69 protein-coding genes, 2 tRNA genes and 4 pseudogenes (2 of these 75 only partly in view) are annotated in these 50,831 nt (G+C 61.3%); 36 read left to right on the top strand and 39 right to left on the bottom strand.

Annotated elements, in window-relative coordinates; all coding sequences use genetic code 11:
- From ACN9MO_RS04930 to ACN9MO_RS04920, 3 genes and pseudogenes are all read right to left on the bottom strand, one after another.
- Positions 1 to 1,281: pseudogene (locus ACN9MO_RS04930) on the bottom strand (DUF1073 domain-containing protein) (it extends 147 nt beyond the left edge of the window).
- 8 nt (positions 1,282 to 1,289) lie between these two features.
- Positions 1,290 to 2,690, bottom strand: a complete 1,401-nt coding sequence (terL, locus tag ACN9MO_RS04925) for a phage terminase large subunit (protein WP_057252486.1) — start codon at positions 2,688 to 2,690, stop codon at positions 1,290 to 1,292.
- Positions 2,677 to 3,141: a DUF2280 domain-containing protein gene (locus tag ACN9MO_RS04920; protein ID WP_057252487.1), complete on the bottom strand. Its 465-nt coding sequence runs from the start codon at positions 3,139 to 3,141 to the stop codon at positions 2,677 to 2,679. The genes terL and ACN9MO_RS04920 overlap by 14 nt, the downstream gene beginning before the upstream one ends.
- Before the next feature lie 23 nt (positions 3,142 to 3,164).
- On the opposite strand from ACN9MO_RS04920, the gene ACN9MO_RS04915 reads away from it, so the two are divergent.
- Entirely contained in the window at positions 3,165 to 3,389 is a 225-nt protein-coding gene (locus ACN9MO_RS04915) for a hypothetical protein (RefSeq protein ID WP_057252489.1), read from the top strand.
- Here the strand turns inward: ACN9MO_RS04915 and ACN9MO_RS04910 are convergent.
- Positions 3,386 to 4,006: a putative metallopeptidase gene (locus ACN9MO_RS04910; RefSeq protein WP_113132750.1), complete on the bottom strand. Its 621-nt coding sequence runs from the start codon at positions 4,004 to 4,006 to the stop codon at positions 3,386 to 3,388. The genes ACN9MO_RS04915 and ACN9MO_RS04910 overlap by 4 nt on opposite strands.
- 79 nt (positions 4,007 to 4,085) lie before the next feature.
- On the opposite strand from ACN9MO_RS04910, the gene ACN9MO_RS04905 reads away from it, so the two are divergent.
- The gene (locus tag ACN9MO_RS04905; RefSeq protein ID WP_113132749.1) at positions 4,086 to 4,667 is read left to right on the top strand and encodes a hypothetical protein; all 582 of its coding nucleotides are present in this window, start codon (positions 4,086 to 4,088) and stop codon (positions 4,665 to 4,667) included.
- A 244-nt stretch (positions 4,668 to 4,911) separates the two neighbouring features.
- Here ACN9MO_RS04905 and ACN9MO_RS04900 read toward each other — a convergent pair.
- The 6 genes from ACN9MO_RS04900 to ACN9MO_RS04875 form a co-directional block, all read right to left on the bottom strand.
- Positions 4,912 to 4,973, bottom strand: a tRNA-OTHER gene (locus ACN9MO_RS04900).
- 686 nt (positions 4,974 to 5,659) lie between these two features.
- Entirely contained in the window at positions 5,660 to 6,340 is a 681-nt protein-coding gene (nusG, locus tag ACN9MO_RS04895) for a transcription termination/antitermination NusG family protein (protein WP_113132747.1), read from the bottom strand.
- On the bottom strand, positions 6,337 to 6,651 hold the full coding sequence (locus tag ACN9MO_RS04890; protein WP_113132746.1) for a helix-turn-helix domain-containing protein: 315 nt from the start codon (positions 6,649 to 6,651) through the stop codon (positions 6,337 to 6,339). The genes nusG and ACN9MO_RS04890 overlap by 4 nt, the downstream gene beginning before the upstream one ends.
- On the bottom strand, positions 6,641 to 7,294 hold the full coding sequence (locus ACN9MO_RS04885) for a hypothetical protein (protein ID WP_425986774.1): 654 nt from the start codon (positions 7,292 to 7,294) through the stop codon (positions 6,641 to 6,643). The genes ACN9MO_RS04890 and ACN9MO_RS04885 overlap by 11 nt, the downstream gene beginning before the upstream one ends.
- A complete protein-coding gene (locus ACN9MO_RS04880) occupies positions 7,206 to 7,877 on the bottom strand; it encodes a hypothetical protein (protein ID WP_425986771.1) in 672 nt (223 codons plus the stop codon). Before ACN9MO_RS04880 ends, ACN9MO_RS04885 begins: the two co-directional genes overlap by 89 nt.
- Positions 7,874 to 8,248, bottom strand: coding sequence for a DUF1064 domain-containing protein (locus tag ACN9MO_RS04875; RefSeq protein ID WP_113132744.1), 375 nt, complete (start codon positions 8,246 to 8,248; stop codon positions 7,874 to 7,876). Before ACN9MO_RS04875 ends, ACN9MO_RS04880 begins: the two co-directional genes overlap by 4 nt.
- A 140-nt stretch (positions 8,249 to 8,388) precedes the next feature.
- Between ACN9MO_RS04875 and ACN9MO_RS04870 the strand changes: the two genes are divergently transcribed.
- Positions 8,389 to 8,691 (top strand): DUF982 domain-containing protein, encoded by a 303-nt coding sequence (locus ACN9MO_RS04870; protein WP_425986767.1) that lies wholly within the window; start codon positions 8,389 to 8,391, stop codon positions 8,689 to 8,691.
- A gap of 74 nt (positions 8,692 to 8,765) precedes the next feature.
- Here the strand turns inward: ACN9MO_RS04870 and ACN9MO_RS04865 are convergent, their stop codons facing one another.
- Positions 8,766 to 9,878: a site-specific DNA-methyltransferase gene (locus tag ACN9MO_RS04865; RefSeq protein WP_113132743.1), complete on the bottom strand. Its 1,113-nt coding sequence runs from the start codon at positions 9,876 to 9,878 to the stop codon at positions 8,766 to 8,768.
- 95 nt (positions 9,879 to 9,973) lie between these two features.
- Here ACN9MO_RS04865 and ACN9MO_RS04860 point away from each other — a divergent pair, with 95 nt between their 5' ends.
- Together ACN9MO_RS04860 and ACN9MO_RS04855 are read left to right on the top strand one after the other, a co-directional pair.
- Entirely contained in the window at positions 9,974 to 10,156 is a 183-nt protein-coding gene (locus ACN9MO_RS04860; protein ID WP_082615953.1) for a hypothetical protein, read from the top strand.
- A gap of 87 nt (positions 10,157 to 10,243) precedes the next feature.
- Positions 10,244 to 10,477 (top strand): DUF982 domain-containing protein, encoded by a 234-nt coding sequence (locus ACN9MO_RS04855; RefSeq protein WP_057252508.1) that lies wholly within the window; start codon positions 10,244 to 10,246, stop codon positions 10,475 to 10,477.
- Positions 10,478 to 10,497: 20 nt separating this feature from the next.
- Here the strand turns inward: ACN9MO_RS04855 and ACN9MO_RS04850 are convergent, their stop codons facing one another.
- The 8 genes and pseudogenes from ACN9MO_RS04850 to ACN9MO_RS04815 all read right to left on the bottom strand — a co-directional run bounded on the left by ACN9MO_RS04850 (position 10,498) and on the right by ACN9MO_RS04815 (position 13,700).
- Entirely contained in the window at positions 10,498 to 10,698 is a 201-nt protein-coding gene (locus ACN9MO_RS04850; RefSeq protein WP_057252510.1) for a hypothetical protein, read from the bottom strand.
- Complete coding sequence (locus ACN9MO_RS04845) at positions 10,698 to 11,081, bottom strand: hypothetical protein (RefSeq protein ID WP_162727980.1); 384 nt, start codon at positions 11,079 to 11,081, stop codon at positions 10,698 to 10,700. The genes ACN9MO_RS04850 and ACN9MO_RS04845 overlap by 1 nt, the downstream gene beginning before the upstream one ends.
- 69 nt (positions 11,082 to 11,150) lie before the next feature.
- On the bottom strand, positions 11,151 to 11,546 hold the full coding sequence (locus ACN9MO_RS04840; RefSeq protein ID WP_113080796.1) for a hypothetical protein: 396 nt from the start codon (positions 11,544 to 11,546) through the stop codon (positions 11,151 to 11,153).
- A gap of 459 nt (positions 11,547 to 12,005) precedes the next feature.
- The gene (locus ACN9MO_RS04835) at positions 12,006 to 12,149 is read right to left on the bottom strand and encodes a hypothetical protein (protein ID WP_162733624.1); all 144 of its coding nucleotides are present in this window, start codon (positions 12,147 to 12,149) and stop codon (positions 12,006 to 12,008) included.
- Positions 12,150 to 12,679: 530 nt separating this feature from the next.
- Positions 12,680 to 12,922, bottom strand: a pseudogene (locus ACN9MO_RS04830) (DUF2312 domain-containing protein); the annotation flags it as partial.
- Positions 12,923 to 12,931: 9 nt separating this feature from the next.
- A complete protein-coding gene (locus ACN9MO_RS04825) occupies positions 12,932 to 13,243 on the bottom strand; it encodes a hypothetical protein (RefSeq protein WP_113132739.1) in 312 nt (103 codons plus the stop codon).
- Entirely contained in the window at positions 13,240 to 13,485 is a 246-nt protein-coding gene (locus ACN9MO_RS04820; protein WP_113132738.1) for a hypothetical protein, read from the bottom strand. Before ACN9MO_RS04820 ends, ACN9MO_RS04825 begins: the two co-directional genes overlap by 4 nt.
- Positions 13,482 to 13,700, bottom strand: a complete 219-nt coding sequence (locus ACN9MO_RS04815; RefSeq protein WP_113132737.1) for a Cro/CI family transcriptional regulator — start codon at positions 13,698 to 13,700, stop codon at positions 13,482 to 13,484. The genes ACN9MO_RS04820 and ACN9MO_RS04815 overlap by 4 nt, the downstream gene beginning before the upstream one ends.
- 83 nt (positions 13,701 to 13,783) lie before the next feature.
- Here ACN9MO_RS04815 and ACN9MO_RS04810 point away from each other — a divergent pair, with 83 nt between their 5' ends.
- The 21 genes and pseudogenes from ACN9MO_RS04810 to ACN9MO_RS04710 all read left to right on the top strand — a co-directional run bounded on the left by ACN9MO_RS04810 (position 13,784) and on the right by ACN9MO_RS04710 (position 23,784).
- Positions 13,784 to 14,476 carry a LexA family transcriptional regulator gene (locus tag ACN9MO_RS04810; RefSeq protein ID WP_113132768.1) on the top strand — a complete coding sequence of 231 codons (693 nt, stop codon included), beginning with the start codon at positions 13,784 to 13,786 and terminating at the stop codon, positions 14,474 to 14,476.
- 420 nt (positions 14,477 to 14,896) lie between these two features.
- Positions 14,897 to 15,121, top strand: coding sequence for a hypothetical protein (locus ACN9MO_RS04805; RefSeq protein ID WP_113132735.1), 225 nt, complete (start codon positions 14,897 to 14,899; stop codon positions 15,119 to 15,121).
- Complete coding sequence (locus ACN9MO_RS04800; RefSeq protein ID WP_113132734.1) at positions 15,121 to 15,357, top strand: hypothetical protein; 237 nt, start codon at positions 15,121 to 15,123, stop codon at positions 15,355 to 15,357. The genes ACN9MO_RS04805 and ACN9MO_RS04800 overlap by 1 nt, the downstream gene beginning before the upstream one ends.
- The gene (locus tag ACN9MO_RS04795) at positions 15,354 to 15,704 is read left to right on the top strand and encodes a hypothetical protein (protein WP_113132733.1); all 351 of its coding nucleotides are present in this window, start codon (positions 15,354 to 15,356) and stop codon (positions 15,702 to 15,704) included. Before ACN9MO_RS04800 ends, ACN9MO_RS04795 begins: the two co-directional genes overlap by 4 nt.
- Positions 15,701 to 15,937: a hypothetical protein gene (locus ACN9MO_RS04790; protein WP_113132732.1), complete on the top strand. Its 237-nt coding sequence runs from the start codon at positions 15,701 to 15,703 to the stop codon at positions 15,935 to 15,937. The genes ACN9MO_RS04795 and ACN9MO_RS04790 overlap by 4 nt, the downstream gene beginning before the upstream one ends.
- A 1-nt stretch (position 15,938) precedes the next feature.
- Positions 15,939 to 16,916: a hypothetical protein gene (locus ACN9MO_RS04785; protein WP_113132731.1), complete on the top strand. Its 978-nt coding sequence runs from the start codon at positions 15,939 to 15,941 to the stop codon at positions 16,914 to 16,916.
- Positions 16,916 to 17,161: a hypothetical protein gene (locus ACN9MO_RS04780; RefSeq protein ID WP_113132730.1), complete on the top strand. Its 246-nt coding sequence runs from the start codon at positions 16,916 to 16,918 to the stop codon at positions 17,159 to 17,161. Before ACN9MO_RS04785 ends, ACN9MO_RS04780 begins: the two co-directional genes overlap by 1 nt.
- The gene (locus tag ACN9MO_RS04775) at positions 17,158 to 18,111 is read left to right on the top strand and encodes a recombinase RecT (RefSeq protein ID WP_113132729.1); all 954 of its coding nucleotides are present in this window, start codon (positions 17,158 to 17,160) and stop codon (positions 18,109 to 18,111) included. Before ACN9MO_RS04780 ends, ACN9MO_RS04775 begins: the two co-directional genes overlap by 4 nt.
- A gap of 1 nt (position 18,112) precedes the next feature.
- Positions 18,113 to 18,526: a recombination protein NinB gene (locus ACN9MO_RS04770; RefSeq protein ID WP_113132728.1), complete on the top strand. Its 414-nt coding sequence runs from the start codon at positions 18,113 to 18,115 to the stop codon at positions 18,524 to 18,526.
- Entirely contained in the window at positions 18,523 to 19,155 is a 633-nt protein-coding gene (locus ACN9MO_RS04765; protein ID WP_113132727.1) for a hypothetical protein, read from the top strand. Before ACN9MO_RS04770 ends, ACN9MO_RS04765 begins: the two co-directional genes overlap by 4 nt.
- The gene (locus tag ACN9MO_RS04760) at positions 19,152 to 19,454 is read left to right on the top strand and encodes a hypothetical protein (protein ID WP_113132726.1); all 303 of its coding nucleotides are present in this window, start codon (positions 19,152 to 19,154) and stop codon (positions 19,452 to 19,454) included. Before ACN9MO_RS04765 ends, ACN9MO_RS04760 begins: the two co-directional genes overlap by 4 nt.
- Positions 19,451 to 19,657 (top strand): hypothetical protein, encoded by a 207-nt coding sequence (locus ACN9MO_RS04755; protein WP_113132725.1) that lies wholly within the window; start codon positions 19,451 to 19,453, stop codon positions 19,655 to 19,657. Before ACN9MO_RS04760 ends, ACN9MO_RS04755 begins: the two co-directional genes overlap by 4 nt.
- Positions 19,654 to 19,980 (top strand): hypothetical protein, encoded by a 327-nt coding sequence (locus tag ACN9MO_RS04750; protein WP_113132724.1) that lies wholly within the window; start codon positions 19,654 to 19,656, stop codon positions 19,978 to 19,980. Before ACN9MO_RS04755 ends, ACN9MO_RS04750 begins: the two co-directional genes overlap by 4 nt.
- Positions 19,977 to 20,402, top strand: coding sequence for a DUF7694 domain-containing protein (locus tag ACN9MO_RS04745; RefSeq protein ID WP_113132723.1), 426 nt, complete (start codon positions 19,977 to 19,979; stop codon positions 20,400 to 20,402). Before ACN9MO_RS04750 ends, ACN9MO_RS04745 begins: the two co-directional genes overlap by 4 nt.
- Positions 20,402 to 20,767, top strand: coding sequence for a hypothetical protein (locus ACN9MO_RS04740; RefSeq protein WP_113132722.1), 366 nt, complete (start codon positions 20,402 to 20,404; stop codon positions 20,765 to 20,767). The genes ACN9MO_RS04745 and ACN9MO_RS04740 overlap by 1 nt, the downstream gene beginning before the upstream one ends.
- Positions 20,751 to 21,134, top strand: a complete 384-nt coding sequence (locus ACN9MO_RS04735) for an HNH endonuclease (RefSeq protein WP_113132721.1) — start codon at positions 20,751 to 20,753, stop codon at positions 21,132 to 21,134. Before ACN9MO_RS04740 ends, ACN9MO_RS04735 begins: the two co-directional genes overlap by 17 nt.
- The gene (locus ACN9MO_RS04730) at positions 21,131 to 21,646 is read left to right on the top strand and encodes a DUF1643 domain-containing protein (RefSeq protein WP_113132720.1); all 516 of its coding nucleotides are present in this window, start codon (positions 21,131 to 21,133) and stop codon (positions 21,644 to 21,646) included. Before ACN9MO_RS04735 ends, ACN9MO_RS04730 begins: the two co-directional genes overlap by 4 nt.
- On the top strand, positions 21,643 to 22,155 hold the full coding sequence (locus ACN9MO_RS04725) for a hypothetical protein (RefSeq protein WP_113132719.1): 513 nt from the start codon (positions 21,643 to 21,645) through the stop codon (positions 22,153 to 22,155). Before ACN9MO_RS04730 ends, ACN9MO_RS04725 begins: the two co-directional genes overlap by 4 nt.
- Positions 22,152 to 22,451, top strand: coding sequence for a hypothetical protein (locus ACN9MO_RS04720; protein WP_113132718.1), 300 nt, complete (start codon positions 22,152 to 22,154; stop codon positions 22,449 to 22,451). Before ACN9MO_RS04725 ends, ACN9MO_RS04720 begins: the two co-directional genes overlap by 4 nt.
- Positions 22,448 to 22,570, top strand: a pseudogene (locus ACN9MO_RS04715) (helix-turn-helix domain-containing protein); the annotation flags it as partial. The gene ACN9MO_RS04720 and the pseudogene ACN9MO_RS04715, both read left to right, overlap by 4 nt.
- Positions 22,571 to 22,638: 68 nt before the next feature.
- A complete protein-coding gene (locus ACN9MO_RS04710) occupies positions 22,639 to 23,784 on the top strand; it encodes a site-specific integrase (RefSeq protein ID WP_113132717.1) in 1,146 nt (381 codons plus the stop codon).
- A 129-nt stretch (positions 23,785 to 23,913) separates the two neighbouring features.
- On the opposite strand, the gene ACN9MO_RS04705 is transcribed toward ACN9MO_RS04710, so the two are convergent.
- A tRNA-Pro gene (locus ACN9MO_RS04705) sits at positions 23,914 to 23,990 on the bottom strand.
- Between the two features lie 309 nt (positions 23,991 to 24,299).
- Between ACN9MO_RS04705 and ACN9MO_RS04700 the strand changes: the two genes are divergently transcribed.
- Positions 24,300 to 24,464 carry a hypothetical protein gene (locus ACN9MO_RS04700; protein ID WP_093232207.1) on the top strand — a complete coding sequence of 55 codons (165 nt, stop codon included), beginning with the start codon at positions 24,300 to 24,302 and terminating at the stop codon, positions 24,462 to 24,464.
- A gap of 305 nt (positions 24,465 to 24,769) precedes the next feature.
- Here ACN9MO_RS04700 and ACN9MO_RS04695 read toward each other — a convergent pair whose 3' ends face one another.
- From ACN9MO_RS04695 to ACN9MO_RS04670, 6 genes are all read right to left on the bottom strand, one after another.
- Complete coding sequence (locus tag ACN9MO_RS04695; RefSeq protein ID WP_057252555.1) at positions 24,770 to 25,306, bottom strand: MerR family transcriptional regulator; 537 nt, start codon at positions 25,304 to 25,306, stop codon at positions 24,770 to 24,772.
- 139 nt (positions 25,307 to 25,445) lie between these two features.
- Entirely contained in the window at positions 25,446 to 25,784 is a 339-nt protein-coding gene (locus ACN9MO_RS04690) for an integration host factor subunit alpha (RefSeq protein WP_057252557.1), read from the bottom strand.
- A 92-nt stretch (positions 25,785 to 25,876) separates the two neighbouring features.
- Positions 25,877 to 26,848, bottom strand: a complete 972-nt coding sequence (locus ACN9MO_RS04685) for a beta-ketoacyl-ACP synthase III (protein WP_112994520.1) — start codon at positions 26,846 to 26,848, stop codon at positions 25,877 to 25,879.
- A gap of 4 nt (positions 26,849 to 26,852) precedes the next feature.
- The gene (gene plsX, locus ACN9MO_RS04680; RefSeq protein ID WP_112994540.1) at positions 26,853 to 27,911 is read right to left on the bottom strand and encodes a phosphate acyltransferase PlsX; all 1,059 of its coding nucleotides are present in this window, start codon (positions 27,909 to 27,911) and stop codon (positions 26,853 to 26,855) included.
- Between the two features lie 201 nt (positions 27,912 to 28,112).
- Positions 28,113 to 28,664, bottom strand: a complete 552-nt coding sequence (locus ACN9MO_RS04675; RefSeq protein WP_057252561.1) for a YceD family protein — start codon at positions 28,662 to 28,664, stop codon at positions 28,113 to 28,115.
- A 104-nt stretch (positions 28,665 to 28,768) separates the two neighbouring features.
- Complete coding sequence (locus ACN9MO_RS04670) at positions 28,769 to 29,308, bottom strand: ubiquinol-cytochrome C chaperone family protein (RefSeq protein WP_057252563.1); 540 nt, start codon at positions 29,306 to 29,308, stop codon at positions 28,769 to 28,771.
- Between the two features lie 138 nt (positions 29,309 to 29,446).
- Here ACN9MO_RS04670 and ACN9MO_RS04665 point away from each other — a divergent pair, with 138 nt between their 5' ends.
- Complete coding sequence (locus tag ACN9MO_RS04665; RefSeq protein ID WP_057252891.1) at positions 29,447 to 29,956, top strand: outer membrane protein assembly factor BamE; 510 nt, start codon at positions 29,447 to 29,449, stop codon at positions 29,954 to 29,956.
- A 69-nt stretch (positions 29,957 to 30,025) separates the two neighbouring features.
- Here ACN9MO_RS04665 and ACN9MO_RS04660 read toward each other — a convergent pair whose 3' ends face one another.
- The 4 genes from ACN9MO_RS04660 to ribH form a co-directional block, all read right to left on the bottom strand.
- A complete protein-coding gene (locus tag ACN9MO_RS04660) occupies positions 30,026 to 32,161 on the bottom strand; it encodes a sodium-translocating pyrophosphatase (RefSeq protein WP_112994519.1) in 2,136 nt (711 codons plus the stop codon).
- A gap of 195 nt (positions 32,162 to 32,356) precedes the next feature.
- Positions 32,357 to 33,586, bottom strand: coding sequence for an MFS transporter (locus ACN9MO_RS04655; RefSeq protein WP_162727978.1), 1,230 nt, complete (start codon positions 33,584 to 33,586; stop codon positions 32,357 to 32,359).
- A gap of 5 nt (positions 33,587 to 33,591) precedes the next feature.
- Entirely contained in the window at positions 33,592 to 34,074 is a 483-nt protein-coding gene (gene nusB / locus ACN9MO_RS04650; protein WP_058329384.1) for a transcription antitermination factor NusB, read from the bottom strand.
- Positions 34,071 to 34,532 carry a 6,7-dimethyl-8-ribityllumazine synthase gene (ribH, locus tag ACN9MO_RS04645; RefSeq protein WP_034803742.1) on the bottom strand — a complete coding sequence of 154 codons (462 nt, stop codon included), beginning with the start codon at positions 34,530 to 34,532 and terminating at the stop codon, positions 34,071 to 34,073. Before ribH ends, nusB begins: the two co-directional genes overlap by 4 nt.
- Positions 34,533 to 35,177: 645 nt before the next feature.
- On the opposite strand from ribH, the gene ACN9MO_RS04640 reads away from it, so the two are divergent.
- The 3 genes from ACN9MO_RS04640 (at position 35,178) to ACN9MO_RS04630 (ending at position 36,905) form a co-directional block, all read left to right on the top strand.
- Complete coding sequence (locus ACN9MO_RS04640; RefSeq protein ID WP_057252572.1) at positions 35,178 to 35,678, top strand: cupin domain-containing protein; 501 nt, start codon at positions 35,178 to 35,180, stop codon at positions 35,676 to 35,678.
- Positions 35,679 to 35,702: 24 nt separating this feature from the next.
- Positions 35,703 to 36,269, top strand: coding sequence for a GNAT family N-acetyltransferase (locus ACN9MO_RS04635; RefSeq protein ID WP_057252574.1), 567 nt, complete (start codon positions 35,703 to 35,705; stop codon positions 36,267 to 36,269).
- Between the two features lie 285 nt (positions 36,270 to 36,554).
- The gene (locus ACN9MO_RS04630; protein WP_112994518.1) at positions 36,555 to 36,905 is read left to right on the top strand and encodes a hypothetical protein; all 351 of its coding nucleotides are present in this window, start codon (positions 36,555 to 36,557) and stop codon (positions 36,903 to 36,905) included.
- A gap of 92 nt (positions 36,906 to 36,997) precedes the next feature.
- Here ACN9MO_RS04630 and ACN9MO_RS04625 read toward each other — a convergent pair whose 3' ends face one another.
- The 7 genes from ACN9MO_RS04625 to ACN9MO_RS04595 form a co-directional block, all read right to left on the bottom strand.
- Positions 36,998 to 37,618, bottom strand: a complete 621-nt coding sequence (locus ACN9MO_RS04625; protein ID WP_112994517.1) for a riboflavin synthase — start codon at positions 37,616 to 37,618, stop codon at positions 36,998 to 37,000.
- On the bottom strand, positions 37,618 to 38,727 hold the full coding sequence (gene ribD, locus ACN9MO_RS04620) for a bifunctional diaminohydroxyphosphoribosylaminopyrimidine deaminase/5-amino-6-(5-phosphoribosylamino)uracil reductase RibD (RefSeq protein ID WP_112994516.1): 1,110 nt from the start codon (positions 38,725 to 38,727) through the stop codon (positions 37,618 to 37,620). Before ribD ends, ACN9MO_RS04625 begins: the two co-directional genes overlap by 1 nt.
- Before the next feature lie 19 nt (positions 38,728 to 38,746).
- Positions 38,747 to 39,220, bottom strand: coding sequence for a transcriptional regulator NrdR (gene nrdR, locus ACN9MO_RS04615; RefSeq protein ID WP_034803756.1), 474 nt, complete (start codon positions 39,218 to 39,220; stop codon positions 38,747 to 38,749).
- A 10-nt stretch (positions 39,221 to 39,230) separates the two neighbouring features.
- On the bottom strand, positions 39,231 to 40,526 hold the full coding sequence (gene glyA, locus ACN9MO_RS04610; RefSeq protein ID WP_093232201.1) for a serine hydroxymethyltransferase: 1,296 nt from the start codon (positions 40,524 to 40,526) through the stop codon (positions 39,231 to 39,233).
- A 183-nt stretch (positions 40,527 to 40,709) separates the two neighbouring features.
- Positions 40,710 to 42,035: a L,D-transpeptidase family protein gene (locus ACN9MO_RS04605; protein ID WP_057252585.1), complete on the bottom strand. Its 1,326-nt coding sequence runs from the start codon at positions 42,033 to 42,035 to the stop codon at positions 40,710 to 40,712.
- Between the two features lie 596 nt (positions 42,036 to 42,631).
- On the bottom strand, positions 42,632 to 43,144 hold the full coding sequence (gene ldtR / locus ACN9MO_RS04600) for a transcriptional regulator LdtR (protein ID WP_057252587.1): 513 nt from the start codon (positions 43,142 to 43,144) through the stop codon (positions 42,632 to 42,634).
- 130 nt (positions 43,145 to 43,274) lie between these two features.
- Complete coding sequence (locus ACN9MO_RS04595; protein ID WP_112994515.1) at positions 43,275 to 43,712, bottom strand: DUF6163 family protein; 438 nt, start codon at positions 43,710 to 43,712, stop codon at positions 43,275 to 43,277.
- Positions 43,713 to 43,898: 186 nt separating this feature from the next.
- Here ACN9MO_RS04595 and hemB point away from each other — a divergent pair, with 186 nt between their 5' ends.
- The 4 genes from hemB (at position 43,899) to ACN9MO_RS04575 (ending at position 47,354) form a co-directional block, all read left to right on the top strand.
- A complete protein-coding gene (gene hemB / locus ACN9MO_RS04590; RefSeq protein ID WP_057252591.1) occupies positions 43,899 to 44,915 on the top strand; it encodes a porphobilinogen synthase in 1,017 nt (338 codons plus the stop codon).
- A 147-nt stretch (positions 44,916 to 45,062) separates the two neighbouring features.
- Positions 45,063 to 45,527, top strand: coding sequence for an RDD family protein (locus tag ACN9MO_RS04585; RefSeq protein ID WP_058320193.1), 465 nt, complete (start codon positions 45,063 to 45,065; stop codon positions 45,525 to 45,527).
- Positions 45,528 to 45,665: 138 nt separating this feature from the next.
- On the top strand, positions 45,666 to 46,454 hold the full coding sequence (locus tag ACN9MO_RS04580; RefSeq protein ID WP_057252595.1) for an arginyltransferase: 789 nt from the start codon (positions 45,666 to 45,668) through the stop codon (positions 46,452 to 46,454).
- 3 nt (positions 46,455 to 46,457) lie between these two features.
- Complete coding sequence (locus tag ACN9MO_RS04575; RefSeq protein ID WP_058329388.1) at positions 46,458 to 47,354, top strand: DMT family transporter; 897 nt, start codon at positions 46,458 to 46,460, stop codon at positions 47,352 to 47,354.
- 105 nt (positions 47,355 to 47,459) lie between these two features.
- Here the strand turns inward: ACN9MO_RS04575 and ACN9MO_RS04570 are convergent.
- Both ACN9MO_RS04570 and parC read right to left on the bottom strand, forming a co-directional pair.
- Positions 47,460 to 47,786 (bottom strand): annotated as a pseudogene (locus ACN9MO_RS04570) (helix-turn-helix domain-containing protein); the annotation flags it as partial.
- Between the two features lie 168 nt (positions 47,787 to 47,954).
- Positions 47,955 to 50,231 (bottom strand): DNA topoisomerase IV subunit A, encoded by a 2,277-nt coding sequence (gene parC / locus ACN9MO_RS04565; protein WP_057252599.1) that lies wholly within the window; start codon positions 50,229 to 50,231, stop codon positions 47,955 to 47,957.
- Between the two features lie 425 nt (positions 50,232 to 50,656).
- Between parC and ACN9MO_RS04560 the strand changes: the two genes are divergently transcribed.
- On the top strand, positions 50,657 to 50,831 hold the 5' end (the start) of the coding sequence (locus ACN9MO_RS04560) for a hypothetical protein (protein ID WP_058320196.1). The gene runs 1,025 nt beyond the window's last position; the window shows 175 of its 1,200 coding nt (coding positions 1–175); the start codon lies at positions 50,657 to 50,659; its stop codon lies off the right edge, out of view.

Below are 50,831 nucleotides of genomic sequence, written 5' to 3'. Positions count from 1 at the left end.
ATCGCCGCGTCCAGGCCGGGCAGCGACCCATCTTCGACGAGCGCATTAACCAGAGCGTCGGACACAGCCTCACGAGGAATAATTTCCTGTCCCGGCGAAGTGCCCACCAATTGGCGCGCGGCATCAGCCTTCGTCTTGAAGACGTCAGCCTTTTCCTTCTCCGACATGCCCCAGAGCGGTGCCCACTCGTAGTAGATATCCGGGTCGCGCGAGCCGGTCCCGCTGCGGATGATGGCACTCGTCGAGGCGCATCATTGCCGGTGTCATCTCGACCTCCTGCATGGCCTGCAGGCGATCGTAGTAGTTGCGAAGGTCGCTTTCACCAGTGGCGTTCATCCCTGCCGGCGACTGTCCGAGCAACCGGGTTGCCGGAATGTCGGCCGCGCCGGATACCAGCTGCATGAACGACATGAGCACGTCTGGGAGTGTGGCGAAGCTCGCCGTCTTCTGTTCGAACTCCTCCTCCTTGTCGAGGAGGAGGTCGCCGTTGATGCCTTTGGCCGTGGCCGCCAGTGTGTAGCGTTCAAGGATCTTGGCGCGGTACCGCTCATCACCGACGTTCTGCATGAAGTCGGGGATGCGGATCACGTTGACCTTCGCCTCGAAGACGAGGCTGGCAATGTTCGCCGCAGTACCGTCGGCCTGCTTGATCGCCTCGACGACCGACAGGAGCACGCTGTCGCCCCAGCCGGCATAGGTCGTGGTGACGATCTCCTCGTCATGCTGGGCGGCGCCGTTGAAGACGACCAGGCGCGACGGGTGAATGTCGACCTGCACGCCGTCCGTCGACTTGATCTGGTAGACCTTGGGCTTGCCGTACCATTCGGAGGCCGGGTCGCGATCGATCTCGCCCGCCGTCAGATTGCGACGCGAGATGACCGTGAGGTACTTCAGGCCGCCTTTGCCAACGCGCTCGACGTCGAGTGGCTCGGTCAGGTTCTGATCGCCGGTACCGATGACGACGGCAGCGCCGCCCCAGAGCCGAGCCTTGATCTTGGCTTCGAGGATCTTGCCCTTGACGTTGAGGCGCTTCTCTTCGGCCTCGATAAGCTCGATCTGAGCCTTCTTCGCCTGCCAGTCGCGCCAGGCACGGACGCTATCGAATGCCGGGACATCCACGATCTTCCGCGGTAGCCACGCGCCACGGTAGGCGTTGAGCAGTTCCTCGTCCGAAAGCACCGGCATCGAGTAGAAGGTCGACGCCGCCTTGTCCCGGCTGGTGCCGATGTTGGCAACCATGTTCGTCAGGCTGTCGCGGACGAAAGCGATGATGTTTCCCATGTCCGCTCCTAAACGTTCGCCAGCGTGAACGTGCTTGCGCTCAGAAGCGCATTGAATGCTCTGCTCGTGCTGTCGGCGTCGTCATCATGTGTCGCTTCAGGAAAGCCTTCGAGCGACGAAAACCATGCTGCATTCCAAGGCGCTCGAAGGAGCAGGACGTTGCCCGCTTCCGCCTGGGCAGAGAACGGGCTGAACCGTGTCACCTTGTCACCGGATTCGGGTGTGGCCCGTACCGTGAAGCCGGCCAGCAGCTTCGTCAGGTTGGTGACCTGCGATTTGCCCGCCTGGCCAGGATCCTGCGGCAGCGATATCTGCACGTCCTTGCCGTCGGCTTCTGCCGTGTTCCTGATCAACCGCTCGACACCTGACGGTGACAGGAAGTCGTTGCAGTGATGCGCCACGATGTAGCGCCCGTCCGACAGCTTGCCGATCTTGGTACCGGCCGTGGCGTCTGGGTCGGTACCCTCTGTCTTCGGCGTTGCCGCCATGTCCCAGCCGCGCATCCATTTGACGACGCCGGCTGGGATAGCATCGACGACCTCGCACCAACCGCGCTGGAACAAGAGCCCGGCAGCCGGACGAATCTTCCAGTTGCCCCCGAGGAGGCGTTCGCGCTCAACCGTCGGCAGGGCCATCAGGTTGGCGAGGTAGCCGGGATCGGCTGCCATCAGCGCCTTGTTGTCCGTCAGCTTGGCCGGGACGAACGTCACCGACTTCGGCTCGATCGGCTTCGGGTTGCCGTTCTCATCGGGTGCCGTGTACTCGGCGAGTTCCGACGGATGGTCGGCCCAGATGATGGAATCGCCGATGCGGACGAAGTAGCGAAGGACGCCCGCCCGCTCCGGTATCGGCAGACCAGTATCCTGGTCGATCCACCACGAAATGAACTCGGCGACCCAGCTATCCGCATCCGGGTTGCAGGTTGCCCTGACATACGGTCTGACGCCGCACATCGAGCGGTTACGCGACAGCAGATACCAGAACTGCTTGGCACTGAAGTGCGTGAGCTCGTCGAAGCAGATCAGCGGGATCTGCGAGCCCTGCCAGTTCGAAACCGTCTTGTCGTGTTCGAGGTGCGCGAAACTGACCGACGCCCCAGATGGGAACGTCCACGACAGATCCGGCGCCACCTTCGGCTTTGCGTTCAGGCTGGGATAGAGCTTCTCGCTCTCGTCCCATAGGCCGCCCTCGTTTCGGACCTGCACCAGCGTGCGCCGGAAGAAGACCGCGCCGAACTGCGGGTTGGCAACATGGCGCAGCGGCTCCATGAGGAGCGCCCACGTCTTGCCGCCACCTGCCGACCCGCCATAGATCGCGATATCTGCTGGCGAACCAAGGAATTGTGTCTGCGGGCCAGCCTGGGGCCGGATGATTGTCTGGGCGCCCTGCCCTTGCTCAACCCCTGCCATTATCGGGCAACTGGAAGATCGTCACCGGAGAGACCGGCGTCGGAAGATCCTTGCCGTCCTTGCCCGTGATCTCGCGTCGGTTCGTATAGGCGCCGCCGACTTCTTCCGCCGCCTGTTTGAGCAACGATGATGCCAGCACCATGTTGCCCTGGTTTTCTGCCTTGTCTGCCATGCGTTGAAGAGCGCGGAGACGAACGGCGCGATGGCTGATCGCGATCGAGGCGGTGTCCTCCAGGAAGGTCTTGCGGGTCTCCTCGAAGAGAACGCGCCACTTGGGCGCCAGGCCGGATGCTGCCTTCTTGTTCGGATCGTGGCTCTCGACGAGTTGCCGGCTCACTTCGAGGCCGTATTCCTTCTTGACTGCCGCAGATACCACTGAAGGGCTATCGAAACACGCCAGGGCCTGCACGATGTAAGTTTTGACCTCGTCAGAGAGTTTCGCTTTCGCCATGGCTGTGTCAAAGTCCCGTCAAAATGACCATTGAAGCAGACCACCAGCATCGAAGGTACATCGTCCGCTACCCGGACGGCATGACTGCTGAAGAGGGCCACGCCCTGCTAGAACAGGCACGAGATGATCTCGCGCCTAACCTCACCCTGATAGCTGCCGACGACGGCGCCACGATCGAGGGCGAAACCTGGCACGTCCTATCGGTCTGCTTGGCCCTGCCGCTGTTCGAGGTGAACGAGATACTCTAGGCGACCCTAAGCTGGCAGGTGCCGCATGCGTGTGCGATCTGCACTCTGGCGATCTCGGGTTTCTGGCTGGCTGCATCGACCATGGCGCGGATGCCGGCAGCATCTGCCCCGTACCTACGGACCACCCCGACGAACTCTTCGACGTCATGTCCCCGAATGACGAACACCGGGCGGCCCGTCGACTTGCTGAACTTCGGCGCGCCGAAAGCATCGACGTCCTGGGCGGCGTGATAGAGCTCGTGCTCGACCAGCGCCATGAACTCGGCGTCCCCGCACTCTCGGCAGTAATCGGCGTCCAGCGTGATAATGAAATCAGGGACGTGGCCGAACCACTGCTTGACCTGCATTTCAGCCCGGGCGCGTGACCACTTGCCCATCGTGCCTTGCGGAGATCCTGTCTCGCACTGGCCGATGACGCGGCGGCCCTTCTTGCTGTTTCCGACAATGGTCCAAAGGTAGCCGATGTCGGCGAAGCTCAGGTGCAGATGGTCTGGGTTATGGACCGGCGACGCTGGGTCGAGGAAGGTCGCGTCTACCCAGCCTGGCATGTCTTCAGCAGGGGCGAAGGCTGGCGAGGTGATGTCCACGAACATCGAGGATGGAGGTTGCGGCCGCATCAGATCACCACTTGCCTATGTGTCGCGTCTGCGCGAACTTCTCGTGACGCGTGTTTTTTAGGGCGGGCATAGGACCAACATGATCGGACTGACAAAGGAAGCCCTGCTAGCGATGGACCCAGACGTTCGCGCATTCACGCTCGTGGGTGGCTACTTGGGCTACTTTGCCCTTCTAGAGGCGGGCATCAATAATGCGGTGAGTGATGTTCTTGAGATCAAAGGCCTGCGAGCGGCGATAGTCACTCGAAACATGTCCTTCGATGACAAACTTAAAACTCTTCGCGCTCTCGTTGCCGAATTCATCCACGACAGGACGGAGGCCAAGGCTTTCGACGACTTAGCCAAGCGGGCCAAGAGGTGCGGCGAGAGCAGAAACATTATCGCTCACACTCCGTTCCGCCGAAGCCCGCAGTCTGACGGTGTTGAGTTTTTTGCCACGTCTGCAAACAGTACATTCAAGTACATCGACATGGACTGGACGGTCGACGAGTTCCTGCGGCAGATCGACAACATCAACGAAATTGACAACGCGCTGCGGTCCATCGGCAGCAGAATGTCGATCCAGCGGATCGCTGAGGCGCTGCTGAGACCTACTCATCTGAAGTCTGCCTCGCCAATGGGCGGATTGTTCGGTTTGGGTGCAGCAGCCGAGAACAATTGAATCGGCGCCTCGAAATGGTTGTGGAGGCTTGCAGACCTCCGCCTCTCGTTTGCGCCCCGAGAGCTTACAGCGGGCTGGGGTGTCCTGGTGCCTCGACGTGCGGTTGGCTTCCCGCTTGTCTTCCTTCCGGCTACGCAGCCTAACCGGCGAACGGCTTCTGGTGGGCGGGCCCCGAACCTATTTCGCCGTCGCTGCGACAGCGGCCGGGCTCCCCGGCGTGTTCGTTATGGGCCCTCTTGGGATCTGGTTGCGGAGACAGGATTCGAACCTGCGACTGGCGAGCTACCGGACTGCTCTACTCCGACAAAGGGGATTGCGTGCTACAATAAGCTAGCCTGGTTGAGCAGGGAGGGTTCCAGCATGAGCCGAAATACCGCCGTCCTTGGAATTATGCTCACCGCCGTGGTGCTCCTTCTCATCCTGCTGATAATACCCAGGAACGAGACGGCAATCGAAAAGTCTACACCGCCGGCTACCACGACCGAGCCGACAACGACGCCTACGACTTCGAGGCCGTCGACCACGACACCCGCTCAATAGACGCGCGGCCACCCTAATCTCATCGAAGCTGGCGGCCGCGCCTAACCATTCTGGCTTTGACGAAAACCCTGAATTTCTACTGAATGTTGAAGTTCTAATACTCGCCGAACGACGAGAGAACGCGCCGTGTACGAAAGAGGATTTCTAACCCGTTCGGATTATTGCGAATTTGACACCTGTCAGATCTTGAAGTCGGCGCGCGTCGGTTGAGAACCATGCAAAGTCGCCGCTAAAACGCACCAGAACAATCCGGAAACGACTATTGTGCCGAAGCGGAACAACTAAACCCAGTAGATTTATAGGTTCTGGCGGCGAAATGAAGGAATCGAAAAGCCGCCCGGAGGCGGCCTGAATTTTGGATGCATTTTTCCTTTGGGCAGGAGGCGGAAGGCTCCCGGCTGGGCCGTCGAGTATTCCCGTTGCAGTAAGCAAGGTCCGACAGTACACCCAAATCACGCCGCCGAATATAAATGGCTTGAGCGCGCTCGGCAAGCGTCCATTTCTTCATCCATGGCCTTCAATTCATTGAGAATCGCCAAAACATGTTGACGACTGGCGGGTGCGAGTTCGTCGATGGCGGCTTCGGCAAGCATCCGAACCGGGACTTTCTTGCGGCGACCTTTCGGGAAGATCAGCCCGAGACGCTTGTTGAGCGCATTCCGACGATGGGCGTGAGACAAGGTGAGCCGTTGCTCGCGCTCGCGATCCCACTGCTGCCTGGCCTGGAAGTCCGCGAACATCAGGCTGCCGATATCGGTATCGCGGAAGACGATGGGACCGCGATCGAACGACGGGCGGACGAAGGCGAGAACGCCGTCGACGTTGCGGACGCGCTCGAAATCGCCCTGCTCGATGTTGACGAAGGCGTAGCCAACGAGGAGCGGGAACCGGCGCTCGATCATCTTGTTGGTCCGCTGGTGCTGGGTGATGTCCCAGAAAGACGGCATGTAGACGTCGATGCCTTCCGCGCGGAGATTGCGTTCAAGGATGCTTTCGCCCTTCCGGCGCTCGCGCTCCTGCTTCTGCTCTTCGGTCTCGTCGTTGGCCGGCTCAAGCACGGTTGCCATCCGCTGGGCGCCGGGAACCGATCGAACCGCGTACCAGGCCGTTTGCGTGTTGATGGCGTCGTTCATTGGGCGTTCTCCATTTCGATTTTGCGCAGGGCGTAGAAGACGGTCTTGTGGTCTCGCGAGAAGACCCGGGCGATCGCGGGGAGCGACATCCGCCGCTGCTGGCGAAGCTCCCACATGATCTGCTGGCGCTGGCGGGTGATGGCCTGCCGGCGCGATGGGCCGAGCATGACCTTTGACGGGATCCGGAGTTCGAGGCTCCGAAGTCGGACGTAGTCGGTGGGCGACAGGTGCCCAAGCGTTCGCAGCTGGTGGACGCGGTAGGCGATCACGTGATCGTTGGCGTCTGGGCGTGGGCGAGGCTTATGCTGCATGGCTGGCCTCGTCGTCGGTACGCACCTCGGCGACCTCCGCTTCGATCTTGCGGCGGAACGCCATCTGCTCGGCGCCAACTTCCCACCAGTCGGGCAGTTCTTTGATCTTGGCCCAGTATTCGGCCTTCTCTGGCGACATTGGCTCGTGAACGACGATGCCCCGTTCTTTGGCCTTGGCCTCCTCGTGGTCCTGTCGGAACTGGGCCAGCCGGGCGCGAACCCGGGCCATGACCTCGGGCGAACGGTCGACCTCTGGCGCAACGCGCTTCATCGCCGCCGCGATCTCGCGCTTCCGGGCGAGATCCTCGCGGGCCGCCCTCGCCTCCTGCTTCGCAAGCGCGGCGAAGATCGGCGGCTTCGGGATCATGCCGAGCAAGATATCCGGGTTGCCGGCGTAGTCGCCCTTGATGAGCTTCTGGGTCGCGATCGTCAGACCACAATTCGGCACGCCGTCGAGGGCGTAGCCGTAGATCACGTCAAACTTCTGGGGGTCGATACCCTGAGGCAGGCTCATGCCAGCGCTCTGCATGACGCCGAGGCTGCGAACGATGGCATCAGCGCGAGCCGGTGCCAGTCGCTCGGTGAGCGTGGTAATCTCCCGGTTCAAGGTCGAAAGCTGGGCCGGTGCTGGCAAATTCGTCATGGCCTGGATTCCCGTTCAGTTTCTGCTGGATGGCTTCTCGAAACTCCCGCTGATGGCGGGCATTCTCGGTTTCTCGCGGGGGCGCTTGAGCTTGGGCTCGCGGCTTCGCCACGTTCCGCATCCAGTTGCGCCAGGTGGCCTCCCAATCGAGCTTGGCGGCGTCCTTGCCGCTCTTGCCGACCCAGAAGTCGCGGAACTTGTCGGCCTCGAAACGGATCGTTGCTTCGGAGTGGCCCTGATCGATAGCCCACTGGCCCCATGCTGCCGGGAGAGCCCAGCCAGCCGGCAAACGCGCCCCGCGTTTGTTTTCCGAGCGAAGCGAGGATGGGGTGGGGTTAATTTCTTTAGGGGGTGTGGGGGACCTTTCTTTATCAGGGGTGGGGTTGTCCCCGGACGGTCCCGTGACTGTCCCGTCCCTGTCCCGTGACTGTCCCGCCCGCTGACGGCGTTTGCGGTCGCGCTCGACCTGCCGACGGCGCTCGATTTCAGCGTCTTTGCCCTCGATCGCCTCGACGGCGAGCGCTATTGCCTCCGGCGGTGCACCGGCTTCAGCCATCTTGCGGATCAGTTCGGCAATGCTCACTTGACCACCTCGACTTCCAAGCCGTGGCAGGCTTTCATGAGCTTCTGCTTGATGCGGAATACAGGCGTGACGACCATGCCCTTCACATCGATGACGCGGCGGCGCTTCATGGCGACGTCCCAAAAGACAAAGTCCGCCCTGTAAGTGCAGACCAGCACGCCATTGATCGTCAGCGCATACGAGCGCTGCATTTCCACGTCTTCGACCTCGCCAGCCCTCTGGCGGAGCTTCAGGCTGGCATAGTATGCGGCCTCGGCTTTGCTATCGAAGCAGATGCCGTCGAGAAGCGTGCGCTGAGCCTTGTACTTGTTCCCGCGCTTCGGCTTGGCGATGGCGGCCTGGTACTGGGCGGCGGACAAACGCTCGTTCATGCCGCACCTCCGAAGAAGTGTTTTTGTGCAAGTCGCTGCGTCATCCTCTTGAACTCGCGCAGCCACGAAAATAAATCTTCAGCGGGCGCTGACGAACAGCGCTTTCCTTGTTGAAAGCCAACGAATTCAGTGAGGTAGAAATGCACCCGAAGATGTTTGACCGGCCAGTTTACCTGCGTGAAAGGAAGGATCTGGTCCTCGAAATCACCAACCTCGACGACGCGATCGATTTCCTTGAGGAATGGTCCAAAGGGGATCGCGATATCATTCACGACGCGACCCTGAAGACTTGCTACCTGGCACATGACGGCCACAAGCCAGTCCAGGTGGCGCGTGACGCTCTCCGCTCCTTCGCGAAGAAGAAGGGCATACTTGTGAAGGCTCCCGCGGTCCTGCCGTGGATGGTCAAGACCAAGTCCGGTGGCGGTAGGATTTCACCCTAAACTGACCATCAACAGTGAGAGGCTGCGCTCGCGGCCTCTCTTGTCATAGCCTGATGCTGGGTATGGAAGCTTGATCATGCCGCGTCCTTTCGCTCTGCGCCTTCGATGCGCCGGACGGCGATGTCCGCGTATTCGGGATTGAGTTCGATCAGGATGCTGCGAAGGCCAAGCTGCTCGGCGACAAGGCCGACCGTGCCGGCGCCACCGAACGGATCGAAGACGGTACCGGGCACGCGATCGAAGGTTTCGCAGATCGGACCGCAGCCGTGGTCAACGCCACAGCAACCGCAAACGGTCTTCGGGGTGCCTGCCTTGATGCAGCGCTCGGCGAGCGCCGGCGGGAACGTTGCGAAATGAGCTTCACGAAATGCCTTCGGCGCGATGCTCCAGACGTTCCTGGCGTTGCGGGTTTCGACGAGTTCCGACGTGCCTTCAGCGAAGGATCGCTTCGCCTTGACCATTGCATTGCCTTCGGCGGCAAATTTCCTCGATCTAGGAACGCGATCAACGTTCTGCCGGCTGTTAGGCCCCGGCTTCCGCGCATGAGACCCACCGGTCACCGGCTCGCGGATCGCCTCGTGATCATAGAAATACTCCTCGCCCTTAGTGAGCAGGAAAACCTTCTCGTGCGCCGTCGTCGGGCGATCGTAGACGCTTTCTGGCATCGGGTTCGGCTTGTGCCAGATGATCTCCGAGCGAACCCACCAGCCCGCCTCCTGCAGGGCAATCGCCAAGCGGTTGGGGATCATGCAAAGGTCTTTGGGCTTGAGATACCCGCCCCTGCGATCGTGGTGCTGTCCCTCACCGCCATTGTTCCGGTACTGGATAGGCCCGACAGTCGAGAACGGCTTGTCTCGGAAAGCGCGGTCGTCGCCGACCACATCCGCAGCCGATCGCCCGTTTGGTGTCGTCGCGTAGCAGTCGCCATAGTTGAGCCAGAGCGTGCCCTGCGGTTTCAGGACGCGCCAAACTTCGCGGAACACGTCGACCATGATGGCCAAGTGCTCGCCGAGCGTTGGCTCAAGGCCGATCTGACCTTCGACGCCATAGTCGCGCAGACCCCAATATGGTGGGCTTGTGACGACACAATCGACCGAGCCCGATGGCATGGAGCGCATGACATCCATGCAATCTCCGACATGGATGGTGCAACGTCCGTCGAGGATGGAGCGGGTTTCGAAGCTCATGCCTCACCTCCCCGCTCACGGCGAGCAGCGAACGGATCGAGCTTTTGGAACAAACACCACTTGGTCGCGGTTGCACCACCAAATAGGAGGCGAGCATGCCCAAGACCCCAATTCCGCAGCCACCGGATCCGGTATTCCCGCCGGACCTGCCGCCGGATGTTCCACCAGATCTGCCGGAGCCCCCGATCGAGGAGCCAGAGCCCGACGTCGGTCCGGACGAAGCGCCCGCCATCACCCCCGTCCCCGGCGCGATAATTCCGCCGAAGATGGGAGATTGAGCTTGCCGTAGTGCTACCCAGCACCGCCCCATTGGAACAGTTCTCCCTAATATACGTTTGTGGGAAGCCTGACCCACGGAGGACACCATGGCCAGCATCTGGGATGCAAACGTCGAGTTGAAGATAGACGATCGTTTTCACGTCATCAGGAACGCCCGAGAGGCGGTCGCATTCCTGATGAAATCCTGGCCCGAGACGAAAAGCGAGAGTTACGCAATAGCTCGAAAAATCTGCCTGGATGCGGCCAATGGAATAGTCCCTAGCGCCGACGCCAGGGCAGCGTTCGAAGCTGCCGCGAAGGAAGCCGGACTTCTGCGATAGGCCCGAGGTGAGGAAATTAATCATGCTGCCTGCCCTCGCCGCTCAAGCGCCTTCAGGTACGCGGCCTTGATCTCCTCAAACCGAGCGATGTCGTATTCCTTGGTGGCGATCTCGTTTTCGGGGCGCGGCTTCTTAGAGCCGTGGCCGTGGTCATCGAGCCAGGTCATAGCGCTGGCGATGCGGCGATCGAGCCAAGCGATCATTTCGGCGGGGTCGGTCATCAGTGCGCCACCCCGTATTCGGCCTCGATGCTGCTCAGCCATTCCAGCCCCTTGCGCGCAACACGGCGATGGCTTTCCTGGCAGCAGCTGTCGTTCATGCGGACCGAGATGTCGGCCCAGCGGCTGTGCATCATCTTAACGGCAGCGGTCAGCGCAGCCTTGAAGCTCTCGTGCTCACCCCAGAAAGGGCCGCCGTGTCCGCAATACCCACCGACGCTGTCACCGGTATTGATCGACCAGGTACCGTCACCGTTGGCCATGATGCCGATTTTTCCATAGCTCCAGCCGCTCTTATCGAGATTGGTTTGCAGCCACAGCGGTTCATCGACGGCGGGTGCCGGCGCGGGCATCATCAGGTCGAACATAGAAAGCTGTTGCATCACTGGTCGCTCCCGTCCGTAAGTTCCGGGCAGATCCATTCCGCGAGCGACGAGCCGATACCGCGCAGCTTCTCAGCGATGATCAGCCGTTGCTTCAAGCTGAGCCAACGCACGAATACGGGCGGTCTTTTCGATGAATTCGGCATGATCCCTCTTTGCTGCGCGCAGCAGTTCGCGTTCTTCCTTCGCGGCTTCCGCAGCCGCGTAGAGTTCCATCATCTGCCAGTGGCGAACGACGTCGGTTTCGTTGTTCCACCAAGCTTTGAGACGGCGTTCCGTCCATTGCTTCTTGGGTTCGCCCTTGTGCGGGAAGAGTTTTCGGAGGATTGCCGCAGCCTCGAAAAACATATCGCTGACACGGCCACCGCCGCCGATCGATCTAATGAGGTAGTTTGCAGTCGCAACGTCGCTCATGTTCTTGCATTTCCCGTTCTTCGTCTCGTCCAGAATTCTGGATTTCTTTTCCATGTTTTCGGTTCCCGCCTATGACACAGTGTCTTTGCTTAGGAGACACTGCAGATGAGCAGAAACCTTACTGACCAGTCCGAAGAGAGCCTGACCGCGCCAACGGTCGGCGCTCATTCGGAGGTCGAAAGTCTCATTCCTTTCCGCAGAGGAACCCGGGCGCCGCATCCCGCCTCTGCCGCCGGTGACGATCCCCTATCGTCACCGGCCATTCCCTTGGGAACCGCTGTTCAAGCCGTGGTCATGCGCCTGGCGAACAAGCGGATCCGGTTGAGAGTTGAGAGCCCCAGCCGGGAGGAGGAAGACTGGGGCTCTCGTTGATCGCGAGGGAGGAGGAGAACCGCGATCAATCCTTTGGCCGGAAGCCGTTCCGGCGAAATTCCAGTTCGGAAAAGAGAGCGACACCGCCGAGGAGCAGCATTGCGGCGACGACAGTCGCGACGAGCGCAGCAGCAACGAACATCAGGCAGCCCTCTTCTCGGTTTGATCTTCAGGCTGCCCGCTCTCGGCGGCCTTGAACCTGTTTGGACCGGGGCGAACGTCTTTGACCTCGCCCTCAATGAAGCGCTGAACCATCTCGTCGAGGCCGGATGAAATCTTCCTCATGCAAGTTCCTCCGCTGGCTCGCGTTCGCGCATCGCTTTCGCGCATGTGTGGCAGTGGTTCCGGCCATAGCCGCCGCATGCCTCCGGCTGCCGGCAATGCGGCCTCAACGGGGATGGTGGCTTGGCGGTGAAAGAGGTTGCCCGTTCAGCCTCCGGGCCAGAGGGTTCAAGGTTGACGGGGCCTCCTTCGAGACCTGCGCGCGTCGCGCTGCTCTCTACATTTTCGCCTCCTGTGCTGGCGACGACGATGCCGGTGTCGACGGCCGGGCTTACACGCTCGCTGGGGGGTGCCGAACCACCATCGATCTCGGCGCTCTGGGTGTTGGAATTGGTGGGGAGGTCGAGGCCACCGTCGGAGCGCGGGGCGTTGGCGAGGAACTCGCCGGTCGTCGGATCGATGTGCTCTTCGCGCTCAATCATGATGTCGACCGCGGTCAGCAACGCCGCCCTGCCCGCTTGCGTCTGCATAGCGGTCCCGACAGTCGCAACGAGCTTGGGGCTCGTCTCCGGCTCGTCGAACATGTCCATCTGGATCATGCCGAGTGCCTGGAGATATGTGTCGAGAATAGCTTCCTGCTCGGCACGGACGTCCGCATCGATCTTTCGGATCGAGATGACTTTGCGCAGGATCTTGGTGTCGAAGCCCATGGCCTTCGCTTCGCCGTAGACGTCTTTGATGTCGTCGGCGAGGATCTTCTTTTCCTCTTCGAGGCGCTCGATACGCTCGATGAAAGAGCGCAGCTGGTCTCGCGCTACTATGTGTGCGTCAGACATGGTCGGTCCTCAGAATGGAATGCTGTCGTCACGGTCTCGCTCGTAGGCGGCCGGATCGGGCTTGGTGATCTTGATGCGCTGCATGACCGGAGCGTCGGTGCAGTAAGCATCGACAGCGGCCAGCACGACGAACGCGATGCCAGGATGAAGACTGGCGAGGCGCTGGGCCTCTGCTCGCGCCGAGGCTTTGGAACGGTGCTGATATGTCGACCCGCGCTGGCCTACCCCGTAGACCATCCAAAGCTTGACGGCTTTCGGTTGGGACAGGACCGCAGCCGCGACCTCGTCGCCCATCTCCTGGATCGGCGCGCCGGTCATCATCGTTGCGTCTCTGGCGACGGAAGCGCAGCGCTGCCTCTCCTCATGGAGGGCCTTCGCCATGGCCGGTGCGATGTCGTGCTCGACGACTGCGACATGGAGGTCTTGAGGCCGCGCTGCTGCTGCTCATTCTGAAGACCGAAAGAGTGGTCCATCGTCGCGCACATGCGGCCGATCAGGGCCCCGGCAGTCGCCTTGGCGATATCGCGGATGTCTTCGGGGATGGTCTGACCCTCGGCGCTCATGCTGGCACGCCTTCAATAGGGCGCGCGCCAAAGATGTCGGGCCGCAGCAAGTGCCGCGAAACTCCGGTGATCCTTTCGACTTCCAGAACCCGTGTCGGGGGGACCTTGTCCCACTGCAACACAGCGGAAGGCGTGATCTTAAGCCGACGCGCCAGTTCGCTGGCGCTGCCTGCCTGCTTGAAAACCAGTGTGAGTGGGAGAGATTCTGTGCTCATGCCGAATTATAAGCATAACTAGAAAATCTCTTCAAGCAAAACTTTTATAGACGATATGAGGCTTGATAACTCACATGCTGGCTATGGATACGAAGGAAAAAGCCAAGATCGTGGGAGCAGCAATCAAGCAGGCGCGAAAGCAGCGCGGGCTTGTTATGCGACAGCTTGCCGAGCACCTGGGCGTGCACGTGGCGGCGATCGGAAACTATGAGAGCGGCAAGAACCTGCCGTCGACCGAGAACCTGATCGCGCTTTCTGATTTCCTTCGCGTCGATCAGGGCGCCCTTAGCCGTGGCGAAGTGGTCAGCCTAACAGATGAGCCGCTCGCCGACGCCGAGCGCGTGACCGACCCTGCCCCGCCGCCTACTGGCCCAATGGATATTGAGGTCCTTGGCACCACCGCCGGTGGCGACGATGGCGATTTCAGGTTCAATGGCGAACGCCAAGGTTTCGTTCGCCGACCGCCTGGTCTAACAGGCGTCGCCAAGGCTTTCGCCCTTCATACGATCAGCGACAGCATGATACCGCGCTATTTCCCGGGCGAGCTCATCTACGTCGGCGGCCGGGAGCCAGTGCCTGGCGATCACATCGTGATCGAGCTTTTCCCTGAGAATGAAGGCGATGTCGGGAAATCCTACATCAAGTACTTCGTTCGGCGGACAGCATCCGAGATCATCGTCAGCCAATACAATCCGCCGAAGGAACTGACGTTCAACCGGTACGGCGTGAAGGCGCTATGGCGCGTGATACCTCTGGCAGAACTTCTCGGCTATTGAGGACGTGAGCCTCTGCGCGGACACGCGCGCTCTCACTCACAAATAAGGCTTGAACAGAAATGCTCTTTCCCGGCAGCCCGTCTTCCTGACAGGCAGAGCATGTTAGCCGGGCCGACAGCTTCGCCAACGGCGTGCCGCTGAACACCCCAGGGAAGCGCATCAACTGACCGGCTTGCCACCAGCGCGATCTCCCACAATCTGAACACTCAACAGATACGGACGCCACGTCTCCCAACAGCGGCTCGCACGTCGGCAGCCCCATTCCCTTCTCCTTTGTTCACTATTCGTTCTAAACATTGATTCTTTTCGCCAAAGAGTCGAGAGCCGTTTTCTAGTTTTGCTTTAAAGTTTTGCTTGAATCTATTTTCTAGCTGTGCTTATATCCTTTTACAGCAGGACGCTGGCAAGAGGACGAAGCAAATGGCGATGGTCACCCGATACAGCATCCAAGACGAGGTTGGCCGGTTCCTGACCGCTGAGGGCTTCTTCTCCTACGACGACGCCGATGCAGTCGAGTTCCGGGATGAAGACGAGGCCAATGAAGAGTTGGCCGCCTACCCCGGCTGCACGGTCAAGACGTACCAGCGCGTCGCCAATCATCCCGATTTCACCGCAACGCCCTCGATCGAGAAGGAGGCCGCGTAATGTCCTTCAAGCCCCGCCGCGTGAAGCTGCACGAACTGTACCGCGAGATTGAAAGCCTCGGCGGTGGAGACACCGACCCGGAAGGCGAAGCCTATAACCGGGCCATCCTCGATGCCTGCGCGATCCTTCGCGCTTCTGGCTTCGGTGAAGGCTTCTACATCGATCAGCGTGAATATGAGAACCGCGCTCGCCTCACCGTCCGCGAGTTCGGGCCTGTTGCAGGAGCGGCGCTATGAGCGCGACAAAGCACACTCCGGGCCCTTGGGCTTTCGACGACGACAATGCCGTCATGGCTGACGTGGGCGCTCATATCTGCACCGTCAGCATGGCCGACGACTTTCCCTGCATTGACGACGACGAAGGCGACAGCCGCACAAACGTTGACATCGAATGCAAGGCCAACGCCCGCCTGATCGCCGCCGCTCCTGATCTTTTGGAGGCGTTGGTCGAAATTCTTGGCCCTCTCAACGTCTGCTCGGACAACCAGAACGTCGGCGATGATGTTTGTTTGCCTGTCGACATGACGATGGGAGAACTGCGCAAAGCCCGTGCCGCCATCGCCAAGGCCGAGGGCCGGCCATGACCCGCCCCATCCAATACGCCTGCGACCCGGCAGCCCGCTACTGCGAGTGCTCGCGGTGCCAGCTGCCGCCTGCGCCCAATGTCGACCTGGACGAGCTCGCCGAGTTCAACCGCGCCACCTACGGCGCCGCCACCTTCATCATTCTCCTCGCCGCCCTCCTCGCCTTCATGGCGATCGGCTTTGCGAACACCGAGGAGATCCACCGCAAATTCGTAGCCGAGAGGACCGTCTGACATGACCGCAGAAACAAGCATTTGGACTTGGTGGCAGAACGCGCTGGCGGGCAACGTCGGCCCGATGCACGAGGGCCAGCCTGAACAGGGCTATTACCGCACGCGCTTCAAGGGCGGCCAGTGGGAACCGGTAGCTATCTGGCTCGACGAGGGCGGCGCTTGGCTGGCGATGCGCGGCGAGCGCATGGTCGACGCTGGCGAGGCTTGGAACTTCTGCCGCACGCACCCGGTCAGCTATGAAGCCTATCAGAAGGCAATCGAAGGCGCCGGCTGGGACGACGAGCCGCCGACGCCTTCCATGGGCCATAACGTGCCAGCTGATCCGTTTGACGCGCTGCGGCTCGAATTCCTTTCGGAAAAAGAGCAGGCCGAGGCGTTCATGAAGACGCCCATCACGACCCAGGATCAAGCCGACAAGGCGGCGATCTGGTCCAAGCGGCTAACCGCCATCAAGACGAAGGCCGAGAGCCTGCACAAAGTCGAGAAGCAACCGCACCTCGACGCCGGCCGCTCGGTCGACAACAAGTGGCGCTCTCTCAAGGAAGATCCAGACGCGCTCGCCAAGAAGCTGAAGGCGCACGTCACGCCGTTCCTGCAGGAGCAACAGCGACGTGAATATGAGCGCCAGCAGCGTGAGCGCGACGAAGCCGAACGGAAGCGTCGCGAGGCTGAAGCACTCGCAGCCCAGGCAGACGTGAGCGACACCGCGGCGCAAGCCGAGGCTGAGCGCTTGCAGCAGGAGGCCGCGAGGCAGGAGCAGGCGGCGCAGCCGAAGAATGCCAAGGCTGGTCGCACCGGCGCCAAAGTCTCGCTCCGGACTTTTGTCTCGGCTCGCATCGTCGACTACGACAAGGCCATCAAGGCCTTGAGCAACCATCCCGAAATGAAAGCGCTCGTCGAGACGCTCGCCAACCGCGCGATCCGCGCCGGCGTCGAGCTCGACGGTGTTGAGCGCTTCGAAGAGCAAAGGGCTGCCTGATGACCGACGCAACCACCATCTCGCTCGCCGTCGCTGCCGTGAAGTTCAAGTGGCAGAAGGACGAGAAGACCTACGACTACTTCATCCCCGAGGGCCTCGTGGTCAACGTCGGCGACAAGGTCATTGTCGAAACGCCCCGCGGCGAAACCACCGTCGAAGTCATGGCGATCAAGTCGGAATCCGAACTGGCGCAAAAGAAGATCGTCCGCGCCGTCGAGCCGGAAGCCGAAGGAGAGAAGGCATGAACAGTCATGTCCCAACTCTCACTGGCGGCGGCAATGTCCTCGCCATTGTGCCTCAGACCTTCGAAGAGACCATGCGGATCTCACGAGCGGTCGTCGCCTCTGGCCTCGCTCCGGCGGCGCTGATCGGCAGGCTTGAGGGCGATGATGCAGCGGCGGCGGTCGCCGTAGCGATCATGTCCGGCGCTGAGCTTGGCTTGAAGCCGATGGTGAGCCTCCGCAGTTTCACCGTCATCAACGGCAAGCCGGCGCTTTACGGCGACGGCCTGATCAATGTCGTCCGCATGTCCGGCAAGGTCGCCTATCTCCGGACCGGCTGCGAAGAACGCGGCGGAAAGATGGTCGGCTACTGCGAGGCCAAGCGTCTCGATACCGGAGAAGACAAGCGGGTCGAGTTCTCGCAGGCAGACGCCGAGCGGGCGGCTCTGTGGCAGACGAAGGCTGTCGTCACCAAGTGGAGCAAGTGGGACAAGAAGAACGAGGAGAAGCCGAACGATAGCCCGTGGTACCGCTTCCCTCAGCGTATGCTTGCTTGGCGCGCCGCTGGCTACTGCCTGCGCGAACTGTTCGGCGACGTCCTCGGCGGCATCCGTGACGAGTTCGAGGTTCGCGAGATCGACGATGTCGAGACCATGCGCGACATCACGCCAGAGAAGCCGGCACTGCCGCCGAAGCCTCCGGCACCTCCTGCTCCGCCAGCCAAGGCCGCCGAAACGGTCGAAGCCGCTCCGGTCACCGAGCCGACCGAACAAGAATTCAACCTCGGCGACTTCCTTGAGCAGATCGAGACCGGCCTTGCTGGTGCCAAGGACGAAACCGACGTCGCGGAGATCTGGAACGACTTCGACGCGCCGGCCGTGCTCGAAACGAACGGCCACGCCGACATGATCGATACTGCGTTCGCCATCCGCGATCGTCGTCTCGCTCAACTCGCACCGTTGAACGGAGGCTGACATGGGCCGCGCGCTTCTGGTTTTGGCGAACGAAGCGTTTCGCCGCAAGGCAATCGACTGGATCATGCGTGCGCCAGTCGACACGCGCGTCGAGTTCAAGGGACCGAAGCGCACGACGCCGCAGAACGATCGCATGTGGGCGATGCTCACCGACCTGTCGCTCCAGCTTGCCTGGCACGGCCAGCAACTCACCCCCGAAGATTGGAAGCTCGTCATGCTGGACGCGCTGCGCCGCGAGAAACACGACCAGCTTCGCCTCGTGCCTAACACCGACGGGACCGGCTTTGTCCCGCTCGGCACCTCTTCATCCGACCTGTCCAAGGAAGAGATGACCGATCTCATCGAGATCATCTTCGCCTTTGGAGCCCGTCACCACGTCGTTTGGTCCGAACCGAAATCGAAGGCAGCGGCATGACTGACTATTACGAGAAACTCGACAAGGCGAACGCCGAGTTCCTGCGTGACGCTGGCCAGCACGAGATGCTGATAAAGCAGGACGACGGCGTCTTCCGGCATATTCGTTTTTCCCAGGGAGGAAGTTCCGTTTACCACTTCGATATCACGACGTGGCCGGGCTACCTCTGCATCAGCGGCGATATGGGCTGCTTCGTTTTTGCGCGCACCATGGACATGTTCACGTTCTTCCGTGGCGAGCGCATCAATCCTAGCTACTGGTCCGAAAAGCTGCAGGCGACCAACAATCGAAGTGGGCACCGCCGTTTCAGCTTCGACCTCCTGAAGGAAGCGGTTGCCGCTGACTTCGAACATTGGGACTTCGATAGCGACGAACAGAAGGCCGCAGCCTGGCGGTCTATTACCGACGACTGGGACGGCCTGTTCTATAGTGCCGAAGGCACTGACCTGCATCATGCTGTCAGCGAGGTGATGGATTGGGAATGCCCAGTCACCAAGCAAAAGTTTCAAGACTTCTGGGAACACGATCTAGAGGACTACACCCACCACTTCATGTGGTGCTGCAACGCTATCCAATGGGCAATCCAGCAATATGATGCCGCCAATAAGGCGGAAGGGCGGGCGGCATGATCGATGCCCGTTTCGCTCCGCCCTTCGAGGGCCAGCAGTTCACCAGTCACCAGCAGTGGGTGAACAAGGCCTCGTCCTGGCTGACCTGCCATCCTGAGTACCGGAACACCCAGCACGGTGAAACCAAGGGCTGGCGCGGCCACCACTTCACCGCCATGTGCTTCGACAGCCTCGGACGTCGCTGCCGGAACGGCGCCGATTTCAAGCGTGCAGAGGACGAAGGCACCTTCCCGATTTGGTGGATTTGGCCCGATCAGATCCCTGAGCTCGTCGCGCGCGGTCAGGCGGTGCCAGCATGAAGAACCCGAACCCAATCAACCTTCAGACGTCAGAAGATGTGCGCAAGGCTGGATGGCAGGCCGAGAGCCGCGATGCTGACGGCCACCTGATGCGCGTACATGCGCCCTTTGAGACGGACGAGGAAATTGTCTGGCTGGTTCGCGAAGCGCTTGAGAACGGCGAGACCGTAACGATCTGGCCGACGAAAGGCGCTGACGCATGACCGACTTTCATTCCGAAAGAGCGATCAAATCAACGCGCAAACAGCACCGTTGCGAGCAATGCGGCCGCGCGATCGAGGTAGCGTCTCCGGCTCACTACGCCTTCGGCATCTACGAGGGCGACACCTACAGCACTCATACGCACGTCGAATGCCACGCGGCGGCCCGAGGTTATGCGGAACTCACCGGCTCATGGGGCGAAGATTACCCATGGTTCCAGCATATGGACCGCGACATCGATTGGACCGGCTGGCTCCTCGAACATCACCCGATCGTCGCCGAGCGTCTGAACATTCCGCCGGTAGAAGACGAGGTGGAAGCATGAGCAACCGCCAGCAACGCCTTGCTGCCCGATCCCTTGAACGTCGCGGCCTTCGCGGCGACTGGGGACCGTGGCGCCTCACCAACCTGCCCGACGGCATCCCCGGCGGTACCGGATGGTGCAAGGAAGTCCGCCTCGCCCAGGCGAACAACATCTATGTCGTGCTTGTCCGGCCATTCCTCGACGAGAACGGCGCCGAGGTCATGCACCTCGCCATCCGCACCGCTTCGCAACTCGAACCGCCGTGGCGCGACATGCAACGGATCAAGAACGAGCTCTTCGGTCCTGAAGCGACTGCCGTGCAGGTCATGCCGCCTCAGTCCGAACTGATCGACGAGGCCGACATGTATCACATGTGGGTTCTGTCGGATCCGCTCACGTACAGCCTGTTCGATCGGCGCGGCTGCAAGCCGAGGGGGCTGTGATGCCGATCCGCTCCGACCGAATGAAGCTCTACCCGGGCGGCGGCACGCACTCGAAGGAATGGAAGGCATTTCGCGCCTCCCTGATCGAGCGCGCCGGCAACGCTTGCGAGGGCACGCCTCAGCACCCGGATTGCCGTGCCGCCAACGGCCAGCCTCACCCAGTGACCGGCAGCAAGGTCGTGCTGACGATCGCACACATGGACCACGACGAGAGCCACGCCGACCCGGAGCGCTGCAGAGCGCTTTGCCAGCGCTGCCACCTGAAATGGGACGCGAAGCACCACGCGGCAAACGCCCGCATCACCCGCCGACGCAAGGCTCCCCAGATCGACATGGAGGATTACATCGATGCGCAGCGTCCCTGAATGGATCGGCAAGACCGACGACCAGAAGGTCCCCGACCGCGTGCGCCAGCGCGTCTTCGACCGGGAGGGTGGCATCTGCCACCTGACCGGCGAGAAGATCGATCCTGTGCGCGACGAGTGGGATCTCGACCACAAGGTTGCCCTGATCCTCGGCGGCGAGCACCGCGAGACCAATCTCTTCCCGGCCAAAAAAGAGCCGCACCGTCGAAAGACGGCAGTCGAGATGAAGGTCAAATCCAAGATCGCCCGCACCCGCAAGAAGCATCTGGGCATCGCCAAACCCAAATCCAGCTTGTCCCACCCGCGGTTCAAGCGTTGCATGGACGGTACGGTCGTTGACCGCAGAACGGGAGAGGTCATTCGATGAGCGATCTTCTCATGACACGACGCGCGGTCTTCTCCGAATGCGGACTGTATCGCTACCTGCTTGAACACGACTTCGGCGGTAGCGGTCCGCGCATCTCGCTGGGGATGGTCAACCCGTCCGACGCAAACAGCGAGAAGAACGACCCGACCATGACGAAGGTGGACGGCTTCGCGATGCGCCTCGGCGCCAGCAAGGTTTCAGTCTGGAACCTGTGCGCGCTCGTCAACAAGGAAGTGAAGGCGCTCGCCGCTGCGGCTGATCCGATCGGCCCCGAGAACGATGCCTACATCGCCCGTGCCATCATGGACGCCGACATTCATGTCGTCGCTTGGGGCCCGGCTTCTAAGCTTCCGAAAGCATTGCGCACAAGATGGCGCTCTGTCGTTGATGTGCTGACGAAAGCCGGAGCCAACCCTATGTGCTGGGGCACCGCCCTCGACGGTCAGCCGCGCCACCCGCTGATGCTGGCCTATGCCACACCTCTTGTTCCATGGAGCGCGCCCCGCCAATGAAGCCAACACCGACACCGGAACAGATTGAGGCTTTCTACAAGGCCCACGACGAAGCGCTAGAGCTTCAGCCTTGCGAGAACCATCAAGCCGTCTTCGCGGGCCTTTCCGCAGCCCTCTCCGTCCAGCCAGCATCGGCGGTAGTGGGGGAGCCGGTGGCGTGGCACCTTGAGCGAATCCGAGAGGAAATCAGCGCTGGCAGGAAGCAAAACGCGCTGGCTTACCTGTCTTTCGCTTTCGCTGAGATATCACGCGGGCAGGAATGGCAGCTGATCAAGACGGCGCCGAAGGACAAGACATCAGTCATCGTCGCCGTTCCGACGAAGGACTTCGACGGCTACATCGTCGGCGAGGCCTATTTCGATCGGGAAAACTACGAGGGTGGAGACTGGTGGTGGGCAAATACCAGCCACGGCGACTACCACGGCGGTCCGGTCAGCGAGATCAACCATCACGGCCCGTCGCATTGGAAGGCGCTTCCCGCTCCACCCGCAGCGGGGGACAAGCCATGAGTGATCTGGCAGAACGCCTGCGCCGGTACCGCCCGCGAGATGACTGGGGCGTCGGAGAGCATCACACGATTTGCGACGAAGCTGCCGAGCACATCGAGCAGCTGCAGCGCGAGAATAGAGCCCTTTCGGAATTGAGGCGCGACCTGGTCACGCTTCAGAAGCGCATCATCGGAGAAACGGGCCTATCGGCTATCGAGACAATCGATCGGGCGCTGAAGGTCTTCGACGCCAAGCACCTCTATGAAATCTTCGACGAGGAGCACGCCGCTCGCCAAGAACAAGGAGCCGAAGAATGACGGCACCCATGCTTCTCGACAGCGAGCAAGCTGCAGAGCTCCTCAACGTTTCCACCCGGACCTTGCGTGAATTCGTGAAGGCTGGCGATATAGCCTACGTGCCGCTAGGCGCCGGCAGGTCGAAACCGCGCCTCGGCTTCACCATGGACGACATAAACGAATTCATAAAAAGCCGGAGAACACGCGAGTGTCCGTCTACAAGCCAAAGAACACCCCGTACTACCACTTCGACTTCCAAGTCGCAGGTGTACGATATTATGGCTCTACGGAAACAGCGAACCGACGCGAAGCAGAAGCCCGCGAGAAGGTAGAGAAGGACCAAGCCAAGGCGGCTGCAAAGGCCGCCAAGCACGCCAACGGCGCCGGCCCCCTCACCCTAGGCATTGCCACCGCCAGATACTGGACCGAGATCGGCCAGCACCACGCCAACAGCGAAACCACCTGGACCGACATCAACCGCCTCGTCGACTACTTCGGCGCGGCGAAGCTCATGTCCGCGATCGGCGACGACGATATCGCGAAGCTCGTCCAGTGGCGTCGGGCCCAGACGGCATGGGGCAAGGCTGAGACGAAGGACGGCGAGCCCATGCGGCTCGTGTCAGCCGCAACCGTCAATCGGTCGACGACGCTCGTCATCAAGAAGATTTTCACCCGGGCGAAGCGCACCTGGCGCTACGACTTCCCGCTCGAGCCGAACTGGCGCGACCATTGGCTTAAGGAGCCGGTCGAGCGCGTCCGCGAACTGAAGCAGACAGAAAGCTCGTCGCTCTACCTCGCAGCCAGGAGTGACTACCAGCCGATCTTCGATTTCGTGCGCGCCACGGGCCTGCGCCTGCAAGAGTGCATTTTGAAGTGGTCCGAGGTGGACTGGCAGACGGGGTGGATAACGAAGCCAGGCAAGAACGATCGACCGGTTAGAACCGCGATCACGAGCGAGGTGCGGGAGATCCTGCTCCCGCTCCGCGGGCATCATCACGATTTCGTGTTCACGTATCAGGCGGCCCGCCCGAGGGCTGCCGATGCTTCGTACAAGGGAGATGGGGAGGAGCGGAAGAAGGGCGACCGTTATCCGATCACCTACAGCGGGTTGAAAACCCAGTGGAAGCGGATACGCGGCAAAGCCGGCGTGGAAGACTTCCGATTCCATGACTTCCGGCATGATCTGGCGACCAAGCTTCTGCGTGAAACTGGGAATTTGAAAACAGTGCAAAAAGCTCTCAGCCACCGGGATATCAAGACGACGACACGCTACGCGCACGTACTCGACGAGGAAGTGGCAGGCGCCCTCGAATCACTTTCGAAGCGCCGACGTGCACAAAGGAAGAACAAATGACCGGAGCGCTTCGGGACTTTTTCGGGACTATCCGTTCCCGAACCCGCGTTTTGAGCGCGATATGTTCCGGTTGCCTCTTCTCGATGAGTGGCGGTAGCGAGCCAATATCATTGAAAATAAAGAGGAAAATGGTCGGAGCGGCGGGATTCGAACCCACGACCCCTTGACCCCCAGTCAAGTGCGCTACCGGGCTGCGCTACGCTCCGAACCGAGGAAACCCCTATATAACCAGCGCTTAGAGCGCAAGCGGGAATTTCGAACTCGGCGTGAAAAAGAAATCTCCGGCGTGGAAAAGCTGCGGGCACTCGGCGGGTCGATCAGAAGAAAAGTCCATTTTGTCGGAAGATCGCCCATGGATCGGCGATCCTCGATCGCAATGGAACCTTCACCAAACCTGAAATCACATCGTTGGAAACGCTGCCCCTGACGTAACGTGAGCTTGCCATCACAACCGATTTGAGGGACAGTTTGGTACTGGCCCTTGAGGCCTGGAGCCTCCCTTTCAGGAGTAGACCATGCCTCTTAAATCTCTGATGGCCGTAACCGCACTTGTCGTCCTGACGCTGTCCGGATGCGCGACGTCCGGTTCGACCAACACAACCTACGCGCAGTGGAACGGCCCCTATCCGCAGCCTGATGTTTCCGCATCCAGCCCCGGTGGTTTCCGTATGTCCTACTAGACGCGGCAACTTTAGTGTGAGCGACAGAACACGGGCCCTGTGGGCATCCCTCAGTCGCTCACGTCAATGCATGCGTGGTTTGCCCCTTCCCTTGGGCCTGCAGCATTTGAATGCGAGCCGCCAATCTCACAAACTGACGATCGAACGAGTATTCGCCGATTGCTCGGCCGGAACCGTCGGCTGACTGTTATGCGACCCACGACCGCGCAAGCGTCACGCCTGCGTCGTCGGTCAATTTTCCTATGGTCTTGAAGGCGGGGCGCCTCGTCGGACGAGCACGCGCTTGGTAGGCGACCGCGGTACTCTCAGCGCACCTGATCGAGCAGGCGTTTGCATTCCAGGAGATCGTAGAGCGCCTCCTGCAGCAGCGCCCGGTCTTCCTTGCCGACGGACGACGATTTGCCGAGCGAGATTTCCGGCACGTCGTCGCTGCCGCCGCCGAACGAGAAGAAGCGGCGGCTCGCCGGTGCCTTGGCGCGGCCGACGATCTGATCTTCTTCCGAAACGCCGGCCTTGGGCGGTGCCGGCTCCTCGTTGCTCGACGCCGCAAGCGCTTCGACGGTTGCGAGATCGCCGCTGGCAATGGCGGCAACGAACTTGTTGCCGTTGGTTTTCAACAGCTTCTGCACGCCCTTGATGGTGTAGCCGTGATCATAGAGCAGATGCCGGATACCCTTCAGGAGATCGACATCCTCTGGCCGATAATAGCGACGACCGCCGCCGCGCTTCATCGGCTTGATCTGCTGGAAACGGGTTTCCCAGAAGCGCAGAACATGCTGCGGCAGATCGAGGTCGTCGGCGACCTCGCTGATGGTGCGGAAAGCGTCCGGGCTCTTTTCCATGTGGTTCCCAATCCATGTCACGCGACTCACGCTCGCGGGCCGCAATGAACCGATATCATACCGATGATGGCACGAATCGGGTCCATTTCAACGGCTTATGGATGGGTTTTCAACCACATTTGTGGCTGAAGCCATGACTTCACGCCGCGGGAGATGCCGGCTTCTGCTTCGCTCTACGGCTGAGATGGGCCTTCAGCACGCGCTGCTTGAGCACGTTGGACGCCTTGAAGGTCATCACACGACGCGGCGAGATCGGCACTTCCTCGCCGGTCTTCGGGTTTCGCCCGATGCGTTCGTTCTTGTCGCGGACCTGGAAGGTCGCGAAAGAAGACAGCTTCACGCTCTCGCCACGCACGATTGCGTTGCATATTTCATCAATGACGGTTTCCACCAACTCGGCAGACTCTGTCCGTGACAGACCTACCTTGCGAAAAACCGACTCAGCCAAGTCTGCTCGTGTTACTGTTTTTCCGCTCATCTTCCCCCACCAACGTCTGGCACGCCGATCAGCGACCGAAGACTATTGCCCTTGCCTATTGTGGTCAAGCGCCTGCGTTGCCTCAGCATTTTTTACCAGCGTATCAGAACGGAGCCCCAAGTGAAGCCACCACCCATGGCTTCGAGCAGAACGAGATCGCCCTTTTTGATCCGGCCATCGGCCGCCGCGGTGTTCAGGGCCAGCGGAATGGACGCCGCAGACGTGTTGCCATGGAGATCGACTGTTACCACAACCTTATCGAGAGGGATGCCAAGCTTCTTGGCGGAGCCATCGATGATGCGCCGGTTGGCCTGGTGCGGCACAAGCCAATCGATGTCCTCGGCCGTCGTGCCGGTCGCCTCGAAGGCTGCCTCGATAACGTCGGTGATCATGCCGACCGCGTGCTTGAAGACTTCGCGGCCTTCCATCTTGAGATGGCCCACCGTTCCCGTGGTCGAAGGGCCGCCATCGACATAAAGCTTGTCGCGATGCGCGCCGTCCGAGCGAAGCTTCGCCGTCAGCACGCCACGGTCGGCATTCGTACCCTCGCCTTCCTGGGCTTCCAGGATGATGGCACCGGCGCCGTCGCCGAAGAGCACGCAGGTCGTCCGGTCGCTCCAGTCGAGGATGCGTGAGAACGTCTCCGAGCCGATCACCAGCACGCGCTTGGCAAGACCGCCGCGGATGTAGGCGTCGGCCGTCGTCACCGCATAGACGAAGCCGGAACAAACGGCCTGCATGTCGAAGGCTGCGCCATGGCGCATGCCAAGGCGATCCTGGATATTGACTGCGGTTGCCGGAAACGTGTTGTCCGGTGTCGAGGTCGCCAGGATGATGAGGTCGATGTCATCTGGCGTAAGCCCGGCATTGGCGAGTGCGGCGCGCGCGGCGCCTTCGCCGAGCGACGCGGTCGTTTCGCCGTCCCCGGCGATGTGGCGCTGGCGGATGCCGGTGCGCTGCACAATCCACTCATCGGACGTATCGACCTTGGATTCCAGCTCCTGATTGGTAACAACGCGCTTCGGCAAAGCTGCGCCGAAGCCGCGGACGACGGAACGGATCATCTATTCAAACCTCATCATTCATGCCGGCGGAAAGGGCCTGCGGCGGTTCTGCACCATGGTACTTCGCCAGATCGAGCTCGATCTTCGACTTCAGGCCATTCTTCACCATGTCGTAGCCGACATCGATCGCGGCTGCGAAACCTTCGGCATCCGCACCACCATGGCTCTTGATCACGACGCCATTGAGGCCAAGGAATACCCCGCCGTTGACCTTCCTGGGATCCATCTTCTCGCGCAGGCGATCGAACGCACCCTTGGCCAGGATATAGCCGATCTTGGCAAGCAGGGTGCGCGACATAGCAGCGCGCAGATATTCGGCAATCTGGCGCGCGGTGCCTTCGGCTGCCTTCAGCGCGATATTGCCGGAAAAGCCTTCAGTCACGACGACGTCGACCGTCCCACGGCCGATGTCGTCGCCTTCGACAAAACCGTAATAGTCAAAGCCATCGATATTGGCTTCACGGATCAGGCGGCCAGCTTCCTTGACCTCTTCCTGTCCCTTGATTTCCTCGACACCGACGTTGAGAAGCCCAACCATCGGTCGTTCGATCTCGAAGAGGGCCCGCGCCATGGCGCCGCCCATCAGCGCGAAGTCCATGAGTTGCTGCGCATCCGCACCGATCGTCGCCCCGACGTCGAGCACGATGCTCTCGCCCTTCAGCGTGGGCCAGATGGCAGCGATCGCCGGGCGCTGGATCCCCTGCATCGTGCGCAGACAGAAGACCGACATGGCCATGAGCGCGCCGGTATTGCCGGCCGAAACGACGACATCGGCCTCGCCGGCATTGATCGCGTCGATCGCCTTCCACATGCTCGATTTGCCGCGGCCTCGGCGAAGCGCCTGGCTCGGCTTCTCGTCCATCGCCACGGCGATTTCACAATCGTAAAAGGTGCTGCTGGCCTTGAGCTTCGGATATTTTTCCAGGAGTTCCGCGCATTGCGCTTCGATACCGAACAACACGAACTTGATGTCCGGATGACGTTCGAGCGCTCTTGCGGCACCCGGGATGACGACTTCGGGACCATAGTCGCCACCCATCACGTCAAGTGAAATTCTGACCACGCGTGTCTTATCCTTCATTTCTGCCACACAACACGTGCCGTCGTGGCGCACTCACCTGGGACGCAATGACGAAACATATTGCTTCTGACGCTTGAGCCAAGCACGCGGCAGATCGCTTAACGGCTCTTTTGGCCGGTTTGGGGCCAAAATACTGCTTTTCCTTTGCGTGACAACCGAATTGTAGAAGAGGCTTTCGCGGCCTCAGTCCTTTTTCCAGTCCTTCAGTACTGCAAACGGGTTCGGCTTCTTGTCGTCCGCTGAGGTGCTCTCGATTCGCTCGCCGAAAGCCGCACCCGGCTTGCGCGGATAGGGGTCGATGGCAAGCGCCACCTGCTCGCTGACGACGACGCCGGCATCGATCGTGTCGCCCGTGAACGTGTCGGGGATGTCGGGACCATCCGGGTCGAGAATCATCTCGCCGCCGTCGTTGCTCGCCTGGCGGGCGAGCCGCGATCCTTCGGGAACCAGGATCGCTTCGACCGGTTCATGGATGTCGGCCTCGACGGGCTCGAGCGTCACCACGCAGCTTTGCACGATACGGGCCGTGACATCGCCCTTGATCTTGACGCCATCCTTCTTCCAGCGCGCGATCTGCAACTCTGCGCTGAGCGACAGCACGTCCCTGACGCCCCAGAGCTTCGCCAATGCCGCCCTTTCCCGCTCGTTTGCTGAAAGCTGCACGCTGACAGCGTTCGCCGAGATATGCCCCACCTTCACCGGATAGGAGAAGGCCGGCTGGCTATCGTCTTTCATGATCGGATCCTCCCTCGCCAGGGCGATTGATGCCGCCCAGTCGCGAATGCAGCTGCCGCCCGGGTTCCGGCTCGCGGCGCTGATATCTCTTAATAACCGCTCTATTAAACGCCAGCGGATGGAATCTGCAACTGACCGGCCTCGACAACCTCTTCGGCAATGTCGGCGAGGTGCGCCTCGACAGTCAGCAGATAGGCTGCAAGCGCCTCCATCGAGGGTGCTGCATCGCCGCCTTCCGGATGAAAGTTACGCTTGAGTGCCGCTGCCAAGGCGGCCGTATCCTTCGCTTCCAGCGCTGCCGCGTAGGACTCGAGGCGACCGTAATACATGCCGGCCAGCTTCTTCATCTTCTTCGGAACGCCGGCATCGCCCACGCCGAGTTCGCGGATCGAGTGATCGACGTCCTCGAAGAAAGCGTCGATGATCTCCTGCGCGATCTCCTGGCCGGGCCTTGCCGAAGCACGGGTGCGGCGGAAGTAGAGGATCAGCATAGCCGACAGCATCTCGAACCGCCCCATGACCGTGTCCGGCACATTGAGGTCGGTGTAGAGATAAGGTTGGCGCGCGGCCGACGTCAGCAGTGCATACTGACGCTCGACAATCACGGCATTGCCGCTTTTTCTTTTGAACAGTCCAAAAATCATCACAAAGCTCGGGCTTGGCTTTCTCGAAATGCGCGCAAGCGCCCATCCCGTTGTTGCATGACAGCCGAAGCTGGTTTACCGAAGCAGGCACGAATTGCAATGGCGGATCTGCCATCGTTTCTCCAAGGGGAGCTGTCGTTGACGAAGCGGTATTTGAGAAAAAACTTTAAAACCCTCGGCCGCGTGGCGGCCGTAGCTACCATCGCCGGTCTCACCCTTTCAGCCTGCCAGTCCGCCAATGTCGGTGAAGTCCTTCATCAGGGTTATGTGGTTGACCAGGAAACGCTAAACCTCGTTCCCGTCGGCTCCAGCCGCGAGCAGGTGCTCCTGTCGCTCGGCACCCCGTCGACGACCGCGACCTTCGACAACGAAGTGTTCTACTACATTTCGCAGACCCGCAAGCGTCCCGTCGCCTTCATGAAGCCTCAGCTGGTCGACCAGTCGATCCTTGCTGTTTACTTCGACAAGGAAGGTACTGTCAGCCAGCTCGCACACTATACGCTGAAGGATGGCAAGGTCTTCGACATGCTGTCGCGCACGACGCCGACCGGCGGCAAGGAAACGAGCTTCCTCGGCCAGCTGTTGAGCGGACCAGGTGCCGGACAGGCTGCTGCAAAGAGCCTGTTCAAGGACTTCGGCAGCAAGTAGTTAACCCATCACAAAGCAAAAGGCCCGCGGAAGTCTCTTCCGCGGGCCTTTTTCGTTTCAGCGATACAATCAGGCGAGGACGGCCAGAAGCAGCAGCGCCACGATGTTGGTGATCTTGATCGCAGGGTTCACCGCCGGACCGGCCGTATCCTTGTAGGGATCGCCCACCGTGTCGCCGGTGACGGATGCCTTGTGCGCCTCCGAGCCCTTGAGATGACGCTCGCCGTTCTTGTCGACGAAGCCATCCTCGAAGCTCTTCTTGGCATTGTCCCAGGCGCCGCCGCCCGACGTCATCGAGATCGCCACGAACAGGCCGTTGACGATGACACCGAGAAGCGATGCGCCGAGTGCTGCGAAGGCCGAGGCCTTCGAGCCCGACAGAAGCAGCACGCCAAAGTAGACGACGATAGGTGCGAGCACCGGCAGCAGCGAGGGAACGACCATTTCACGAATCGCCGCCTTCGTCAGAAGGTCGACGGCGCGACCATAGTCCGGCCGCTCCGTGCCTTCCATGATGCCGGGTTTTTCGCGGAACTGTCGACGAACCTCCTCAACGATGGATCCGGCCGCACGGCCGACCGCCGTCATCGCGATACCGCCGAAGAGGTAGGGGATGAGACCGCCGAAGATCAGGCCTGCCACAACGTAGGGGTTGGAGAGATCGAAGGAGATCTGGCCCACATCGGCAAAGTACGGGTACTTGTCACCATTCGCCGCAAAGTAGCGGAGGTCGTTCGAATAGGCCGCGAAGAGCACCAGCGCGCCGAGACCGGCCGAGCCGATCGCATAGCCCTTGGTGACGGCCTTGGTCGTGTTGCCGACAGCATCGAGCGCGTCCGTTGATTTGCGCACTTCCGGCGGCAGATGCGACATTTCCGCGATGCCGCCGGCATTATCCGTCACCGGACCGAAGGCATCGAGTGCCACAATCATGCCGGCAAGACCGAGCATGGCGGTGACGGCGATGCCGGTCCCGAAGAGGCCGGCGAGTTGGTAGGTGAAGATGATGCCGCCAACGATGACGATCGCCGGCAGGGCCGTCGATTCCAGCGAGACGGCAAGCCCCTGGATCACGTTGGTGCCGTGGCCGGTGACCGAAGCCTGGGCGATCGAGTTCACCGGCCGTTTGTTGGTGCCGGTATAATATTCCGTGATCACCACGATCAGGGCCGTCACGATCAGGCCGAGAATGCCGCAGAAAAACAGATTCCAGCCGGTGATGTCCTTGCCGTCAACCGTACCAATGGTGCCCCATCCGATCGTAAAGGACGTGGCTGCGCCGAGACCGAGGATCGACAACACGCCGGTGACGATCAGACCCCTGTAGAGAGCGCCCATGATCGAATTGTTGGTACCGAGCTTGACGAAGAAGGTGCCGATGATCGAAGTGATGATGCAGGCTGCGCAGATGGCCAGCGGATAGACCATGACCGTCGCGAGCAGCGGCGTGCCGGCGAAGAAGATCGCCGCCAGCACCATAGTCGCGACGACCGAGACGGCGTAGGTCTCGAACAGGTCGGCCGCCATGCCGGCGCAATCGCCGACATTGTCGCCGACGTTATCGGCAATCGTTGCCGGATTGCGCGGATCGTCTTCCGGAATGCCGGCCTCCACCTTGCCGACGAGATCGCCGCCAACGTCGGCACCCTTGGTGAAGATGCCGCCGCCGAGACGGGCGAAGATGGAGATCAGAGAAGCGCCGAAACCGAGCGCGACCAGCGCGTCGATGACTTCGCGCGAGGCGGGCTCATGCCCGAGGCCGGCCGTGAGGACGACGTAGTAGACGGAGACGCCGAGAAGCGCCAGGCCCGCTACGAGAAGGCCGGTAATCGCGCCTGACTTGAAAGCGATGTCGAGGCCGGAGGCAAGGCTGACGGAAGCCGCCTGGGCAGTGCGGACGTTTGCCCGAACAGAAACATGCATGCCGATGAAGCCCGCAGCGCCCGAAAGGATCGCACCGACCAGAAAGCCGAAAGCGGCGGCGGAAGAAAGAAGAACCCAAGCGGCGATGAAAACGACAACACCGACGATGGCAATGGTCTTGTACTGACGCGTGAGATAGGCCTGCGCCCCTTCACGAATGTAGCCTGCGATTTCTTGCATGCGGGCGTTCCCCTGGTCGGCGGCCATCACCGACTGTGTTGCCCAGATGGCATAAACCACCGCGAGCAACCCGCATGCGATAACGCCCAATAAAATGGTCATTTCGCATTACCCTCCGTTACAACCCGCGGACTCACTCCCGGCCACGGGCCCCTCAAAACCGCGAATCACGCGCCACCTCCTCAAGCAGCACCCCCCACGGCGCGGCCAGAGTGCGGTTGCAACGGGAGATCGTCAAGCCCCGGAAAACGCCAGTGAGAAGGCGCTCCGGCGACTTTGAATGTCGGGAGAATGGAGTTAGGCGGCGGCCTTCCGCGGTGTGCGCTTCAGGAGCAGCAGAAGTACCAGGCAGACGATGGTGACCGGCCACACGACCGCGTTCAGCATGTCCCATCCATAGGCGGACAGCACTTTGCCTGAGGCAAAGGACGACAGCGCCACGGTGGTGAAGAGGATGATGTCGTGGAAAGCCTGGACCTTGTCGGCTTCCTGCGGACGGTAACTGCTGGCGACGATCGCCGTCGAGCCGATGAAGCCGAAATTCCAGCCGAGCCCGAGCAGCACCAGCGCACCCCAGAAGTTCCAGAGTTCGATGCCCATATGCGCCACAGTCGCACAGGCCATCAGGAGAAGCAGGCCGCAGCCGACGATGCGCTCGGCGCCGAAGCGGCTGATCAGCCAGCCGGTGAAGAAGCTCGGAGCGAACATCGCCAGCACGTGCCACTGAATACCGAGCGTCGCGAGCTCGGTCGAAAACCCGCAGCCCACCACCATCTCGACGGGAGCACCGGTCATCATGAAGGTCATCAGTGCATAGCTGGAGATGCCGCAGACCATGCCGGTGGCGAAGCGCTGGCTGCGTATGATCGCGCCGAGAGGACGCACGGCCTCATGGTGGTGATCTTTGACCATTGCACCCGGTTCGGGCAACCGCAGGGGCGCGAAGAAGAACGCCGCGAGCAGGCAGATCGGCAGCAGCACGACGAAGGCGCCGGCAAAGGCAACGGGCGCGAACAGGTCTCCGGCAAAGATGACGATCTGGGGGCCGAGCACTGCCGAAACGATACCGCCGCCAAGGATCAGCGAGATCGCCTTGGGTTTGTAGAACGACGGGGAAGCATCGGCGGCGGCGAAACGCAGCTTTTGGGTGAAGCCGTTCGACGAGCCGAGCATCGCGAGAGCAAAGGCGAAGAGCCAGAAGCTTTCGCGGAAGAGTGCGACGGCGGCGAGCGCCGCGCCTGCGGCAGCGATCCCGGTCCCGGTCATGAAGGCAAACCGGCGGCCGATCAGGCGCGAGAGCATCGCGACCAGCACGACGCCAAGCGCCATGCCGACGTTGAAGGCGGTGAGAGGTGCTGTTGCCAGCGACTTGTCTTCCGCCAGCAACTGGTAGCCGGCGACACCGCCGATGGAGAAGCAGATCGGTCCGACGACGCCGAGAATGGCCTGCGCGGCAGTCAGATGGAAAACGTTGCGGCGCGCTTCGCGAAGGGTGGCCCCCATGTCATCCGCAGCAACCGCAACCATAAACTCTACTTCCTGGACTCGCTACGAACCTGCTTGGCAATACGATCGAGAACGGCATTGACCAGCTTCGGCTCGTCATCCTCGAAGAAGGCCTTGGCGATCTCGACATACTCGGTGACGATCACCGGAACCGGCACGTCCTTGCGTTCCAGCATTTCGAAGGTGCCGGCACGCAGGATGGCGCGCACGGTAGAATCGAGCCGCGACAGTGCCCAGTCGTCCTGAAGCGCCGAACCGATCAACGGATCGAGCTTGCGCTGGTCGCGCACGACGCCGGCGACGATCGAGCGGAACCAGGAGGCGTCAGCCTTCAGATAGGTGTCGCCGTCGACGTCCTGGCCGAGGCGATGGGCTTCGTACTCGGCAACCACTTCGAGCACGCCGGTGCCGCCAATGTCCATCTGGTAGAGCGCCTGCACCGCGGCAAGGCGCGCGGCGCCGCGCTGGTTGACCTGCTTCAGCGGCTGATCCGAGGGTGTCTTCGTCACTTTTCCGTGCCCAGTTTCTTCTTCAATTCAATCATGGTGAGCGCCGCACGCGCAGCAAAGCCACCCTTGTCACCTTCCGACCGGCGGGCGCGTGCCCAGGCCTGGTCGTCATTCTCGACCGTCAGGATGCCGTTGCCGATGGCGAGGCTTTCGCTCACCGCGAGATCCATGATGGCCCGCGAAGATTCGTTCGCGACGATATCGAAATGATAGGTCTCGCCACGAATGACCATGCCGAGCGCGACGAAGCCGTCATATTCCGTACCGCCTTCGTCAGCACCGTCGAGTGCCATGGCGATCGCCGGCGGGATTTCGAGCGCGCCCGGAACCGTCACGATATCATAGGTGGCCCCGGCTGCGTCCAGCGCATGTTTGGCGCCGTCGAGTAATGCATCGGCCATATCGTCATAGAAACGCGCTTCCACAATCAGAATGTGGGCTGCCGTGGTCTCTGCCATGGATCACCTGTCTTTGAGAGTTCGTCGCCGGTTGCGACCGGCAGGCGGCGGTCAAACCATGCCCGGCGCCGAATGGCAAGCAAATTCCGCCGCAAACGGCCTTTTGCCGCGCCGAACAGCGCCAGAATACCAAGCCCGAAGGGCTATCCTTGCCGTCCGGGCTTCGAACACAATCGCATGGTTGCTTGCGGTTTGCAGCGCAGAACAGCAAGTTCAGGTACCAGACAGGAATTGAACGAGGCATCCGCATGCTTGAGACCCATCAACGATCCGCCTCCCCCACGCCCCTCGAGCGGTCCTCTTCGATATGGATGGGCTGCTCTTCGACACCGAGGCGGTTGCCCGCGACGCCATGATGCGGACCGCACCGGATTTCGGCATGCGCAGGCAGTCGGCCCGCCTACGAGATGCCCGTCTCGCTGTACTCGACACGATCGGCCTTCCGGGCGACGCGACGCGGTCCGTGCTGAGGCATAGCGCGCTCCGCCACCGCAGTTACCGTCATAGGATTGCAAAATCGAGGCATAAGCAACGTAACGTTTATCAATTTCGACGCTTGTCGGTTGACGTTCCCTCGATCGCGCGACACGGATAGGAACGGACCGTGGATGCTTCTTGCGAAATGCACGCGTCAGGGAGATAGACATGACGGAAACGCGAAAACCGATCGTCAATCCGAAGACCCTCAACCTCGACCATTGGACGAAAGGCGAAGGGTTCGAATCGAGCGACGCCTCCTTCGGCGCGTTGCTGGGCCTTAAGGATCTCGGTATCGGCTACGGTGAAGTGCCGCCGGGCAAGTCCGGCTGCCCGTTCCACAATCACCACGTCGAGGAGGAGCTTTTCATCATCCTCGAAGGCGAAGGCACGTATCGCTTCGGCAACGAGCGCCATGCGGTTGGACCGGGCGACATTCTTGGCGCGCCTGCAGGCGGGCCGGAAACGGCGCATCACCTGATCAACACTGGCAGCGTGGCGCTCAAATACTTGTCTATTTCGACCATGGCGGCCACCGAGATCTGCGAGTACCCGGACTCGGGCAAGTTCCTCGCCAAGACGCGCAGTGCTGATGGCCAGAGGCGATTCCGCTTCATCGGCAGACCGGAAGACACTGTCGACTATTGGGACGGCGAGCCGGGCGCCTGAGTTCACCACAGCATAGGATCGAACATGCATAGCGTGCCTATCATCGAGACAGACCGCCTCATCCTGCGCCCCTATCGCCGTGACGACTTCCCCTCCTACGCAGCGCTGTTCGGCGATGCCGAGGTGATCCGCTATGTCGGTGGGGTTCCTTTTACGCGTGAACAATCCTGGACGCGGTTCCTGCGCCAGGTGGGCATGTGGCACTATTTCGGCTTTGGCTTCTTTGCCATTCAGGATCGGGAAACGGGAGCATTCCTCGGCGAAGCCGGGTTTCACGATGTACACCGCGCCATCACGCCCTCGCTTGAAGGCACGATGGAGACCGGATGGGCGCTTTCACCAAAGGCCCATGGCCAGGGGCTTGCGACAGAAGCGGTCAGTGCGGCGCTGAAATGGGCCGATCACCAGTTTCCCACGCTCCGCAAAACCTGCATCATCGATGTCGGCAACCGTGCCTCAATCCGGGTTGCGGAGAAGCATGGCTTCAAGGAATTCTGGCGGACGACCTACCATGGCAACCACGTGATCATGTTCGAGCGCCATCAGAAGGCAACGACGACGCACAAGTTGCGTGCGCACGCCGAAACATGAACAATTTTTAATTGTTTTCCAGACCTTTACGCCACGGAAACGGCCAGAATCCGGGCCAGCTTTCTAGGCGTTGGCACGACGCGCCCCCGCCCCAAGCCGAGGAAACGCCGCCCCAATCAGTCGAAACCGTCCAGCACGTCTCAATGCGGGTGACGCCACCCGCAATCGACGTTTGCTGGCCGCTGCGGCACGAGATGGTGACCGGTCTCCGCGGCCCATAAGGGTCACCCGTTCGGGTAGGAGCCCGGCAGTCGCGATGTCGCAAGCAAACAAAGGAGCATGACCATGAACCGCATAGCCAAGCTTTCCGTCATCGCTGCCCTCTCCGCCCTGTCCTTCGGCGGCGTTTCCTACGCGGCAGGCGCCGCGATGAACTGGCCGGCCGAGATCGACCACACGGTTCGCGAATTCAAAGGCGACCAGTTCACCGTCGTTGACGTCGATACGCTCAAGGAATCGAGCCAAACGCGCCTGTGGATCGACGAAGCCACGCCGCAACAACTCTCGTCCCTCCACGCAGCGGTCAACGCCAACAAGCCGCTTGCAGCCAAGCTGAAGGGCCAGAACGTCGAGATGAACAACATCGCGGGCGCTGAACAGGCGGCCGATGGCAGCCTGACCTTCTATCTACGCTGAGCCGCCAATCGCCCTCTCAAAACGCCACCGCCCCCAATCGGGGGCGGTTTGCTTTTTTTGAGACATATTCGGCAAAGAATCTCAGACTTCGCTCATGCCGGCTTCGGCGCCGGGAACTCGGCCAGGCGCGCCGCGTAACGGGCCATGGTGTCGACTTCAAAGTTGACGAAATCACCAGCCTTGCGGTCGCCCCAGGTGGTGACCTCCAGCGAATGGCGGATCAAGAGCACGTCGAATTCGGCGCCATCGACCTTGTTGACCGTCAGCGACGTACCGTCGAGCGCGACGGAGCCCTTCGGTGCGACAAACCGCGCCAGATGTTCCGGTGCCCGAAGGCGAAAGCGCACCGCGTCGCCCTCCGACTCCACCGAGAGGATTTCCGCCTTGTCATCGATATGACCGGAGACCAAGTGGCCGCCGAGCTCGTCGCCAATCTTCAGCGACCTCTCGAGGTTGATCCGCGTGCCTTTTGTCCAGCCCGCGATCGTCGTCAGCCGCAGCGCTTCTTCCCAGGCCTCAACCTCGAACCAGCGCTCGTTGCTGCCAGCGTCAGGCAGGGCGGTCACTGTCAGGCACACGCCGGAATGGGCGATGGAGGCGCCCATGTCGATGGTCTTCGGATCATAGCTCGTGGCAACACGCAGCTTGATGCCTTCCTTGAGCGGGGTGACGGCATCGACGGTGCCGATGTCGGTAACAATGCCTGTGAACATCAGTTTTCTCTTTCGTATTCCTCGAACAGATCTTCTCCGTAGCGCGCTTCGGCGACACGCGTGAAGCCTGTCGGCACGGACTTACGGTCAAATGGGGATGCAATGCCGTCTTCGCCAATCGTCCCAGGCCCGGTGTAAAGCTGAATACGGTCGACGAGGGCCGCATCGAGAAAGGCGCGCGCCGCGACCGCTCCACCTTCGACCATCAGCGAGGAGATGCCGCGCGAGGCGAGGGCCGTCAGAAGGTCCGCAATCGAACCGGCTTCGAGCACCTCAACGCCGGTGGCCTCCAGCGCCGCCTTGCGTGCGGCCCGGCCGTCATCGACATCCGCGTCCGGGCCGCCGGATCCGTCACTGGAGACCACGATAACAGGAACATCCCGCGCCGTTCGCACCAGTTTCGAGGAAAGCGGCAGGTCGAGCCGGCGGTCGAGGACGATGCGCAGCGGCGAGCGATTTTCGAGCCCGGGCAACCGCACGGTCAATTCCGGGTCGTCGGCCGTCGCCGTGCCGATCCCGACGAGGATCGCGTCCGTCTCGGCTCTCAGCATTTGCACCTGGCCGCGGGAGATGGGACCGGTGATGCGGACCTGCCCTGCCCCCTTACGGCCGATCATGCCGTCGGCGGAAACAGCAAGCTTGAGAATCACATAGGGCCGCCGGCTTACCTGGCGCATGAGATAGGCTTCGAGTGCGTGCTGCCCCTCTTCAGCGAGAACGCCGATATCGACGGTGATACCGGCATCGCGCAGGCGCACGACGCCGCGCCCGGCGACACGCTCATCCGGATCGAGGATCGAGATCACCACGCGGGCAACGCCGGATGCGACAAGGGCGTCGGCGCAAGGCGGCGTCTTGCCGTGATGCGAGCAGGGCTCCAGCGTCACATAGGCGGTTGCGCCCCTCGCCCTTTCGCCGGCTTCGGCAAGCGCCTGGGTTTCGGCATGCGGACGACCGCTTCGCGCCGTCACGGCGCGGCCGACGATGACGCCTTCCTTGACGATCAGGCAGGCGACGGAAGGATTGGTGGACGTCTGTCCGAGATGATGGCGGGCCAGCCTCAGCGCCGCGGCCATGAACCTCTCGTCTTCACGGGTGGGTCCTGCCATGGCTCTATCCAGCTTTCGCCTATTCGCCCGGATCGCGCGCGATCTTAGCGCTGATCTCGGTGATGACCTTCTCGAAATCCTCGGCATGCGAGAAATCGCGGTAGACCGAAGCGTAGCGCACGAAGGCAACGTCATCGAGGCTCTTCAGGGCTTCGAGCACCTGCAGGCCGATTTCCTCCGAGGGAATTTCGGTCTCGCCGGAGCTTTCGAGGCGCCGAACGATGCCGGAGACCGCCCGCTCGATGCGGTCGCGATCGACCGGGCGCTTCCTGAGCGCGATCTCGAACGAACGCAAAAGTTTATCCCGGTCGAAAGGAACCTTCCGACCGGTCTTCTTGATGATCATCAGTTCACGCAACTGCACCCGTTCGAAGGTCGTGAAACGACCTCCGCAATCCGGACAAATCCGGCGGCGTCGAATGGCGTTCCCGTCCTCTGCAGGACGGGAATCCTTCACCTGACTGTCTTCAGAACCGCAATAGGGGCAGCGCATGAGCGACCGATCACATGTAGCCGTACATCGGGAAGCGATCGGTCAGCTTGAGGACCTTGTCGCGAACGCCGGCTTCGACGGCGGCATTGCCTTCGTCGGAGTTGGCGACCTTCAGGCCGTCGAGGACCTCGACGATCAGCTCGCCGATTTCCTTGAACTCGGCCTCCTTGAAGCCGCGGGTGGTACCGGCCGGCGTGCCGAGACGGACGCCCGAGGTGACGAACGGCTTCTCAGGGTCGAACGGGATGCCGTTCTTGTTGCAGGTGATGAACGCACGGCCGAGGGCGGCTTCCGCGCGCTTGCCGGTTGCGTTCTTCTTGCGCAGGTCGACGAGCATCAGGTGGTTGTCCGTGCCGCCGGATACGATGTCGAGGCCGTTTGCCTTCAGCGTTTCGGCGAGCGTGCGGGCGTTCTTGACGATCTGGGCCGCATAGTCCTTGAACGACGGATGTAGCGCTTCGCCGAGAGCAACAGCCTTGGCCGCGATGACGTGCATCAGCGGGCCGCCCTGGAGACCCGGGAAGACGGCCGAGTTGATCTTCTTGGCGACATCTTCGTCGTTGGTCAGGACCATGCCGCCGCGCGGGCCGCGCAGCGACTTGTGCGTGGTCGTGGTGGCGACGTGGCAATGCGGGAACGGCGACGGATGCTGGCCACCGGCAACGAGACCGGCGATGTGCGCCATGTCAACCATCAGCCAGGCGCCGACTTCGTCGGCGATCTCACGGAAGCGCTTCCAGTCCCAGATGCGCGAATAGGCGGTGCCACCGGCAATGATCAGCTTCGGCTTGTGCTTGCGCGCCTGCTCGGCAACGTTGTCCATGTCGAGCAGGTGATCGTCTTCACGTACGCCGTAGGAGACGACGTTGAACCACTTGCCGGACATGTTGACCGGCGAACCGTGCGTCAGGTGACCGCCCGAGTTGAGGTCGAGGCCCATGAAGGTGTCGCCCGGCTGCAAGAGCGCCAGGAACACGGCCTGGTTCATCTGCGAACCGGAGTTCGGCTGAACGTTGGCGAAGTTGACGCCGAAGAGCTTCTTGGCGCGTTCGATCGCCAGTTCTTCGGCGATATCGACGAACTGGCAGCCGCCATAGTAGCGCTTGCCCGGGTAACCCTCGGCATATTTGTTGGTCATGATCGAGCCCTGGGCTTCGAGCACGGCGCGGGAAACGATGTTCTCGGAGGCGATCAGCTCGATCTCGTGGCGCTGACGACCCAGCTCCTTCTCGATCGCACCGAAGATGTCCGGATCGCTGTCGGCCAGAGAGCGGGTGAAGAAGGCGTCATTGGATTGTTCAAGCATCGGCGCGAGGCTCCTCTCAAGGGTGGCAGTTCTTTAGCTTCCTCGCACGGCAAGAGCAATATCTGCTGTGCGGATTGCGCCATTTCCCCCATCTGCCGCGCCGAAATATCGCGAGCGCTGGCGCATGAAAAAGCCGCGCTTCCAGGGGAAGCGCGGCTTGTCGATCTCGTGTCGCAAATTCGCTTATTGCGGCAGCGCGTCCTGATCGACCGAGCCGGGCGACTGCTCGACGCCATAGGGCGACTGCAGCGCCAGCTCGGTGGCACCGTCGCGCTGGTAGATATCATCGCGGAACTGCACCACGCCATCCTTTGCGGACCAGGCCGTGATGTAGGTGAAGAACACGGGCACTTCCTCGGCGAGCGTGATCGGCGTGTTGACGCCGGTCTTGATGGTCGCCTCGATCTGCTGGCGCGACCAGCCGGGCGTATCCTTCAGCAACCAGGTCGAAAGATCGCGCACGTTCTGCACGCGAACGCAGCCGGAAGACTCGAAACGCATCAGCTTGTTGAACAGACCCTGCTGCGGGGTATCGTGCATGTAGACCTGATGCTCGTTGTGGAAGTTGATCTTCGTCGACGACATCGCGTTGATCTTGCCCGGGTCCTGGCGGAACATCAGGTTCGGCGCCTTCTCGGCGTTCCAATCGACCGTTTCCGGCGACACTTCGCCGCCACTGCCGTCGAACAGACGGATCGAGTTGCGTGCGAGATAGGTCGGGTCCTTGCGCATCAGCGGCATGATATCCTTCTGGATGATCGAGCGCGGCGCGGTCCAATAGGGGTTGAGGATGACCTCGTAGATCTTCGAGTTGAGGATCGGCGACTGGCGGTCGATCTTGCCGACGATCGCCGTATGGCGCAGCGCCACGCGGCCGTTCTCGACCGCTTCGATATAGGCGGCCGGAATGTTGACCATCACGTAGCGGCGGCCAAGATCGCCGGACATCGACTGCAGGCGAACGAGGTTGGTCTGGAGCTGGCCGAGGCGGGTGTTGGCGTCGACGTTGATCGCCTTCAGCGTGTATTCGCCGATGACGCCATCAGCCGGGAGGCCATGGCGAGCCTGGAAGCGCTTGACCGCGCCTTCGACGTAGGAATCGAAGGACGAGGAGACGCCTGCCGACTGCGGCAGGTCACCGGAGACCATCAGGCGCTGGCGAAGCTGCTGCACCGACGGATCCGTGACGCCGAGCTCGAGCTTGACGCTGGTCTGGACCATCGGCCAGCCGCCTTGCGAAACGATGTTCTGGTAGTCGAAGATTGCCTGCTGCACGTGGGCGATCGTTTCCGGGCCGAAGACCGGCGTGTTCGAAACGACCGTCGTCGCGGTGCGCGATGCCTTGGCGTCGTACTGGTCGTCCCAGGAGCCGCGGCGTGGCGAATTGATGATCTCGTTCAGGGCGTCCTGTGCGCTTGCCGCGCCGGCAACTGCCACGGCGCCGAAGGTTGCTGCCGAGCGCAGAAAGGCGCGGCGCGAGAATGCATCAATTCCATTCTTTTTCGACATATTCCTACCATCCCAATGCGTTGGCACGCGCCCTATGCGCTGGCACGCACGTTGCCGGAGCCCTAACACGATCGTGGTTAACAAAGGTCAACCAACGAGCCACCCTGCCCTCACAAGATTTCACGATACCGCGAGTGAGGACCCTCATCCGGCAGGCGAAACGCGAAACGAATCCACGCTCAAGAAAACACGTGGCCGCACCTACCGCATGTCGTCGTCGCTGTCACAGCAATATGGCCAATTCGTGTCTCGGACAGGTTGAACGGCGACATGGCACGCCTTTTGCTTTTCGCCGCAACGGATAAGCCGGCGGACGAGCTGCAGGCGGCAACATTTTGATTTTCTAATACTTTCCGTTTGGAAAGCCGGCCGAACGCAGGAATGGCGTGCCGAAGCGGTGCGGCTTTTCCGCAACAGGATGAGAAGCCGGCAAATGGCAAAGGTCGGACACGCAGGGATTGCGCCCGACCCTTGAACTGGAGGTTCTACAGCGCCGCGCGTCTATTCAGACGCGCAAAGGTCGCTGTACCACATTGAGTTTCTGCATAACTTTGTCCTTAGATCGCTTCGATCTAAGGAGTTATGCAGGGCCTGGATTACAGGCGGTACATGATCGAGTCGTTCCAGAAGCGATCGAGGCGCTGCAGGAGCTTGTTCATCTGGGTGAACTCGTCCGAACCGATACCGCCGACCTTCTGGATCGAGCCGATGTGGCGCTCGTAGAGCTTGGCGACGGTTTCGGCGATTTCCTGGCCGTCTTCCGTCAGGCTGATACGAACCGAGCGGCGGTCGACGCGAGAGCGCTGGTGGTTGATCAGGCCAAGGTCGACGAGCTTCTTGACGTTGTAGGAGACGTTCGAGCCGAGGTAGTAGCCGCGGGAGCGAAGTTCGCCGGCGGTCAGTTCCGAGTTGCCGATGTTGAAGAGCAACAGGGCCTGAACGGCGTTGACGTCGCTGCGACCTTCACGGTCGAATTCGTCCTTGATGACGTCGAGCAGACGGCGGTGCAGACGCTCGACGAGGTGGAGGGATTCCATGTAGAGACCGCGGATGGTTTCTTCCTGAGGGTCTCGGGGCTGAGCCGCCTGCGGCTTCATCTTCGTGTTCATTTGACTGCCTCACTGTTTTGTTTGGCGGTGTCAGTTTGTCTGCCCGCCTTGAGTGAGACCCTATCGAATACGTCTAAAATTCTACTTAAACCGCAGCCTTAACAAGAGCTTGCCATTTGACGAGCCTGTCTCAGGGTGAATCAACTCTTACCTGCTTGGCCTGCCGCCAGCGCTGAAAGAAGAGTGCCGCCCGGAAAAGAACGAAGGTGACGGCAACCGCCACATGCAGTACGACCAGCAAAGGCCGGGCACCGAAACTGGCCGGGTAGAACTCATACATGGCGATCTCGATCGCCGCTGCGACCACCCAGACCACGGGCCCCCAGGAGACGAGCAACCAGAGGCCGAGCGCCGCAACGGGATAGACCACGGCGAGCGCCGTCGCAGCCGCGCGCCACTCCGGCGACAACAGATCGAAGCGCCCGGCGCCACCATGGGAAAAGCCGATCAGCATGGCCCAGTAGTTAAGTGCGAACCAGATGCACGAGGCAGAGACCAGACGCAGGAAGATACCGAAGAGGATCTCGGTCAGCGATGGTTTCAGCACATGGGCAGAATCATGAAGCATGGCCGGCAAGATAGGGCGGGTCTTCCTCATCCGCCAGCGGGATCGTAGTTTCCCCTCCCCTGCCGCTATCTTTTTGAAGAGAAGAAATGCCGCAGTTCGTTCGCCCGACGCGCGGTTCCCAATTGCCGCCGCCCCATGATAAAGCGCTTGGCTAACGATGATTTTGACCGGAAAGGCGTGGGCGCGATGAACGACAGGACAAATCTTGTGGACAGGATCACCGGCCACCGCCGCATGCGCCGCAACCGCAAGGCCGACTGGACGCGGCGACTGGTGCAGGAAAACCGCCTGACCGTCGACGATCTGATCTGGCCGATCTTCATCGTGCCGGGCAGCAACATCGTCCAGCCGATCGAGGCGATGCCCGGCGTCAACCGCATGAGCATCGACAAGGCAGTGGAAGCGGTCAAGGAAGCGGCCGATCTCGGCATTCCGGCGATTGCGACCTTCCCGAACATCGACATGGGGCTGCGCGACGAGACCGGCTCCAACAGCCTTGCCGCCGACAACCTGATCAATCAGGCGACGCGGGCCTTCAAGAAAGCGGTGCCCGAGATCGGCATCATCACCGACGTCGCCCTCGATCCCTTCACCAGCCACGGCCATGACGGCATCCTTCGCAACGGCGAGATCGTCAACGACGAAACCGTTGAGATGATCGCAAGGGCGGCGGTCGCCCAGGCGGATGCCGGCTCCGACATCATCGCCCCCTCCGATATGATGGATGGCCGCATCGGCGCGATCCGCCAGGCGCTCGATGCCGCCGGGCACCAGAATGTCGGCATCATGTCCTATGCGACAAAGTTCGCGTCCGGGTTCTACGGCCCCTATCGCGAGGCGATCGGCACCGGCGGCCTTTTGAAGGGCGACAAGAAGACCTATTACATCGACCCGGCCAACGGCACCGAAGCGATCCGCGATGCTGCCCTCGACGTCGAGGAAGGCGCCGACATGCTGATGGTGAAACCGGGCCTGCCCTATCTCGACATCTGCTGGCGCATGAAGGAGGCCTTCGGCCTGCCCGTCTTTGCCTACCAAGTCTCCGGCGAATACTCGCAGGTCAAAGCCGCCGCCGCCAACGGCTGGATCGACGGCGAGAAGGTGATGCTGGAAACGCTGCTCGCCTTCAAACGCGCCGGCTGCGACGGTATCCTCAGCTATTTCGCCGTCGAGGTGGCTCGTATCCTTGCCAAAGGCCGTTAAGCGCAAGCTTCTGTTGCAGGAAATCAAAGTTCTACAGCGACCTTTGCGCGTCTGATAAGACGCGCGGCGCTGTGGTGAGCCTCCAATCCTTGTTTTGCAGGCATCACCATCCCATATCCTGCATGCAACCAAGCGAGGCTTAGACGGATGACCATGCACAACGAAGACCTGAGGCTGCCGAGCAATGACTGGCGCGCCTATCAGGGCGTGCTGTCGCGACGCATCTTTGCCTTCCTGCTCGACTACGCCATCATCGCGCTTCTGTGGATCCCGGCGGCGGTCGTCGTCTTCTTCCTGGGCATCCTGACGCTCGGCCTCGGCTTTATGCTTTACCCGGCGCTCTTTGCGATCGTCGCCATGCTCTATTTCGGCCTCACGGTCGGCGGCCGCGAACAGGCCTCCCCCGGCATGCGCATGATGGGCCTGGCGATCGCCCGCACCGACGGGCGCCCGATGGACTTCCTGACCGCCATCGTCCACCTCGTCATCTTCTGGATCGCCAACGCTCTGCTGACGCCGCTGATCCTGCTGATCGGCCTCTTTACCGACCGCAGCCGCCTGCTGCACGACCTCCTGATTGGCACCGTCACGGTCCGCCGTGACATGTACTGACCGGACGCAGCCATTGTCGGCAACGCTAAAATAACTGGACGGCGGAGGCGGAAGCTGCAAACGAGTGAGTTGACGTTTTCCATTCTTCCGCCATGCTATTGTCATGAACAACCGCGCGCAGAGTGACCTCCGCACTCGATGAACACACAGACCACACCGTCTCCGCAATTCTACCTGACTGCGCCGGCAGCCTGCCCTTATCTGCCGAACGAGATGGAGCGAAAAGTCTTCACCCACATGGTGGGCGAACGTGCGCCGGAACTCAACGATCTCCTGACCCAGGGCGGCTTCCGCCGGTCGCAGAACATCGCCTACCGCCCAGCCTGCGAGACCTGTCGCGCCTGCATTTCGGTGCGCATTCTTGCCAACGAGTTCAAGCCCACGCGCTCCATGCGCCGGGTGCTTGCCACCAATCAGGATGTGATCTCGGCAGAGTATCCGGCTGAGCCTTCCAGCGAACAGTACAATCTCTTCCGCCGCTATCTCGACCGCCGGCATCAGAAGGGCGGCATGTCGGACATGTCGGTGCTCGACTACGCAATGATGGTCGAAGATACGCACGTGCACACGAAGATCATTGAGTACCGCCTGCGGGTCGAAGGCGACGGCATCAGCGAGAAGGCACGCGGGCCACTCATCGCAGCAGCGCTGACCGATCGCATGGGCGACGGTCTTTCGATGGTCTACTCCTACTTCGACCCGGCGCGAGAGGACCGCTCGCTCGGCACTTTCATGATTCTCGACCACATTCGTCGCGCCCGCGAGCGCGGCCTGCCCCACGTCTATCTTGGCTATTGGGTCAAGGGATCGCGGAAGATGGGGTATAAAACAAAATTTTTGCCGCAAGAACACCTTATGGCCCGTGGCTGGGAACGCTATGAAGGCGGAGACGCCACCTTGGAAGCCGCTCCTACGAAAACGGGTTAGACATTGAGTTCATCTTCTGATGCCGTGATGCACCGGCGCGGCCTTGCCATCACCGGCCTCGGTGGCCTTGCCCTTTCCTTCGATATCCCGCTCATCCGTTCCGCCGGTGGCGACGTCTGGTCGCTGCTCGCGGTGCGCAGCCTGTCGACGTTCGTGATCGCGCTCGGCGCCTGGTTCGTGATCAACCGCGTGTTCGGCCGGAAGATTTCACTGTTGCCGGGCAAGACCGGGCTCGTCGTCGGCCTGTTCTACGGCATCAATTCCTGCACGTTCCTGCTCGCCGTCTTCAACACTTCGACGGCGAATGTGGTCTTCATCCTCGCCTTCACCTCGATGTTTGCCGCCATTTTGTCCTGGATCTTCCTGAAGGAACGACCATCGAACGCCACGCTCGTGACGATGTTGATCATGGTGTTCGGCGTCGGATTGATCGTTCAGGACGGGTTGGAAAGCGGCCACCTCTTCGGCGATGCGATGGCAGCATCCTCCGCCTTCCTGCTTGCCAGCGCGATCACGATCAGCCGCGCAAGCAAGCGCGACATGGCGCTGGTGCCGCTGGTCACGGCGATCTTCCCGGCAGCGGTCGCTCTGTTGATGCTGTCCCCTTCGGGATTCACGATTGCGGAACCCGGCTACATCTTCTTCAACGGTCTGGTGATGATCCCGCTCGCCTTCTTCTGCCTGGCGACGGGACCGCGTTTCCTCTCGGCGCCGGAAGTGGGCATGTTCTACCTGCTGGAAACGATCCTGGCGCCGATCTGGGTCTGGCTGGTCTTTGCCGAAACCCCGACAACGCAGACCTTGATGGGTGGCGCGATCCTGATCTTCGCCCTCATCGGCCATTCGCTCTGGCAGATGCGCAGCAGAGCGCTGAGGTCCGCGGTGGCCTGCGCCGAGTAGCGCTATCGATCAATTTTCACGGCGAGGACCGGTCGGCCGGGGGCGGCGCGACTTCTGTTCGGTTTCGCTGCGGCGGTCGCGAATCGGCGTCCGCTCGGGTACAGGCTCCGGCGCGCCGGAGGCCAGCCGGGTTTCCGGCATCTGCACACGCATCGCCCAAAGCTCGCGGTTGGTGTTGATCCAGGTGGCCGCCTCGCTCAAAGGCGCAGGATTTCCGCTTAGGGATTCGCCTTCGCGGCGCCGCAGGCGCGTGATGAGGCCCGCTGCCTCGAGGAGTGCTATGTGCTTCTCCAATTCTTCGCCGCGCACCGCAACGGCCGAGGCGATATCGGCGACACGCGCCTCACCGGCAAAGAGGATCTCGAAGATCCGCCGGCGTACCGGGCTGGCGAGCGCCAGGAGAATTTCGTCGAGGGCATTGGCGTTCGGCATCGTATCCATCCTGTTGGATGGGCAGTCATCCACGATACGCCGGCACATACAAGCGCCGCTTTTCGCTCGAGTTCGACTGTATTTCCAATACCTTAATGCGCAAATTCAATGCCCCGGATTGGGACACCAGCCATGCGGCTCATCGGCCGCACGGCTGGTATTTTATGGTCAGCCGCTGAACTTTCCGCTGCGCGGGAAGCCCTTCGGAACGACGCGACCGGCCGAGGCGCGATCGGCCTGCCATTCGATCAGTTCATCCTTCGTCTTGGTAAAGACGCGGCCAGCGCTGTCTTCCCAGATGAGCCCTTCTGCGATCGTGAAGCAGCGAATATCGGAGATGCCGCCATCCTTGTAACGCTGAAGCCGGACGCCCTTGCCGCGCGCCATCTCGGGGATCTGGACGAGCGGGAAGACGAGCATCTTGCGGTTCTCGCCAACGACGGCAACGTGGTCACCCTTGACCGGCACGACCAGCTTGGTTTCGTCCGGCATCGAGACGTTCATCACCTGCTTGCCCTTGCGGGTATTGGCAACGATATCGCTTTCCGTCACGACGAAACCGTTGCCGGCAGCCGACGAGACGATGAGCTTGCGCGCCGGATCATGGACGAAGGCGGTCAGGACGTCCTGGTCGTTCTCCATGTCGACGATGATGCGCAGCGGCTCGCCATGGCCGCGACCGCCAGGCAGCTTGTCGCCGCCGAGCGTGTAGACCTTTCCACCGGTCGTGAAGACCAGGATCTTGTCGGTCGTCTGCGCCGGGAACGCCACCTTGAGCGCGTCGCCCTCCTTGAACTGGAGCGACGACGTGTCGGAGATGTGGCCCTTCAGTGCCCGGATCCAGCCCTTTTCCGAGATGACGACGGTGATCGGTTCCTTCTCGATCATCGCCTGCTGGATCGCCTCCACGTCAGCCTCCGGTGCATCCGCGAAGGTGCTGCGGCGCTTGCCGATTTCGGTTGCCTTGGCAAACTTCTTTTTGACCTCGCCGATCTCCCAGGCGACGGTCTGCCACTGCTTCTCTTCCGACGCGAGCAGCGCTTCGATCTCGGCCTTCTCCTTCGACAGGGCGTCGAATTCGGTGCGGATCTCGAACTCTTCGAGCCGGCGCAAGGAGCGCAGGCGCATGTTGAGGATCGACTCGGCCTGCAGATCAGTGAGCGAGAACCGCTCCATCATGACCGGCTTCGGCTCGTCTTCTTCGCGGATGATGCGAATGACTTCGTCGATGTTCAGATAGGCGACGAGATAGCCGGCGAGTATCTCGAGCCGGCGATCGATCGCCGCCAGGCGATGGCGGGACCGGCGCTGCAACACCTCGCGGCGATGCGCCAGCCATTCCGAGAGCACCTCGTTGAGCGCCATGACCCGCGGTACGCGCCCCATGGACAGCACGTTCATGTTCAGCGAGATGCGGCTCTCAAGCTCGGTCAGCTTGAACAGCGACTCCATCAGGATGCCGGCATCGACCGAGCGGCTTTTCGGCACGAGAACGATGCGAACGTCTTCCGCGGATTCGTCGCGAATGTCTTCGAGCAGCGGCAGCTTGCGCGCAACCAGAAGCTCGGCAATCTTTTCGATCAGGCGCGACTTCTGAACCTGATAGGGAATCTCGGTGACGACGATCTGATAACCGCCACGGCCGAGATCCTCCTGGGCCCAGCGGGCGCGGACACGAAAACCGCCACGGCCGGTGCGGTAGGATTCGGCCATGCTTTCGCGGCTTTCGACGATCACCCCACCGGTCGGAAAGTCTGGCCCCTCGATGCCGCCCTTCTGCGGATTGGCCGGATCGTAAAGCAGATCTTCGACGGTCGCTTGCGGATGGCGGATGAGGTGCAGCGCCGCGTCGCACAGTTCATGCGCGTTGTGCGGCGGGATCGAGGTCGCCATGCCGACCGCGATGCCGGTTGCGCCGTTTGCGAGCAGGTTCGGGAAGGCCCCAGGGAGCACGGTCGGCTCCTGGTCTTCCTCGTTGTAGGTGGGGCGGAAATCCACCGCGTCCTGGTCGATCCCGTCGAGAAGGAGCGAACAGACGTCCGTCATCTTCGCTTCGGTGTATCGCATCGCCGCGGCGTTATCGCCATCGATGTTGCCGAAGTTGCCCTGGCCGTCGACGAGCGGGTAGCGGATTGCAAATTCCTGGGACAGGCGCACAAGCGCGTCGTAGATCGAGGCGTCGCCGTGCGGGTGGAACTTACCCATGACGTCGCCGACGATGCGGGCGCATTTCTTGAACGACGAGTTGGGTCTGAGGCCCATTTCGCTCATCGCATGCACGATACGGCGATGCACGGGCTTCAACCCGTCGCGGACGTCCGGAAGCGCGCGGTGCATGATGGTCGACAAGGCATAGGCAAGATAACGCTCTTCCAGCGCCGCCTTGAGGTCAACCGGCTGAATATTGTCGTCCCCGCCTGACGGGGGATTAAGGCTTTGTCCCATGGGACCTTGCTAGCGCAACAAACCCGGAACAGCAAGGTTTTCAGGGGATGCGATTGTGGAGAACCCCTTACCCGCCAACAGTTGGCGCGTGAAGCGATCCGCTTGCTCCGGCGCAATGTTCGTGTAACGGTCGGACGGCTATGCGTCGGAGGCGAGCGCTTGGTAACATCCCGGAAAGCATGCCCGACCAGGAACATGTGCGGTTTGGCCAAGCGAATATAATTTCGCCCTGTTTCGTAATAGCTTCGGCTGTAGTTGATTTGGACGATTTGTGAGGGGGATTGCAAGACACGAACTGGCCGCCGAAAACTTCCGGATGTTGCCGTTCGCTCCCAGTTGACGCCCTCTGCGGAGACAAACCAGATTAGCCACGCCTCATCTTCGAAACAGTTACACAATCAAAGATTTTACGAAGGAACTCGACAATGATGCACACGCGCAAGATCCGCCTGATGATGGCGAGCGCCGCGCTCCTCACGCTTACCAGCCCGGCCTTCGCACTCGACGGCGCGGACCTGATGAAGAAGCTCGACGCGGCAACGAACGCGAACGGCACCTCCATCACCTATGACAAGGCCGAAGTGGACGGCGACAAGGTGA

Origin of the sequence: Ensifer sp. R-19, assembly GCF_049905105.1 — a bacterium.
GTDB lineage: Bacteria > Pseudomonadota > Alphaproteobacteria > Rhizobiales > Rhizobiaceae > Ensifer.
The sequence above is the reverse complement of the archived record's forward strand: the minus strand, read 5'-3'. Positions and strand labels throughout refer to the sequence as shown.

Bases quoted from the DNA above. Each gene is read 5' to 3' on its own strand.
- terL (WP_057252486.1), bottom strand. From the start codon at position 2,690: ATGGCAGGGGTTGAGCAAGGGCAGGGCGCCCAGACAATCATCCGGCCC.
- ACN9MO_RS04920 (WP_057252487.1), bottom strand. From the start codon at position 3,141: ATGGCGAAAGCGAAACTCTCTGACGAGGTCAAAACTTACATCGTGCAG.
- ACN9MO_RS04915 (WP_057252489.1), top strand. From the start codon at position 3,165: ATGACCATTGAAGCAGACCACCAGCATCGAAGGTACATCGTCCGCTAC.
- ACN9MO_RS04910 (WP_113132750.1), bottom strand. From the start codon at position 4,006: ATGCGGCCGCAACCTCCATCCTCGATGTTCGTGGACATCACCTCGCCA.
- ACN9MO_RS04905 (WP_113132749.1), top strand. From the start codon at position 4,086: ATGATCGGACTGACAAAGGAAGCCCTGCTAGCGATGGACCCAGACGTT.
- nusG (WP_113132747.1), bottom strand. From the start codon at position 6,340: ATGAACGACGCCATCAACACGCAAACGGCCTGGTACGCGGTTCGATCG.
- ACN9MO_RS04890 (WP_113132746.1), bottom strand. From the start codon at position 6,651: ATGCAGCATAAGCCTCGCCCACGCCCAGACGCCAACGATCACGTGATC.
- ACN9MO_RS04885 (WP_425986774.1), bottom strand. From the start codon at position 7,294: ATGACGAATTTGCCAGCACCGGCCCAGCTTTCGACCTTGAACCGGGAG.
- ACN9MO_RS04875 (WP_113132744.1), bottom strand. From the start codon at position 8,248: ATGAACGAGCGTTTGTCCGCCGCCCAGTACCAGGCCGCCATCGCCAAG.
- ACN9MO_RS04870 (WP_425986767.1), top strand. From the start codon at position 8,389: ATGCACCCGAAGATGTTTGACCGGCCAGTTTACCTGCGTGAAAGGAAG.
- ACN9MO_RS04865 (WP_113132743.1), bottom strand. From the start codon at position 9,878: ATGAGCTTCGAAACCCGCTCCATCCTCGACGGACGTTGCACCATCCAT.
- ACN9MO_RS04860 (WP_082615953.1), top strand. From the start codon at position 9,974: ATGCCCAAGACCCCAATTCCGCAGCCACCGGATCCGGTATTCCCGCCG.
- ACN9MO_RS04855 (WP_057252508.1), top strand. From the start codon at position 10,244: ATGGCCAGCATCTGGGATGCAAACGTCGAGTTGAAGATAGACGATCGT.
- ACN9MO_RS04850 (WP_057252510.1), bottom strand. From the start codon at position 10,698: ATGACCGACCCCGCCGAAATGATCGCTTGGCTCGATCGCCGCATCGCC.
- ACN9MO_RS04840 (WP_113080796.1), bottom strand. From the start codon at position 11,546: ATGGAAAAGAAATCCAGAATTCTGGACGAGACGAAGAACGGGAAATGC.
- ACN9MO_RS04835 (WP_162733624.1), bottom strand. From the start codon at position 12,149: ATGAGGAAGATTTCATCCGGCCTCGACGAGATGGTTCAGCGCTTCATT.
- ACN9MO_RS04825 (WP_113132739.1), bottom strand. From the start codon at position 13,243: ATGATGACCGGCGCGCCGATCCAGGAGATGGGCGACGAGGTCGCGGCT.
- ACN9MO_RS04820 (WP_113132738.1), bottom strand. From the start codon at position 13,485: ATGAGCGCCGAGGGTCAGACCATCCCCGAAGACATCCGCGATATCGCC.
- ACN9MO_RS04815 (WP_113132737.1), bottom strand. From the start codon at position 13,700: ATGAGCACAGAATCTCTCCCACTCACACTGGTTTTCAAGCAGGCAGGC.
- ACN9MO_RS04810 (WP_113132768.1), top strand. From the start codon at position 13,784: ATGGATACGAAGGAAAAAGCCAAGATCGTGGGAGCAGCAATCAAGCAG.
- ACN9MO_RS04805 (WP_113132735.1), top strand. From the start codon at position 14,897: ATGGCGATGGTCACCCGATACAGCATCCAAGACGAGGTTGGCCGGTTC.
- ACN9MO_RS04800 (WP_113132734.1), top strand. From the start codon at position 15,121: ATGTCCTTCAAGCCCCGCCGCGTGAAGCTGCACGAACTGTACCGCGAG.
- ACN9MO_RS04795 (WP_113132733.1), top strand. From the start codon at position 15,354: ATGAGCGCGACAAAGCACACTCCGGGCCCTTGGGCTTTCGACGACGAC.
- ACN9MO_RS04790 (WP_113132732.1), top strand. From the start codon at position 15,701: ATGACCCGCCCCATCCAATACGCCTGCGACCCGGCAGCCCGCTACTGC.
- ACN9MO_RS04785 (WP_113132731.1), top strand. From the start codon at position 15,939: ATGACCGCAGAAACAAGCATTTGGACTTGGTGGCAGAACGCGCTGGCG.
- ACN9MO_RS04780 (WP_113132730.1), top strand. From the start codon at position 16,916: ATGACCGACGCAACCACCATCTCGCTCGCCGTCGCTGCCGTGAAGTTC.
- ACN9MO_RS04775 (WP_113132729.1), top strand. From the start codon at position 17,158: ATGAACAGTCATGTCCCAACTCTCACTGGCGGCGGCAATGTCCTCGCC.
- ACN9MO_RS04770 (WP_113132728.1), top strand. From the start codon at position 18,113: ATGGGCCGCGCGCTTCTGGTTTTGGCGAACGAAGCGTTTCGCCGCAAG.
- ACN9MO_RS04765 (WP_113132727.1), top strand. From the start codon at position 18,523: ATGACTGACTATTACGAGAAACTCGACAAGGCGAACGCCGAGTTCCTG.
- ACN9MO_RS04760 (WP_113132726.1), top strand. From the start codon at position 19,152: ATGATCGATGCCCGTTTCGCTCCGCCCTTCGAGGGCCAGCAGTTCACC.
- ACN9MO_RS04755 (WP_113132725.1), top strand. From the start codon at position 19,451: ATGAAGAACCCGAACCCAATCAACCTTCAGACGTCAGAAGATGTGCGC.
- ACN9MO_RS04750 (WP_113132724.1), top strand. From the start codon at position 19,654: ATGACCGACTTTCATTCCGAAAGAGCGATCAAATCAACGCGCAAACAG.
- ACN9MO_RS04745 (WP_113132723.1), top strand. From the start codon at position 19,977: ATGAGCAACCGCCAGCAACGCCTTGCTGCCCGATCCCTTGAACGTCGC.
- ACN9MO_RS04740 (WP_113132722.1), top strand. From the start codon at position 20,402: ATGCCGATCCGCTCCGACCGAATGAAGCTCTACCCGGGCGGCGGCACG.
- ACN9MO_RS04735 (WP_113132721.1), top strand. From the start codon at position 20,751: ATGCGCAGCGTCCCTGAATGGATCGGCAAGACCGACGACCAGAAGGTC.
- ACN9MO_RS04730 (WP_113132720.1), top strand. From the start codon at position 21,131: ATGAGCGATCTTCTCATGACACGACGCGCGGTCTTCTCCGAATGCGGA.
- ACN9MO_RS04725 (WP_113132719.1), top strand. From the start codon at position 21,643: ATGAAGCCAACACCGACACCGGAACAGATTGAGGCTTTCTACAAGGCC.
- ACN9MO_RS04720 (WP_113132718.1), top strand. From the start codon at position 22,152: ATGAGTGATCTGGCAGAACGCCTGCGCCGGTACCGCCCGCGAGATGAC.
- ACN9MO_RS04700 (WP_093232207.1), top strand. From the start codon at position 24,300: ATGCCTCTTAAATCTCTGATGGCCGTAACCGCACTTGTCGTCCTGACG.
- ACN9MO_RS04695 (WP_057252555.1), bottom strand. From the start codon at position 25,306: ATGGAAAAGAGCCCGGACGCTTTCCGCACCATCAGCGAGGTCGCCGAC.
- ACN9MO_RS04690 (WP_057252557.1), bottom strand. From the start codon at position 25,784: ATGAGCGGAAAAACAGTAACACGAGCAGACTTGGCTGAGTCGGTTTTT.
- ACN9MO_RS04685 (WP_112994520.1), bottom strand. From the start codon at position 26,848: ATGATCCGTTCCGTCGTCCGCGGCTTCGGCGCAGCTTTGCCGAAGCGC.
- ACN9MO_RS04675 (WP_057252561.1), bottom strand. From the start codon at position 28,664: ATGAAAGACGATAGCCAGCCGGCCTTCTCCTATCCGGTGAAGGTGGGG.
- ACN9MO_RS04670 (WP_057252563.1), bottom strand. From the start codon at position 29,308: ATGATTTTTGGACTGTTCAAAAGAAAAAGCGGCAATGCCGTGATTGTC.
- ACN9MO_RS04660 (WP_112994519.1), bottom strand. From the start codon at position 32,161: ATGACCATTTTATTGGGCGTTATCGCATGCGGGTTGCTCGCGGTGGTT.
- ACN9MO_RS04655 (WP_162727978.1), bottom strand. From the start codon at position 33,586: ATGGTTGCGGTTGCTGCGGATGACATGGGGGCCACCCTTCGCGAAGCG.
- ribH (WP_034803742.1), bottom strand. From the start codon at position 34,532: ATGGCAGAGACCACGGCAGCCCACATTCTGATTGTGGAAGCGCGTTTC.
- ACN9MO_RS04640 (WP_057252572.1), top strand. From the start codon at position 35,178: ATGACGGAAACGCGAAAACCGATCGTCAATCCGAAGACCCTCAACCTC.
- ACN9MO_RS04635 (WP_057252574.1), top strand. From the start codon at position 35,703: ATGCATAGCGTGCCTATCATCGAGACAGACCGCCTCATCCTGCGCCCC.
- ACN9MO_RS04630 (WP_112994518.1), top strand. From the start codon at position 36,555: ATGAACCGCATAGCCAAGCTTTCCGTCATCGCTGCCCTCTCCGCCCTG.
- ACN9MO_RS04625 (WP_112994517.1), bottom strand. From the start codon at position 37,618: ATGTTCACAGGCATTGTTACCGACATCGGCACCGTCGATGCCGTCACC.
- ribD (WP_112994516.1), bottom strand. From the start codon at position 38,727: ATGGCAGGACCCACCCGTGAAGACGAGAGGTTCATGGCCGCGGCGCTG.
- nrdR (WP_034803756.1), bottom strand. From the start codon at position 39,220: ATGCGCTGCCCCTATTGCGGTTCTGAAGACAGTCAGGTGAAGGATTCC.
- glyA (WP_093232201.1), bottom strand. From the start codon at position 40,526: ATGCTTGAACAATCCAATGACGCCTTCTTCACCCGCTCTCTGGCCGAC.
- ACN9MO_RS04605 (WP_057252585.1), bottom strand. From the start codon at position 42,035: ATGTCGAAAAAGAATGGAATTGATGCATTCTCGCGCCGCGCCTTTCTG.
- ldtR (WP_057252587.1), bottom strand. From the start codon at position 43,144: ATGAACACGAAGATGAAGCCGCAGGCGGCTCAGCCCCGAGACCCTCAG.
- ACN9MO_RS04595 (WP_112994515.1), bottom strand. From the start codon at position 43,712: ATGCTTCATGATTCTGCCCATGTGCTGAAACCATCGCTGACCGAGATC.
- hemB (WP_057252591.1), top strand. From the start codon at position 43,899: ATGAACGACAGGACAAATCTTGTGGACAGGATCACCGGCCACCGCCGC.
- ACN9MO_RS04585 (WP_058320193.1), top strand. From the start codon at position 45,063: ATGACCATGCACAACGAAGACCTGAGGCTGCCGAGCAATGACTGGCGC.
- ACN9MO_RS04580 (WP_057252595.1), top strand. From the start codon at position 45,666: ATGAACACACAGACCACACCGTCTCCGCAATTCTACCTGACTGCGCCG.
- parC (WP_057252599.1), bottom strand. From the start codon at position 50,231: ATGGGACAAAGCCTTAATCCCCCGTCAGGCGGGGACGACAATATTCAG.